Origin of the sequence: Isoptericola sp. BMS4 (assembly GCF_011634835.1) — a bacterium.
Taxonomy (GTDB): domain Bacteria; phylum Actinomycetota; class Actinomycetes; order Actinomycetales; family Cellulomonadaceae; genus Isoptericola.
Genome location: NZ_SIRP01000001.1, coordinates 3,430,315 through 3,485,960, shown reverse-complemented (window position 1 = coordinate 3,485,960; position 55,646 = coordinate 3,430,315). Strand labels below are relative to the sequence as shown.

The following is a 55,646-nucleotide window of genomic DNA, read 5'->3' as shown; positions in this document are numbered from 1 at the left end:
CGATGACCGGCACGAGCCCGACCCGGTGGGAGCTCCTCTTCGCCGACCTCGAGGCGCGGTTCGCCGCCGAGGAGGCGGCCGAGCGCGAGGGGGTGGTCGCCGACCTGACTCGCGCCGAGCAGGCGTCGATCGGCCTCACCGACCGCCTCCGCGCCGTGGTCGGCCGGCCCCTCCGCGTCGAGCTGCTCGACCGGGAGGGCGTCGAGGGGCGGCTCGTCCGCGTCGCCGACGCGTGGCTGCTGCTGCAGGGGCACGGCGCGCACGGGCCCGCGCAGCATCTGGTGCCGCGGTCGGCGGTCGCGGCCGTCGTCGGGCTCGGCCGGCACGGCACGCCGTCGACCGCGCGGACCGACCGCCTCGGGCTCGGCCACGTGCTCCGCGGGCTGCAGCGGGACCGTGCCCGCGTGCTCGTGCGCACGCTCGGCGGGGAGGTGGCCGGCCGGATCGGCAGGGTCGGCGCGGATCATCTCGACGTCGAGGAGACCGACCGGGCGCGGCCCGTCGTGCGCACCGTGCCGTTCGCGGCGGTGCTGCGCGTCAGCGGATCGTGACGCGGGCGCTCGGGCCTCGGAAGGCCCAGAGGCGAGCGCTCAGAGGTCGCCCGAGGCGATGCGCTCCCGGGTGCGGGCGTACTGCCGCTCGATGTACTCCTCGAGCTTGCTGGCCTCGACTCGCCAGACCTTCTTGGGCCCGACCTGGATCGCCGGCAGCTCGCCCGAGCGCACGAGCGAGTACGCCTGCGTGCTGGAGATGCTGAGCATCTCCTGCACGTCCGCGAGCGACAGGAACCGGGTGGTCATAGGGGAAGTCTGGCACACGAGGAGTCGTGGTTCATGGTGGTTGTCCACAGGAGTGGTCAGGAGCACCGCGAGGATCGCGGATGATGGGTGCGGGGCGCGACGAGGCGCCCGATGTCACCAACTCCGGAGGGAACGCCCGTGAGCACCGACCACCTGCCCGCCCCCGTGGCCCCGCGGCTGCGGCGCCCGTCGTGGCGCGACCCCCGCTTCGTCGTCGGGGTGGTGATCGTCGCCGCGGCGGTCGCGCTCGGCTCCTGGGCCGTCGCCGCCGCGGGGCGGACGGTGCCCGTCTACGCCGCCGACGCGGCGCTCACGCCGGGCGAGCCGGTCGACGTCGAGCACCTGCGCACGGTGGACGTCCGGCTCGACCCCGGCGCCGAGCTGTACCTGCGGGCGGACGAGCCCCTGCCCGAGGACGTCGTGGCCCTGCGGGTGGTCGACCCGGGCGAGCTCGTCGCGCGCAGCGCGGTCGGCTCCGCCGAGGACGTCGACGTGCGGTCCGTGGCGGTGCCCGTGGACCAGGCGGTCTCGGAGCGCGTCGCGCCGGGCTCCGTCGTCGACCTGTGGTCGGTCCCGCAGGCGCCGAGCGGGTCCACCCAGGCGGTGGGCGAGCCGAAGGCGGTCGTCCGCGGGGTCGTGGTCGAGCAGGTCGACGCCGCCGGCAGCGGCCTGGTCGTCGACGGTGGCGCGACGCTGCACGTGCTCGTGGGCACCGACCGGCTGCCCGCCGTGCTCAAGGCGCTCGGCTCGCCGGACAGCGTGACCGTCGTGCCGCGGGCCGGGGACGTCTCCTGATGGCTGGGAACCTCACGGTCCTGTGTGCGGTGCAGGGGCCCGCCGAGACCGATGTCGTCCTCGCGCTGGGTGCGCCGGGCTCCGGCGCCACCGTGACCCGCCGCTGCGGCGACGTCGCCGAGCTGCTGGCCGCGGCGGCGGCCGGGGCGGGGACCGTCGCCGTGACCTCCGCCGAGCTGCCCGGCCTGGACCGGGACACGGTCGGGCGGCTGCACGGCGCCGGCGTGCGCGTGGTGGCGATCGGCGACGGGCACGCGCCCGTCGAGCGGTTGCGGGCGCTCGGCGTCGACGTCGTGCTGGAGACGGCCGACGACGCCTCGGTCCTCGCGGCGGTGCGCGACGCCGCCGCCGTCCCGGCGGGTCCGGGCGCCGACACCGGGCCGGGCACGCCGGGGCCCGGGCCGGCACACCTGCTCCTCGACCACCCCGCGGACGACCCGGGTCGCCAGGCCGACCAGCCTGGCGCGGAAGCGCCCGTACCCGAGCCCGGGCGCAGGGGCACCGTCGTCGCCGTGTGGGGGCCCGTGGGCGCGCCCGGACGCACGACGACGGCCGTGGAGGTCGCCGCCGACCTCGCGGGCCTGGCGCGGTCGACGGGTCGGCGGCACTCCCGCCGTGATCGGCGGCGGGCCGAGGCCGACACGCCGGCGCGGACCAGCCTGCTCGTGGACGCCGACACCTACGGCTCGTCGGTGGCGACGCGGCTCGGGATGCTGGACGACGCCCCCGGGCTCGCCGCGGCGGCACGGATGGCCGGCCAGGGGACGCTCGACGTGCCCGGCCTCGCCCGGCACAGCCCGGTGGTCGCCGGCCGGCTGCGCGTGCTGACCGGCATCACGCGCGCGGCGCGGTGGCCCGAGCTGCCCGCCAGCGCGCTGGAGGTGGTCCTGGAGCGGGCCCGGGAGCTCGCCGAGTGGACGGTGGTGGACTGCGGGCCGGTGCTGGAGTCCGACGAGCTGCTCATGTACGACACGTACGCGCCGCAGCGCAACGCGGCCACCCTCGCCGCGCTGCAGGCGGCGGACGTCGTCGTGGCCGTTGGCGGCGCCGACCCGATCGGGGTCCAGCGCCTGGTGCGGGGGCTGGAGGAGCTGGCCGAGGTGCCGGTGCCCGTCGCGGCGCCACGGGTCGTCGTCGCGAACCGGGTGCGGGCGTCCGCCGTGGGCCCGAGGCCCGAGCAGGTGGTCCGTGACGCGCTGTCGCGCTACGCGGGGCTCGACGACGTCCAGGTCGTGCCGGACGACGTGCCCGCCCTCGACGCGGCGCTGCTCGCGGGCCGCACGCTGGCCGAGCACGCGCCGGCATCGCCCGCGCGCGAGGGGTTCGCTCGGCTCACCGACCGGGTCCGCGAGGTCGCCGCCGCGCACGTCGGTGCAGACTGAACCCATGCGCATCTACGTGCCAGCCACGCTCGACGAGCTCGCCTCCGCGGTCGTCTCGGCCGGAGGGGCCCGGTGGGACGTGCCCGCCCGCCGCGCCCACGCCGACACGGAGGCCCTCGCGGAGGCCCTGCCGGACGACGACGAGGAGGCGCGCGAGTACGCCGCGTTCCTCGCGGCGGCGGACGACTCGCTCGCTCTGGTCGCCGCCCGCGGCGGCGCGGTGCCGCTGCGGGTCGTGGTCTCGGCGGACGTCGCCCGCGCGGCCGTGAGCGAGGCTGCCGGCGACGACGTCCCGCCCAGCGGCGTCGACGTGGCCGCCGTCCCCGGAGCGGCGATCGTCGCGGTGCACGCCGACGAGCCGGAGGCCGCCGCGGACGTCCGTGCGGTGCTGGCCGCCGCGGACGCCGAGAGCGACGCCGAAGGCGTGGCCTCGCGCGCCGCCGCCACGGACGAGGTCCTGGACGACGCGCTGCAGCGCGTGACCGACCGCGACCTGCTCTGGTACGACGCGACCGAGGTCCACCAGGTCCCCCGCCCCTGACGTTGTGAGCGCGATCTCGGGGACGATCCGGTCGCGGATTGTCCCCGAGATCGCGCCTGCAACGCCTCCTGTGTGCACTCGGTGTATACACTCGGTGTATGTTATGCCCATGACGGTACCGATGGCGATGCTCGCCCTGCTCGACGACGGGCCCACGCACGGGTTCGACCTCAAACGCCGCTACGACGCCCTGCTCGGGCACGAGCGCGAGCTCAAGTACGGCCAGGTGTACGCCACCCTGGCGCGGCTGGAACGCGACGGGCTGGCGTCCGGCGTCGGTGTCGAGCCGGGGGCCGGCGGCGAGCGGAAGGTCTACGCCATCACGCCGGCCGGCGTCACGGAGCTGGACCAGTGGCTCGCCACCCCGCACCCGCCGGGCGGGCGTCCGTCCGAGCTCTTCACCCGGGTCGTCCTGGCCATCGCCGCGGGCCGGCCCGCGGAGACGATCCTCGACGAGCACCGCCGGGTGTACCTCGACCGGATGCGCGCCCTCACCGCCGCCCGCCGGGCCGGGGACGTCGTCGACCGGCTCGCCGGCGACTACGAGATCGCCCACCTCGAAGCCGACCTGCGCTGGATCGAGCTGGCGTCCGCGCGGCTGACGACCATCGTCGACCAGGTGCGGGAGGCCGGACGATGAGCGCCGTGCTCACCGGGCGAGGGCTGCGGCACGCCTTCGGCCCGACGCCGGTGCTGGACGACGTCGACCTCGCCCTCGAGGAAGGGGAGGTCGTCGCGCTGCTCGGCCCCTCGGGATCGGGCAAGTCCACCCTGCTGCACCTGCTCGCCGGGCTGCTGCGGCCCGACGGCGGCGAGGTGTGGCTGGCCGGACGGCGGATCGACACCCTGTCCGAACGACGGCGCTCCGACCTGCGGCTGCGGCAGCTCGGGTTCGTGTTCCAGTTCGGCGACCTCGTGCCGGAGCTGACCGTCGCGGAGAACGTCGAGCTGCCCTTGCGCCTCACCGGGGTCCGGGCCACCGCTGCCCGAGCGCGCGCCACCGCGATGCTCGACCTGCTCGGCGTCGCCGCCCACGCGGACAAGCGGCTGAGCGAGGTCTCCGGCGGTCAGGCGCAGCGAGCCGCCGTCGCCCGGGCGCTCGTGCACGAGCCACCGGTCGTCCTCGCCGACGAACCCACCGGATCTCTGGACACGACGACCGGGGAGCTGGTGCTGGAGGCGCTCGTCGCCGCCGCGGCACGACAAGGGACGGCCGTGCTGCTCGTGACGCACGAGATGCGCGTCGCCTCCTGGGCGCACCGTGACGTGCTGCTGCGTGACGGCCGCGTCGTCGGCGGGTCCGGGGAGCTTGCGGGCAGCGGCGGCACGACGATGGCGGCCCGCGCGTGAGCGCCGTCGTCACCCTCGGCCTGCGGCTGGCGCGGGCGGGCGGGCCGCTGCGCGCCTGGTCGATCGCGGCGGGCAACGCGGTCGGCGTCGTGCTGCTCGTGGTGGCGCTGGCGCTCCTGGTGGCCGCCTATCCCGACCCGGTCGCCCGCGCGCAGGCGCGCGTGCAGCTCCTCGGGATCGACCTGTTCCTGCTGCTCCCCGCGGTCGTGCTGCTCGTGACCGTCGGGCGCCTGTCGTCCGGCGTGCGCGACCGGCGCCTGGCCGCGTTGCGGATGATCGGCGTGACCCCCGCGCGCACGCGGACCGTCGCCGCCGTCGAGAACGGCGCCTTGGCGCTCGCGGGTGCGACCGCCGGGGCCGTCGTCGCCGCGCTCGGCGCGCCCGCGGCGAGCGCGGCGGCGGTCGCGGCCGGATGGCTCGCCCAGCCGCTGCAGGTGACGTGGGGGAGCGCGGCCGCCGTCGTCGCGACCGTCGCCGTGCTGTCCATGGTCGTGGGGACGGGGGCGTCGTGGAACCGCGAGCTGCCTGGCCGGGCCCGGTCGGAGTCCGCGCCGCGGACGCCGCAGCCCGGACGGCTCGCCGTGCTCGGCCTGGGACTGGCGCTGCTGTGGTGGGCGAGCAGGGCCGGCCCCTATGCCGGCGACGGCGTTCCGCCCGAGCCGTTGCTGCTCGGCGGCGGAGTCCTCGCGGCCGTGGGGATCGCTGTCGCGACGCCGCTGATGACAGCCTGGTCGGCCCGGTGGCTGGTGCGTTCGCGCGGCACGGCTGCCGTGCTCGCCGGGCGGGCGGTCGAGACGGATCCCGCGGGTGCGTCGCGGGTCGTGGCCGGGCTGGGGGTCGCGGTCTTCCTCGCCGCGGGCGCGCTCGGGGTGGTTGCCGCGTTCGAATCGACACCGCAGTACCGTTACACGCTGCAGTCGTTGGAGGCGGGGCCGCAGAAGATCCATGCGATGGCCCGCACCGCGTCCGGCGACGAGAAGGCCTTCGACCCGGCGGCCCTGCGGGCGCTCGACACGGTTCCCGGGGTGCAGGGCGTGGTGACGGCGCGGACGGCGAGCACCCCCTGCGACCCCGAGGCCGACATCTCGGGGTGCGCGAGCATCTTCGTCGGCACGTGCGCCGACCTGTCGCTCGTGCTCGAGCAGTCCGGCTGCGACGACGCGCACGCCGCATGGATCACCCACGACGGCGGATACGGGGATGTGGCACCGCCGCCGTCGGAACGCGACCTCACCGCACCGATCGTCGCGACGGCCGAGGACGGGGGCCCACCGGAACCCCAGCGCTCCTTCGAGCCGGGGTCGGCGCCGATCGTCGTCGATGCACGGGCGCAGGTGGACCGGTGGGTCTACCCGGAGGGCTACGTGGCGTTCGTCCCCGAGGCGCTGGCCGATGACCTCGTCGGTCCGCCGACGAGCGCGGAGGTCGTCGCCGACGGAGGAGTCGAGGTCCAGGAGGCCGTGGTGGCCTGGGCCGACGAGCACGGCTACGTCGCCTTCCCGTACCCGACAGACGACGTCGAGTACGTCGCCGAGGTGCGCGCCGCGGTGTTCTCCCTCGCCGGGGTCTCGCTCGCCGTCGGCCTGCTGGTGTTGGCGCTGACCGCGGCGGACCGCGCGGTCGAACGGCGCCGGACCGTGGCCCGGCAGCTCGTCGTGGGGGTGCCGGGCCGGGTGCTGCGCGCCGGACAGCTGGTCCAGGTGCTGGTTCCGACGGTCGCGGCCGCCGTGCTCGGCGTCGGGTCCGGCTGCCTGCTGGTCGTCGCGTACACGCGGCTGGCCGAGATGGCCGGCCCGGAGTCCGTGACGGTCGAACGCTGGGCGATGCTCGCGGGCGTGCTCGGCGTCGGCGGTCTGCTCGTGGCGCTCGCGACGCTTCCGCTGACCCGGGTCCGCCTTACACCGGAGCTCCTCCGCCGCGAGTGACGAACCTGCTCACAACATCAGCCGAGGTAGACCTGGGCCTTGCCGTGCAGGTGGCCGTTGGAGGCCAGGGCGTTGCCGCCCCACGGCCCCGGCTCGCCGTCGAGCGAAGTGAAGCGGCCGCCGGCCTCGGTGACGATGGGAGCGAGCGCTGCCATGTCGTACACCTCGAGCTCGGGCTCGGCGGCCACGTCCGCCGCGCCCTCCGCCACGAGCATGTAGGACCAGAAGTCGCCGTACCCGCGGGTGCGCCAGCACTGGCGGGTGAGGTCGAGGAAGCCGGCGAGCTTGTCGTGCTTCTCCCACCCGGAGAGCGACGAGTACGCGAACGAGGCGTCGCCGAGGTTCTCCACGCCGGAGACGGACATCCGCGTCGCTGCGGCGAGGGACTTGCCGGTCCAGGCCCCCGAGCCCTTCGCCGCCCACCAGCGCCGACCCAGCGCGGGAGCCGAGACCAGCCCCATGACGACCTCCTCGCCGTCGGCCAGGGCGATGAGCGTCGCCCACACGGGCACGCCGCGCACGAAGTTCTTCGTCCCGTCGATCGGGTCGATGATCCAGCGCCGCGCGCCGCTCCCCGCCGACCCGTACTCCTCGCCGACGACGGCGTCCCGGGTGCGCGCCCGGTGCAGCTGGGCGCGGATGAACTCCTCCGCGCTGCGGTCGGCGTCGCTGACGGGCGTGTCGTCGGGCTTGCGCTCCACGTGCAGGTCCACGGCCTTGAACCGGTCCATGGTGATGGCGTCCACCTGGTCGGCGATCACGTGGGCCAGGCGCAGGTCGTCCTCGTACGTGCGCTCGGGTCCGCTGGTCGGGCTGGAAGTCGGCTGAGTGTGGGGCACGGCCTCACGCTATCGGCCCGGGCGCCGGGTGGGCACCCAGGCGCGCGGACCGAGACGCCGGGTGCCGGGTGGGCGTGCCGAACGAAACTGCTCGAACGGTGTGCGGACACGCCCCGGCGTCGTCAGTCCGACCCGCCGGCGCGGGAGGCGAGCAGGCGGCGGAACGACGTCAGGCGCGCCGTCCGCGCGGCGCGGACGGCTTCGTCGGGGGAGCCGGCGACCCAGTCGTCGAGCGCGCAGTCGGGCGCGTCCGCGGCGTGCGTGCAGCCGCGCGGGCACGCGGTGGCGACCTCGTCCAGGTCCTCGAACGCGGCCAGCAGGTGAGCCGTCTCCACGTGCGCGAGGCCGAAGGACCGGACGCCCGGGGTGTCGATCACCCAGCCGTCGACATCGGTGTCCGCCCCGGTCTCGGAGCCGCCCGTGCCGTGGGGCGCCACGGGCAGGCGCAGCGCGACCGCGGAGGTGGAGGTGTGGCGGCCGCGCCCGGTGACGTCGTTGACGACGCCGGTCGCGCGGTCCGCCGCGGGCACGAGCGCGTTGATGAGGGTCGACTTGCCGACGCCGGAGTGGCCCACGAGCACCGACGTGCGGCCGGCGAGGCGGGCGCGCACCTCCTCGACCGACGCGGGATCGTCGCGGCGCGTCACGACGACGTCCACCCCGATGGGCTCGTACAGCGACCGCAGGGCGTCCGGGGAGGCGAGGTCGGCCTTGGTCAGGCACAGCAGCACCGCCATGCCCGCGTCGTACGCGGCGACGACGCACCGGTCGATCATGCCGGTGCGTGGCTCGGGCTGGGCGAGCGCGGTGACGACGACGAGCTGGTCGGCGTTGGCGACGACGATCCGCTCGTACGGGTCGGTGTCGTCGGCGGTGCGACGCAGCACCGACGTGCGCTCGTTGATGCGGACGATCCGCCCGAGAGTCCCCTCGTCGCCGGAGGTGTCGCCCACGACGTCGACCCGGTCGCCGACGACGACGCGCGTTCGCGTGAGCTCGCGGGCCTTCATGGCCAGGACCGCCCGCTCGTCGTCCCCGCCGCCGTCCACGACGAGGGTGTACCGGCCGCGGTCCACGCCGGTCACCAGGGCGGTGACGGCGTCGGCGTGCTCGGGCCGCTGCTTGGTGCGCGGCCGGGTGCCCCGCTTGGAGGGGCGGGCGTACTGCGCGTGCTCGTCGCGGACGCGCCGGGCCATCAGGCGACGGCCTCGCTGCTGCCGAGGGGGCTGCCGGGGGTGCGTCCCAGCATCCGCTCCCACATGCCGGCGAACCCGGGCAGGGTCTTGGCGGTGGTGCCGACGTCCTCCACCCGCAGGCCCGGGACCCGGAGCCCGAGGAGGGCGCCCGAGGTCGCCATCCGGTGGTCGGCATAGGTGCGGAACTCGGCGCCGGACAGCGGGCGGGGGGTGACGACCAGCCCGTCCCGGGTCTCCTCGCAGCGCCCGCCGAGCCGGGTGATCTCCGTGGCCAGGGCCGCCAGGCGGTCGGTCTCGTGCCCCCGCAGGTGCGCGATGCCCCGCAGCCGGCTGGGGGAGTCCGCCAGCGCGGCCAGTGCGGCGAAGGTCGGGGCGAGCTCGCCCGCGGCGCGCAGGTCGACGTCGATGCCGTGGATCTCGCCCGTGCCCGTCACCGCGACGACGTCGCCGTCCCGGTGGACCTCGGCGCCCATGCGGGCGAGGAGCTCGGGCACGAGCGCGCCGGGCTGGGTGGTCGAGGCCGGCCACCCGGGCACGCGCACCGTGCCGCCGGCGACGAGCGCCGCGGCCAGGAACGGGGCGGCGTTGGACAGGTCCGGCTCCACGCGCACGTCGCGTGCGGCGACGGGGCCCGGCGCGACCTGCCAGATGCCGTCGCGCGAGTCGTCGACCTCGACGCCGACCTCGCGCAGGGTGGCGACCGTCATCTCGATGTGCGGCAGGCTCGGCAGCGTCGTGCCCACGTGCCGCAGTGTGAGGCCGCGCTCGAACCGCGCCGCCGCGAGCAGGAGACCCGAGACGAACTGCGAGGACGCCGACGCGTCCACGTCCACGGCGCCGCCGGCGACCCGTCCCGTGCCGTGCACCGTGAACGGCAGGTGCGCGGGCAGCTCGCCGCCCTCGCCGGTGACCCGCACGTCCAGGGCGTGCAGCGCCGCCAGGACCGGCCGCATCGGCCGCACCCGCGCCTCGGGGTCGCCGTCGAATCGGACCGGACCGTCGGCGAGCGCGGCGACCGGCGGGAGGAACCGCATGACGGTCCCCGCCAGACCCGTGTCGACGTCCACGTCGCCGCGCAGCGTGCCGGGCGTGACGTGCAGGATGCCGGGCTCTGCGCCCTCGACGACGTCCGTGCCGAGGGTGCGCAGCGCGCCGATCATGAGGTCGGCGTCCCGGGAGCGCAGCGCGCCGCGCAGGGTCCCGGGCCCGTCGGCGAGAGCGGCGAGGACGAGAGCGCGGTTGGTCAGCGACTTGGAACCGGGCACCTCGACCATGGCGTCGAGCCGGCCGTCCGCGAGGGGGGCGGGCCAGGCGTCGGTGCGGGGAGGTGCCGGTTCGGGTGCGCTCATGCCACCGAGGCTAGTTCACCGTGCTCGCCGGGGGACGGCGTGTCTCGGGCCGCGACGGCGGGTCAGCCGCGCGACGGGACCTTGTCGGCCAGCCTCTCCGCCTTCCGCGCGGCGTCCCGGGTGATCTCGTGGGTCTGGTGGGCGGACTTCTCCGCCGCCCGCTCGGTGGCCTTGCCCGCGCGGGTGCGCGCCGCCCGCACGCGGTAGGTGAGGCCGGGGCGGCCCTCGAGGTCGACCCCGGCGATCACCGCGGCGCCGATCTTGCCGAGGTCGGCGACGAACGCGTCGGTGCGGGCGCCGCGCTGGTCGCGCGGTGCCGTGAACGGCTGGTGCGCGACGGCGAGCGGCGCGGTGAGCGCGGCGAGCGCGAGCGCGGCGGTGCGCGGGGTCCGCCCCACCGCGAGCAGCAGCCCGGCGGCGGCGGTCGCGGCCCCGTGGGCGCGGACGAGGAGCGCGACCCGACGCTCGCTCAGCGGCTCGGCGCCGAGCGCGTCGGTGACGAGCGCCGCGCCCTCGCTCGCGGCCTCGACATGGTCGTCGGGGTGCAGGGCGGCCTGCACGCCGTCGTACACGAAGGGGGCGGCCAGGAGGGGTCGGGCGATACGACGCAGCAGCATGGGCCCACTGTGGCAGAGGGCGGGGCCTCTCGCCGCCCCAGGCGCGCCGTCGAGGGTGGGCCCGGCCCTCCCCGCACCTCCGCCCTTGACCCGCCGTCCGCGGCCCGGTTGCATCCGGGTATGACAGAGGCGACGCAGGGTGGACCGTCCGCACGAGCATGGTCGACGGGGTGGCGTGTCTGCGCGTGGGCACTCGCAATCTCGGTGGTGACGACCGTGCTGGTCCTCGCCGCGTCCGGCCGAGGCGTCTGGCCGCCCGCCGGCCTGACGAGCATGTTCGTGGTCCGGCTCGTCGTCACGGTCGTCCTGGGGGTGCCCGGTGCCGCGCTGCTGGCGGCTCTCGTCGTCCGGCAGGAGACGTGGGTCCAGGTGGCGGCGTTCGCCGCGGCCGGGGCCGTCCTGGGTTTCGAGCTGGCCCGCTGGGCCGTGGTGCCGGGGACGACGGGGTTCGCGTGGCTCGAGGCCGGGGTCGCGGCCGGGGCCGGCCGGTGGCTGGTCGCCCGGAGGGACTCCCGGCGCGGCGTCTCGGGAACGCCCGGGCGGGTCGGCACGGTGGAGGGCCCGGGTGCCGGGCCGGGCGACGGAGGCCTGCGCTGGGAGGGGCCGCTCGCCTGGCTCGTGGCGTCCCTCGGGCTCCTGGTGGTGCCCCTCTGGTCGGGCTTCGCGGCGACGATCACCCTCGCGGGGTTCTTCGGGTCGGTGCCCACCGAGAGCGACCATGCGCAGGCGGCCCGCTACCTCTGGTTCGGTGCGGGCGTGGCGGTGGCGGCCGCGGTGACGGTCCTGGTGCTCGCGCGACGCGTGAGCGGTCGCGGAGACCGGCTGCGCGGCCGGGTGGCGCTGCCGACGCTGGGCGGCGTCGTCGCGTCGGTGCTGGCCTCCGCCGCGAGCACCGCGTGATCCTCGGGCGGCCGGTATCCGCCGGGCGGCCGGGAATGCCGAGGCGGGCTCGTCGGTTGCAGCACGTGTGACAGCCCTTTCGATCAGCGCGCCCTCGCCCGTCGGGCGCGACGACTCCGCGCAGCACGTGCGGCTGTTCGCCGTCCCCGCCGGCGCCCTGCACGAGGCGCGTACGGCAGCGACACCCGCTCCCGACGTCGAGTGGACCGGAGGACCAGGCCGAGTGACTCCACTAGGCTCGCAGGTGATGACCGACAACACGGAGAGCGCGCGGGACCCGGAGGTCGACGAGATCCCCGAGGACACCGAGCGCGCCCCCGAGGCGGAGTCGAGCGCAGCCCGCGCCGCCCGGTTCGAGGCCGACGCCCTGCAGTACCTGGACCAGCTCTACTCGGCGGCGCTCCGCATGACGCGCAACCCCGCCGACGCGGAGGACCTCGTGCAGGAGACGTTCGCGAAGGCGTTCGCGGCGTTCCACCAGTACAAGCCCGGCACGAACCTCAAGGCCTGGCTGTACCGCATCCTCACCAACACGTTCATCAACAGTTACCGCAAGAAGCAGCGCGAGCCGAAGCAGTCGCAGGCCGAGGAGATCGAGGACTGGCAGATCGCCCGGGCGGCGTCGCACACGTCGCAGGGACTGCGCTCCGCGGAGGCCGAGGCCCTCGACCGGCTGCCGGACTCCGACGTCAAGCGCGCGCTGGCCGAGCTGCCCGAGGACCGGCGCATGGTCGTGTACTACGCCGACGTCGAGGGGTTCCCGTACAAGGAGATCGCCGAGATCATGGGCACGCCGATCGGGACGGTGATGTCCCGGCTGCACCGTGGCCGACGGCAGCTGCGTGAGCTGCTGGCCGACTACGCGGCACGGCGTGGGCTGGTCGCGGCTCGTGGAGGAGAGTCATGACCGACCCGATCACCCCCATCCCGCACGAACCCGCCGAGGGGGAGAACGAGTGCGAGCACGCGCTCGTGCACCTGTACGAGTACCTCGACTCGGAGATGACGCCGGCGGACGAGCGACGCATGCGGGCCCACGTGGCGCACTGCTCGCCGTGCCTCGCGGAGCTGAGCGTCGAGGAGCTCGTCAAGCAGCTCGTGAAGCGGTCCTGCGCCGAGCGGGCGCCCGAGACGTTGCGGCTGCGCATCCACGAGCAGATCACCGTCCTCGCGCGGTAGCCCTCACGGAGGCGCGAGAACGACGGAGGGGTGGAGCACGACGCGTCGTGCTCCACCCCTCCGTCGTTCGGGCAAGGGTCCTCAGGCGTTGGGACGCTTGCCGTGGTTCGCTGCCTTGCCCTTGCGGGCACGGCGCTTGTTGCCGCGCTTGCTCATGGTGGTCTCCTCACGGACGGTGGACGAAGGTCGCCCTCATGATCCCACACCGCCGGTCCTCGCCCCGCACCCGACCGGATCTCAGGGTCGTCCCCGATCCGCGGGGCGGCCCTGCTCTGGCAGGCTGGGAGTCCGCCCCGACCCCACCGGCGGGAGCCGGAGACCCCGGCGCCGCACCGAGCACGAGGAGCCCGCATGAGCACCGAGACCTGGGCGGTCGCCGCCCCCCAGACCATCGACGTCGAGGGCGTCACGGGCGCGACGGTGCGCCTGCAGGGCGGCCGCGCCGAGATGGTCACGGACCCGGCGGCCACCACCACGCGGGTGGAGGTGCTCGAGGTCGGCGCGCGCCCGCTGCAGGTCGTGCGGGAGGGTGACCGGCTGCGGGTCGGGTACGACCGGACGTGGGTCGACGCCGTGCGCAGCAGGCTGTCGAACCTCACGCAGACCGAGCGCGCCGTCGTCCGCGTCGTGGTCCCGCCAGGGTCCGCGGTCGACGTCGGCACGATCGACGCCGACGTCGAGGTCACCGGGGGCCGAGCCGTCGCGGTGCGGACCGTGACCGGCTCCGTGCGCACGCACGGCACGACCGGCCCGCTGGCGCTGCGGGCGGTCTCCGGCGACCTGACCGCCGCCGGGCACACCGGTGACGTCTCGGCGTCGGTGGTCTCCGGGGCGCTGTCGCTCGACGGCGCCCTGGCGCGCGTGTCGGTCACCGCGGCCTCGGGAGCGACGAGCATCACGGCGGCCGCCGGCACGAGCCCCATGGTCAACGCCCGGACCGTCTCCGGCACGCTGGACGTGCGGCTGGCGCCGGGCACCCCCGTGAACCTCAAGGTGCGGGGGGCGTCGGGCCAGGTCGTCGTGGACGGGTCCGTGGTGCCCAGCAGCGGGACCACCCTGGTCGTGGACCACGCCGAGCAGGCGTCCGGCGGCGAGCCCGCCGCCTACCTGTCGGCCACGGTGACCAGCGCCCGCGTCACGGTCGACCGCCGCTGACCGCGGCGGGGCCGCCCCGGCGTCACTCGTCGCCGGGGAGGCCCAGCCATGCGTGCCAGCCGGTGTGCAGCACCAGCCACGCCATCAGGCCGTACCCGGCCTGCCCTGGGTAGGTGCTCCCGTTGGTCGCGAGGTCGGCCAGCCACTGCTCGTGCTGGGCGAGCGGCGTGTAGGTGTCCACGTACGGCACGCGGCGCCGCGCCGCGACGTCCGCGAACGCCGCCGACAGCTCCGCGATCCGCTCGCCGTCCTCCGGCCGCCCGGGCGGGGGGCCGACCACGAACGTGGGCACCCGGCTCGTCTCCGCGACGTCGAGGACGTTCGCGAGGTTGAGCCGGGAGCGGGCCACCGACAGGTCCGACGCGACGTCGTGGCGGCCGAGCGCGACCACGAGACGGTTCTCGCAGGTGGACTCGGGGCCGAACCGGCTCTCCGTCTCCGCCTGCCAGCGGGCGCCGAGCTGGGACGAGGTCTCCCCGGGCACGGCGAGCGTGAACGCCATCGCCGGGCGGTCGAACCGGGTCCGGGCCATGACCCGCCCGGTCCACCCCAGCGCGCGGGCGTCGCCGACACCGACGCTGAGCTCGTCGCCCACCACGCAGATGCGCACCTCGGTCTGGCTCACCACTCCACCGTCCTGTCCGTCCTTGCCCGGGGCCTGTCCGCAGGGCCCGTCACGCATTCTCGGGCACGCGGGCGCGCCGCCCGCGTCTCCCACGCCGTCACAGCAGGGTCGCACCCCAGCGCACGGTGTGCTCGTCGCCGGGGGCGAGCAGGACCAGCCGGTCGCCCGTGTTGAAGGCGTCGGCGACGCAGCTCATCGGCTCGGCGGCCAGCCCGAAGCGCTCGTGGCCCGCGATGTGGTCGGCGGAGCACACCTGCCAGCAGTCCATCGAGTCGTCCATCCACACGGCCGCGGTCCGGCCGTCGGGGCAGCCGAGCCGCGCCCACGACAGGCCGTCGGCGTCGCGGGTGGCCCCGGTCCAGGCGTCGTCGAGGTCCAGGCCGGCCAGGGTGCGCGTCTCGCGCAGGTCGTAGGGCCCCGCCACGGGCTCCGTGCCCGTGGGGAGCAGGCGGTCGTCGACGGTGACGTGCGTCGTCGCGTCCAGGCGGACGGTGCACTCGTCGAGCGGCGCGCCGCCGGTGGACAGCCACGGGTGGAAACCGACGCCGTACGGGGCCGTGCCGGCCCCGACGTTGCGAGTCCGCACCTCGACGCCGAGCCCGGCGTCCGACAGGCGGTACGTGACGGTCGTCACGAGCTGGAACGGCCAGCCCTTCTGCGCCGGCAGCGCGAGCTCGAGCGTGACCGCGTCGTCGGTGACCGCGACGGGCTCCCAGCGGTACCAGCAGGCCAGCCCGTGCAGGGCAGTGCCGCGGTCGGGCTCGCTGACGGCGACCTGGTGCGTGGCGCCGTCGGCGCGGTAGCGGCCGTCGCGCAGCCGGTTCGGCCACGGGACCAGCACCGCGGCGTTGAAGACGGGGGCGGCCTCGTCCAGGTCGAACGGGACGAAGACGTCGCGGCCGCCGACGGAGTACTCGCGCACCATGGCGCCGACCTCGACGACGGTCGCGCGCTGGTCGCCGTGCACCAGGTGGTGCTGGGCGCCCGACGGAGGGGCGGGAGCGGGAGTGGCGGGAATCTCGGTGTTCACGCTCACACCGTAGTCGGCACGCCCCGACGGCGCGGGCGACGTAGCGTAGGGGAGCAGAAGTGCGGGCCCGGTGCGCCGGGCCCGGATCGGAGGCGGCCCGGGGGCGCGCCCCACGAACGGAGGAACGATGAACAAGCGGGTTCTCGGCCGCACCGGCCGTCTCGTGTCGGTGGTCGGCCTGGGCACGTGGCAGCTGGGCGCGGACTGGGGGACGGTCGACGACGACCAGGCCCGGGCCGTGCTCGAGGCGTCGCTGGAGGCGGGGGTGACGTTCTACGACACCGCCGACGTCTACGGGGACGGTCGTTCCGAGCAGGCCGTCGGCGCGTTCCGTGCCGCCCACCCCGACGCCGACCTGACCGTGGCGACCAAGATGGGCCGCCGCATGGACCAGGTCCCGGAGAACTACGTGCTGGAGCACTTCCGGCAGTGGACGGACCGGTCGCGCACCAACCTGGGGACCGACCGGATCGACCTGGTGCAGCTGCACTGCCCGCCGACCTCGGTCTACTCCGACGACGAGGTGTACGACGCGCTCGACACCCTCGTCGACGAGGGTGTCATGGCCGCCTACGGCGTCTCGGTGGAGACCGTGGAGGAGGCGTTGACCGCGATCGCGCGCCCGAACGTGGCGACCGTGCAGATCATCCTCAACGCGTTCCGGCTCAAGCCGCTGGAGCGGGTGCTGCCCGCGGCGTCCGAGGCGGGCGTGGGGATCATCGCCCGCGTCCCGCTCGCGTCGGGGCTCCTGTCCGGCCGGTACACCCGGGAGACCGTCTTCGGTGAGGACGACCACCGGACGTTCAACCGCGAGGGCAAGGCCTTCGACGTCGGAGAGACGTTCTCCGGGGTCCCGTTCGAGGTCGGCGTCGACGCCGCCACGCGGTTCGCCGACCTCGCCGGGTCGGCGCTGGCGCAGGACCTCACGCCGGCGCAGGCGGCGATCGCCTGGGTCTGGCAGCAGCCCGGCGTGTCGACCGTCATCCCCGGGGCCCGGTCGCCGGAGCAGGCACGGGCCAACGCGGCGGCGGGCGACGTGGACGTCCTCGGCCCGCTGTTCACGTCCGGCGTCCGCGAGATCTACGACGACGCCATCCGCGCGCACGTGCACGACGCGTGGTGAGCCGTCCCGTCGCCACGGGGTGAGCGGGGCAGCGCCTCCGCCGCCCGGGCCGCGACGAGAACGAGCCGGGGGCCACCGCATTCCGATGCGGTGGCCCCCGGCTCGTTCTCGTCCCGGAACCGGGACGACGGGGCTAGCGGTCGAACGCCTGCGCGACGAGCGTCTCCTGCTCCTCGCGGTGGCGGCGCGCGGTGCCGGCGGCGGTGGACGCGGAGGCCGGGCGGGACACGACGCCCACGCGCGGCAGGTCCTCCGGCAGAGCGAGGTGCAGGTAGGACCAGGCGCCCTGGTTCTCCGGCTCGTCCTGCACCCAGAGCACCTCGGCGTTCGAGTACTTCGCCAGCTCCCGCCTGATCTGCTCCTCCGGGAACGGGTAGAGCTGCTCGAGGCGCACGATCGCGGTGCGCTCGTCGGAGCGGTTGCGGCGCTCGGCGACCAGGTCGAAGTAGACCCGGCCCGTGCACAGCAGCACCCGGTCGACGTTCGCGGCGTCCACGGTGATGTCGGGCAGGACGGGCTCGAACGTGCCGGTCGTGAAGTCCTCGACCGCCGAGGCCGCCGCCTTGAGGCGCAGCAGCTGCTTCGGGGTGAACACGACCAGGGGCCGCCGCGGCCGGTCGTACGCCTGCTTGCGCAGCAGGTGGAAGTACGACGCCGGCGTGGACGGCTGGGCGACCGTCATGTTGTTCTCGGCCGAGAGCTGCAGGAACCGCTCGATGCGCGCGGACGAGTGGTCCGGGCCCTGGCCCTCGTAGCCGTGCGGGAGCAGCATGACGAGCGAGGAGTTCTGGGCCCACTTCTGCTCCGCCGACGAGATGAACTCGTCGATGACGGTCTGCGCCCCGTTGACGAAGTCGCCGAACTGCGCCTCCCACAGCACGAGGGCGTCCGGGCGCTCGACCGAGTAGCCGTACTCGAAACCGAGGGCCGCGTACTCGCTCAGCGACGAGTCGTAGACCCAGAACTTGGCCTGGTCGCCCGACAGGTACAGCAGCGGGGTCCACTCGGCGCCCGTGTTGCGGTCGTGCAGCACCGCGTGCCGCTGCACGAACGTGCCGCGGCGCGAGTCCTGGCCCGCCAGCCGGACCGGGGTGCCCTCCATGAGCAGCGACCCGAACGCGAGGAGCTCGCCGAAGCCCCAGTCGATGGCGCCTTCCTTGCTCATGAGCTGGCGCTTCTCGAGGAGCTGGCCCAGCTTCGGGTGCACGGTGAAGCCCTCGGGGGCGTTGACGTGCACGTTGCCGACCCGCTCGAGGACGGCGTGCGGCACCGCCGTCTGCCAGCCCACCATGGTCCCGGCGTCGGCACGCTGGGACTCGGGCCGCTCCAGGCCGAGGATCTCGTCGTCGCCGTCGGGCGCCGACGGCACCCCGGACGACTTGGTCTCCGTGAAGACCCGCTCGAGCTGCGCCTGGTAGTCCTGCAGCGCCTGCTCGGCCTCCTCGACGGTGATGTCGCCACGCTGCACGAGGCTCTTCGTGTACAGCTTGCGCACCGACTGCTTCGCCTCGATGAGGTTGTACATCAGCGGCTGCGTCATCGAGGGGTCGTCGCCCTCGTTGTGGCCGCGGCGGCGGTAGCAGATCATGTCGATGATCACGTCGCGGTCGAACTGCTCGCGGTAGGCGAACGCCAGCTCGGCGACGCGGACGCACGCCTCCGGGTCGTCGCCGTTCACGTGGAAAACGGGGACCTGGTAGCCCTTGGCGACGTCGGTGGCGTACGTCGTCGAGCGCGACGACGACGGGCCGGTGGTGAACCCGACCTGGTTGTTGATGATCACGTGGATCGTGCCGCCGGTGCGGTAGCCGCGCAGCTGGGCGAGGTTGAGCACCTCCGGCACGACGCCCTGGCCCGCGAAGGCCGCGTCGCCGTGGATGAGGATCGGCAGCACGGAGAAGCCGTCCCCGCCGAGGTCGATGCGGTCCTGCTTGGCGCGCACGATGCCCTCGAGCACCGGGTCGACGGCCTCGAGGTGCGACGGGTTGGCCGCGAGGTAGACCTTGGTGGCCGCGCCCGACTCGGCGGTGAACCTGCCCTCGGTGCCGAGGTGGTACTTCACGTCGCCGGAGCCCTGGACGCTCTTCGGGTCGAGCTGGCCCTCGAACTCCTTGAAGATCTGGCCGTAGCTCTTGCCCGCGATGTTCGCGAGGACGTTGAGCCGGCCGCGGTGCGCCATGCCGATGCCGACCTCGTCCAGGCCGTTCTCCGCGGCACGGGACAGGATGGCGTCGAGCAGCGGGATGACGGACTCGCCGCCCTCGAGCGAGAAGCGCTTCTGACCCACGTACTTCGTCTGCAGGAAGGTCTCGAACGCCTCGGCGGAGTTCAGCCGGCGCAGGATGCGCAGCTGGTCCTCGCGGGGCGTGCGCGCGTAGCCGTGCTCGAGCCTGTCCTGCAGCCACTTGCGCTGCGCCCGGTCGGCGATGTGCATGTACTCGATGCCGATCGAGCGGCTGTACGAGTCGCGCAGCAGGCCGAGGATGTTGCGCAGCGTGTCCTTCGGCTTGCCGCCGAAGCCGCCCGTGGGGAACGTCCGGTCCAGGTCCCACAGCGTCAGGTCGTGGTTCTGGATGTCCAGGTCGGGGTGCTTGCGCTGCCGGTAGGCGAGCGGGTCGGTCTCGGCCATGAGGTGGCCGCGGGACCGGTAGGAGTGGATGAGCTCGGCGATCTTCGCGGGCTTGGCCGCCTCGACCTCCGCGTCGGTGGTGTTGTCGCGCACCCACCGCACCGGCTCGTACGGCACGCGCAGCGACGCGAACACCCGGTCGTAGAAGCCGTCGAGACCGAGCAGCTTGGCGCTGAGGATCTTGAGGAACTCGCCCGACTGCGCACCCTGGATGATGCGGTGGTCGTACGTCGAGGTGATCGTCATCGTCTTCGACACGCCCATGCGCGCGAGCTGCTCCTCGGACGCCCCGGCGAACTCCGCCGGGTAGTCCATGGCGCCGACGCCGATGATCGTGCCCTGGCCCTGCATGAGGCGGGGCACGGAGTGCACGGTGCCGATGCCGCCGGGGTTCGTCAGCGAGATGGTCGTGCCGGCGAAGTCGTCCATGCCGAGCTTGCCGCCCCGCGCCTTGCGCACGAGGTCCTCGTAGGAGGCCCAGAAGCCGGCGAAGTCGAGCTCGTCAGCCTTCTTGATGCTGGGGACGAGGAGCTGGCGGGAGCCGTCGGGCTTGGCCAGGTCGATCGCGAGGCCGAAGCCGACGTGCGCCGGCTGCACCACGTGGGGCTTGCCGTCGACCTCCTCGAAGTGGGCGTTCATCACCGGCATGTCGGAGAGCGCCTCGACGAGGGCGAACCCGATGAGGTGGGTGAAGGAGATCTTGCCCCCGCGCCCGCGCGCCAGGTGGTTGTTGATGACGATGCGGTTGTCCACCATGAGCTTGGCGGGCACCGCGCGCACCGAGGTCGCGGTCGGGACCTCGATCGAGGCCTCCATGTTGGTGACGACGCGCGCCGCGGGACCGCGGAGCTTCTGCACGTCGTCGGTGGCCTCCTCCTCGTCCGACTTCGGCGCGGTCCGGGCGACCTCCGCGTACGGTGCGGTCGCGGGCAGGGCCTCGGCCACCGGCGGGGCCGTCGCGACCTCGGCGTCGGCGGGCGCCGGAGCCTGCTCCTCGGCCTGCTCGGCCTGCTCGGTCTGCGTGGTCGACGCCGCGGCCGGCTGCGGGCGCTCGGCGGGCGCCGCGGCCGGTGCGGCCGCGGGAGTGCTCACCGCCGCCGGTGCGGCGGGCTCGGCGGCCTCGGGCGTCGTCGCCCCGGAGGTGCCGTTGCGCGACTCACCCGGGGTGTAGTCGGCGAAGAAGTCCCACCACGCGGGGTCCACCGCGTTCTTGTCCTTGAGGTACTGCTCGTAGAGCTCGTCGACGAGCCATTCGTTGGCTCCGAACGCGCTCGCCACGCTGCTCGAATCTGACCCGTCCTTCGGGGACACCACGCGCGGATCGCCCACTTTCACACAGTTGCACTCGTTGGCTCGGAAAACGCTCCGGACGAACCGGGGCTCTCCCCAAGCCTATGCCCTCGGCGCGACGCTCTCACGGCACCGGAACGGCGGAATCGGGCCGCTGCGAGGGCGCCCGGGGGCCGCGACCCCCCGGCGGTAATGGACCGGGCAACGGTGTGTCCCGACGGCTCGTGCAATGCGTCGAGCCGCGTCATGCCCGCCCCATCGAGAAGGAACCCCGGCAGACCGGTGTGACCAAGATCACGAGACGTCCCGGGTGTTCCCGGGGTCGGTCGACACCCCGGGCGCCGGGCGCGCACGGGCGGGCAGCGTCACCCGCATCGTGGCGCCGCGCGCGGTGTCCGCCACCTCGACGTGCCCGCCGTGCAGGTCGACCGCCCAGCGCACGATCGCCAGGCCGATGCCCGTACCGCCGGTCGTGCTGGGCTGACGGGTCGCGCTCGGAGTCCGGGTGAACCGCTCGAAGACGCGGTCGCGGTCCTCCGGGGCGATCCCGGGGCCCTCGTCGCTGACCTCGAGCACCACGTCGTCGTCCACGGGGTAGGCGTCCAGGCGCACGGTGCCGCCGTGCGGGGAGTGCCGGATGGCGTTCTGCAGCAGGTTCGTCACGACCTGCCGCAGCCGCTCGATGTCGGCCTCGAGCACGAGGTCCGGCGGAGTGACGTCCACGACGTAGCTCAGGCCCTTCGCGGCGTCCACCATCGACATGGCCTGGGCGGTCTCCTCGAGGAAGTCGCCCACCGAGAACTCGTCGAGGACCAGCGCGGACGCCCCGGCCTCGACCCGCGACAGGTCGAGCAGGTACGTGACGAGCCGGGTGAGCCGCTCGGTCTGCTCGAGCGACAGCTCCAGCGCGGCGGGCGTCGGCTCCGTGACGCCGTCGACCATGTTCTCCAGCTGCGCCTGCAGCGCCGCCACCGGCGTGCGCAGCTCGTGCGACACGTTGGCGATGAGCTCTCGGCGTACCCGGTCGGACGCGTCCAGGTCGGCCGCCATGACGTTGAAGGCCTCGGCCAGCTGACCCACCTCGTCGCGGCTCGTGGCCCGCACCCGGATCGAGTAGTCGCCGGCGGCCATCGCCTGCACGGCGGCGGTCATGTCGCGCAGCGGGGAGGTCATGCCCCGGGCCAGCACCTGCGTGATGATCAGGGACAGGGCGATGGCCAGCGGCAGGGTCCGGCTCGGGCCGAGCTGGTTGCGCAGGCCGAGCCACGTGACCAGCACCGCGAACACGACCGTCGCGACCACGAGCACGCCGAGCTTGGTCTTGAGCGACCGCAGCGGGTCGAGCGGCCGGACGTCCGGCAGCCGGTGGTGGTGGGAGGCGCCGCCGGACGGCGCGGACGGCACGTCAGTCCGCCGGCGGTTCGAAGGCGTACCCGACACCGTGCACGGTGCGGATGAGGTCGGGCCCGAGCTTGCGGCGCAGCGCCTTGATGTGCGAGTCGACAGTCCGGGTCCCGCTGGCGTCCGCCCAGTCCCACACCTCGGCGAGGAGCTTCTCGCGGGTCTGCACGGTCTTGGGGGCGCTCGCGAGCATGACCAGCAGCTCGAACTCGGTCGGCGTGAGGTGCACCTCCTCACCGCCGCGGTGCACGCGCCGCTGGGCGCGGTCGATGGACACGTCGCCCATCGTCATCGGCGGGTCGGCGGGGACCGTGGCGGCGGCCTGGGCCGCGCGCTCGACGCGTCGCAGCAGCGCCTTGACGCGGGCGACGAGCTCGCGCATCGAGAACGGCTTGGTCATGTAGTCGTCCGCGCCCACGCCGAGGCCGACCAGCATGTCGGTCTCGTCGTCGCGTGCCGTGAGCATGAGGATCGGGATCGGGGTCTCGGCCTGGATGCGCCGGGTCACCTCGAGGCCGTCGATGCCCGGCAGCATGACGTCCAGGACGATGGCGTCCGGCTGCAGCCGGGTGGCCGCGTCGACCCCGGCGAGGCCGTCGCGCGCGACCTCGACGCGCCACCCCTCGGCGGAGAGTCGTTGCGCGATGGCGGCGGCGATCGCGGGCTCGTCCTCGACGACGAGCACGGTGGCGTTCGGCTGTCCCGACGGGCTCGGGCTCGTCGGGCCGCCGCCCGGGCTGCTCGGAGGGGTCGCGGTGGTCATGGACTCCATCTTGCACGCCGAGACTGGTAGTGCGCTGTGTACACGCTGTCCGCGCCGCGCCCGGGGCGCCCCGATACCATCGAGGGCACCATGCACACAGAGCTGCCGACAGAGCCTCCAGACGACCTGGACGAGAGCAGACCCGCCGGCCCGGTGCCGGAACCGCCGTCCGCCGGTCGCACCGGCGCCGACCTGCGGGAGCGCACATGCTAGGCGACGTCGCCATGCTCGCGCTCGGCGTCGTGCTCACCGCCGGGACGGCCGTCTTCGTCGCGAGCGAGTTCTCCCTGGTGACGCTCGACCCCGCGGTGCTCGGCGCCGACGACGAGGAGGGTGACAGTCCGGGGCCCGGCGGCGGGCGGGGCCCCGATCGCCGGGACCGTTCCGTCCGTGCCGGGCTGAAGCACCTGTCCACCGAGCTGAGCTCGGCGCAGGTCGGCATCACCGTCACCACCATCCTCCTGGGCTACACCGCCCAGCCGGCGCTCCTGTCGTTGTTCTCCGACGCGTTCGCGGGCAGCCCGCTCGGGCAGGGCGTCGCCGGGGCCCTCGCCGTCGTGCTCGCCCTCGTGGTCGTCAACGCCTTCTCGATGCTCTTCGGCGAGCTGATCCCCAAGAACTTCGCGCTGTCCGCGCCGCACGCCACGGCACGGCTCGCCGTCCCGGTGCAGCGCGTCTTCACGCTGCTGTTCCGCCCCCTGATCACCGTGCTGAACGGCTCGGCGAACGCGCTGCTGCGCCGCATGGGCGTCGAGCCGCGCGAGGAGCTCTCCGGCGCCCGCTCGGCCTCCGAGCTCGCGTCCCTGGTGCGGCGATCCGCCGAGGAGGGCACGCTCGAGCAGTCCGTGGCGACCCTCCTGGCGAACTCGCTCCAGCTCGACGAGCTGGCGGCGCGCGACGTCATGACCGACCGCCTGCGCATGGCCGTCGTCGAGCGGGACACCACCGCCGAGGACGTCATGGCGCTCGCGCGCCGCACCGGGCACTCCCGGTTCCCCGTCATCGGGGACGACCGGGACGACGTCGTCGGGCTGGTCCACCTTCGCCGGGCCGTCGGCGTCCCGTACGAGCGCCGCGCGGAGGTCCCCGCGGCGGCGCTCATGGTCGACGCGCCCCGCGTCCCGGAGACCGTGCGGCTGGGCCCGCTGCTGGTCGAGCTGCGCGGCCTCGGGCTGCAGATGGCGGTCGTCGTCGACGAGTACGGCGGGACGTCCGGCATCGTGACGCTCGAGGACGTCGTCGAGGAGCTCGTCGGCGACGTCGCCGACGAGCACGACCCCCGCCGCGCCGGTGCGGTGCGCGGGGCGGACGGCTCGTGGGTCGTGCCCGGCGTGCTGCGGCCCGACGAGCTCACCGAGCGCACCGGTGTCGTCGTGCCCGAGGGGCCGGCCTACGAGACGCTGGGCGGCCTCGTGATGTCGGTGCTCGGCCGCCTGCCCGTCGTGGGCGACGAGGTCGAGGTCGACGACGTGCGGCTGCGCGTCGAGGCGATGGACTCCCGTCGCGTCGAGCGGGTCCGGGTCACGGAGGTGGCGCGATGAGCAACGCCACCGCCCTGCTGATCGGCCTGCTGCTCCTGGCCGGCAACGCCTTCTTCGTCGGCGCCGAGTTCGCCGTCATCTCCGCCCGGCGGTCCTCCATCGAGCCACGGGCCGAGGCGGGGGAGCGGCGGGCCCAGACCGTCCTGTGGGCCATGGAGCACGTCTCCCTCATGCTCGCGTGCGCGCAGCTCGGTGTGACCGTCTGCTCCACCGGCCTCGGCATCGTCGCGGAGCCCGCGCTCGCACACCTGCTGGAGCCGCCGTTCGCGGCCCTGGGCCTGCCGGAGCAGCTCGTGCACCCCGTCGCGCTCGTCATCGCGCTCGCCGTCGTCGTATACCTGCACGTCGTGCTGGGGGAGATGGTCCCCAAGAACCTCGCGGTCGCCGGCCCTGAGGCCGCGGCGCTGTGGTTCGCCCCGCCCCTGGTGCTGGTGGCGCGCGTGGTCCGTCCCGTCATCGCCGTGCTGAACTGGATCGCGAACCACGCGGTCAGGCTGACCGGCGTCGAGCCCCGCGACGAGGTCGCCTCGGCCTTCACCGCCGAGGAGGTGGCCTCCATCGTCGAGCACTCGCAGGCGGAGGGCGTGCTGCACGACGAGCAGGGCCTGCTCACGGGCGCCATCGAGTTCTCCGAGCGCACCGCCGCCGACGTCATGGTCCCGCCCGAGGACCTCGTGACCGTCGCCCCCGGCGTCACGCCCGACGACGTCGAGCACCTGGTGGCCCGCACCGGCTTCAGCAGGTTCCCGGTCCGCGCCGACGGCGACGGACCGTTCCTCGGCTACCTGCACCTCAAGGACGTGCTGTACGCGAGCAACGGGGACCGCGCGGAGCCGGTGCCCTCCTGGCGCGTCCGCGCGCTCGCGTCGGTGCGCCCGCACGACGAGGTGGAGGACGCCCTGCGCGCGATGCAGCGCTCCGGCGCCCACGTCGCCCGCGTCGAGGACGCCGACGGCGTGCGCGGCGTCGTGTTCCTCGAGGACATCCTCGAAGAGCTCGTGGGGGAGGTGCGCGACGCCATGCAGCGGCGGCGGTAGCGGCCGAGGGGCGCCAGGGCCACGATTCGCGCAAAATCGGCGAACCGGGCTTGGCCGTGGCGTCCGTCACCGTTATGGTGCCGTGACAGGATCGGTCACCGCTGCGCAGACGGCGCCACGACCGGTCCGGACAGCTCAAGCACGGGGAGAACCGTGCGGCCGGGGCGGCCGCACGACGACGACACGGAGGTGTGGTGCAGTCGACGGCGCACGGTGACCCGTCCGAGCTCCCCTCGCGCCGGGCACTCCGCGAGGCAGAGCTCGCGAGGTCCGGCAAGAAACCCCGTCGACGGACGACGACGGCCGCCGGGCCCGCCCCGCGCTCCTCCTCCCGGCAGGGTGGCCGGCACTCCGCACCCCCCGCACCCGCGTGGGTCACCCGGGTCGCCGTGCTCGGCTCCCTCGCCGCGGCGACCATCGCCGTGCCGCTGACCACCGACGCCCAGGGCGACGAGGCCTCCCCGTTCGACCTCGACACCGCGTCCAGCGGGCCGTCCACCCTCGCGCTGCTGCGTGCCGGGGTGGACACCCCCCGCACCTCCGAGTCCATCGCCGCCGCCCCCCGCGACGCCCGCGTCGAGGCGTCCGCCGCCAGCCGGTCCTCCGAACGCGGGCCGCTGCCCGACTGCGACCCCGACGCGCCCATCGACGGCACCAACGGCCGCCTCGCCGACCACTCCCGGTGCGACCTCTGGCAGTCCGGCGAGGAGCTCCGCGCCGACGCCGCCGTCGCGCTCAGCGCGCTCAACGAGGCCTTCCGTGCGCGGTTCGGCCGCGACCTGTGCCTCGTGGACAGCTACCGGTCGCTGGACTCCCAGTACGCCGTGAAGGCGAGCCGCGGGTACCTCGCCGCCACGCCCGGCACCTCCATGCACGGCTGGGGGCTGGCCATCGACCTGTGCGGCAAGGAGTACAGCTCCAGCGAGGTCTACGGGTGGCTCTGGGAGAACGGGCCCGCCTACGGGTGGGAGAACCCGCCGTGGGCCCAGCGCGGCGGCATGGGCAACTACGAGCCCTGGCACTTCGAGTACCGGCCCGGGGTCGAAGAGGTCTCGTACTGGCACTGAGCTGCTGCTCGTGGTCCTTGGTCGCGGCCCGCGGGGAGGTCCGGGTCCTTCGCGCGGTCGCGTTCACGCGCCCCGGGGGGGCGCTCCACTTCGGGAGAGATACGACCCTCCCGCTCTCGTGCATCTCCCGCTCGTGCCTCCGCCAGGCCCGCCAACCTCGCGACGAGGATCGGCCGGTCTCCGCATCTGCCCTCGTCCGCGGCCCGCCTGCTTCATCGGACATCGCGGTCGAGCTCCTCGGCACCCTGGTCGGTCGGTGGCGACGGCGCGGAGGCCGCCGGTCAGGTCGTGATGGTCGTGTTGCCGCCGAAGTCGTCGCGGAAGTGGGGGCCGGCCGTCGCGAGCTCGGCCGCGTAGGACGCCGCCCAGCCGCGGTAGGGGTCGAAGGCCAGGGACTCGTTGGAGAACCGGCGGTCGTCGGTGAGCTCGGTGACGCAGAAGTCCGGGATCTGCAGGTCGGTGACCGGGCCGGAGCGCTCGCACTCGGCCACGATCAGCGGGTGGTTGGTGCCGCCGAAGACGTCGATCGACCAGCCGTCCGCCCCCAGCCACGCCGCGTAGCGGGTCTTCAGCACCTGGGCGCCGCCGCGGCGCACCAGCTCGACGCCGACCAGCGGGTCCAGCTGCCGCTCGGCCTCGTACCGCGTGCCGCCCGCCGACGGTCCCTTGACCGTGACCGCCGCGAAGTCGACCTGCGAGCGGTAGTAGTCGAGCACCTCGCGCGCGTCGCTGTCCGGCGCGAGCCGCGCCTCGACGCCGGTGGCCTGCACCCGCACCCGCAGCGCGTAGCCGCCGTCGGCCAGGTAGTACGACTGCACGATGAGCGACGGCGCGTCGCGCAGGGGCTCGGGCAGGTCCCGCACCAGGAACCGGCGCTCGAACTCGAAGTCGGAGTAGTCGGCAGACATGCCGTCGAGCCTAGTCCGCCGCCGGTGTGCCGGGGCGCGCCTGCTCAGCGCCGGTCAGCCGTGCTCACGAGGAGCTCTCGTCGCGCGGCACCTCGCGCCGCGCGGGACCCACGTACGCCGACAGCGGCCGGATGAGCGAGTTCGCGGCCTGCTGCTCCGCGACGTGCGCCGTCCACCCCGTCACGCGGGCCGCCACGAACAGCGGCGTGAACGTCGGCGTGTCGAACCCCATGAGGTGGTACGCGGGGCCCGACGGATAGTCGAGGTTCGGGTAGATCCCCTTGCGGTCGACGAACTGCGACTCGAGCTCCTCGTACAGGGCGGCGAGCTCCGGGCGGTCGTAGTGGGCGACGAGCGAGTCCAGCGCCGCCTTCATCGTGGGCACGCGCGAGTCGCCCCGGTAGTACACCCGGTGCCCGAAGCCCATGATCTTGCGCTTAGCGGCGAGGGCCTCGTCGAGCCACGGCCCCACCTTCTCGGCCGAGCCGATCTCGGCCAGGGTGTCCATCACGGCCTCGTTCGCGCCGCCGTGCAGCGGGCCCTTCAGCGCGGCGATCGCCCCGACCACGGCCGAGTGCACGTCGGCCAGCGTGGACGTGATGATCCGCGCCGTGAAGGTGGACGCGTTGAAGGAGTGCTCCGCGTACAGGATCATCGAGCGGTTGAAGGCGTCGACGACCACCGGGTCGGGGTCGCTGCCGAACGTCATCCAGAGAAAGTTCGCGGCGTAGTCCAGGTCGTCGCGCGGGGGCACGGGTGCGAGGCCGTGCCGGCGGCGCTGGCCGTACGCCACGACGGCGGGCAGGACGGCGAAGAGCCGCACGCTGCGCGCGAGCGTCTGCTCCGGGCCGTCGGCCGACTCGAGCGCCGACAGGCCGGCGACCTCGCGCGCGCCGACGACGCTCACGGCGGTGCGTACCTCGTCCATGGGGTGGGCGTCGTCGGGGAGCAGGTCGATCGCCGCGCGGACGTCGTCGGGCAGGGCGCGGTGCGCCCGCTCGGTGGTCCGCAGCACGGACAGCTCCTCCGGCGTCGGCAGCTCGCCGCGCCACAGCAGCCAGGCGACGGCCTCGAACGACTGGGTGTCCGCGAGGTCCTGCACGGGGTAGCCGCGGTAGAGCAGCGAGTTCGTCTCCGGGTCGACCTTGGAGATGGCGGTGACGTCGGCGACGACGCCGGCGAGCCCCTTGCGGACCTCGGGCTCGTCGGTGGAGGGCGTCTGCGGGGTCATGGTTGCTCCTTCGCGCCATGTCGGACGGTGACGGACGGTGACGGACGACGTCGGACGGGTCGGTCGGTCAGAGGATCGGGTCGGTGTGGTGGTGGTTCTCGAGGGAGAAGTCGTACACGCCGGCGTCGAACGTGCCGTACCCCGCGTAGTCCACGAGCTCGTACAGCCTCGCCCGTGTCTGCATGCCCGGCACCTCGGCGGCGAGCGTGCCCTCGGCGCGCAGCGTGTCGAGGGCGCGCTCTGCGGCGCCCATCGCGACCCGCAGCAGCGAGACCGGGTAGATCACCATGGCGACGCCGGCGTCGGAGAGCTGCCGCGCCGTGAACAGCTCGGACTTGCCGAACTCGGTCATGTTGGCCAGCACGGGCACGTCCACGGCGTTCGCGACCGCCTCGAACTCGGTCAGGTCGGACATGGCCTCCGGGAAGATCGCGTCCGCGCCGGCGTCCACGAGCGCCTTCGCCCGGTCGATCGCCGCGTCCAGCCCCGCGACGGCGCGGATGTCCGTGCGCGCCATGATCAGCAGGTTCTCGTCGCGGCGGGCGGCGACGGCCGCCCGCACCCGTTGCAGCGCCGTGGCGTCGTCGACCACCTGCTTGCCGTCGAGGTGCCCGCACCGCTTGGGGTTCACCTGGTCCTCGACGTGCAGTCCCGCCACCCCGGCGTCCTCCATCGCCTGCACCGTCCGGGCCACGTTCATGGCCTCGCCGAAGCCGGTGTCCGCGTCGACCAGGGTCGGCAGGTCGGTCATGCGGGCGATCTGGCCCGACCGCGTCGCGACCTCGCTCAAGGTGGTGAGCCCGACGTCGGGCAGCCCCAGGTCGGCGGCGACCACCGCGCCCGAGACGTACACGCCGTCGAACCCCTTGTCGGCGACGAGGCGCGCGGCCAAGGGGTTGAAGGCGCCGGGCAGCTGCAGCAGCCCGTCCGAGCGCAGGCGCTCGCGGAACGCGGCCCGCTTGGCCGCCGGGGTCGTCGTCGAGTAGAGCATCGCCGGCCTCTCAGAAGATCCCGGGGGCGGGGGCGTTCCCGGACAGCGGGTCGGCCAGGGGCGTGACGGTCAGCCCGGCGAGCTCGTCGGCGGTCAGCTCGGGCAGACGCTGCGCGACGTCGAGGAACCGGTCGATCTCCGCGTCGGCGAGCACGCCGTCGACGAGGGCGCGGAACTTGGCCACGTACTGCTCGCGCCCGAAGGGGCGGGCGCCCAGGGGGTGGGCGTCGGCGACGGCGATCTGGTCGATTACCCGCTCGCCGTCGGCCAGCTCGATCTCCACCCGGCCGCCGAACGACTTCTCGGAGGGCTCGGTGGAGTGGTACCGGCGGGTCCACTCGGGGTCCTCGGCCGTGGTGACCTTGCGCCACAGCTCCACCGTGTCGGGGCGCCCGGCGCGCTCGGGCGCGTAGCTGGCCACGTGGTCCCAGGCGCCGTCCTGCAGTGCGACGGTGAAGATGTAGGGGATCGAGTGGTCGAGGGTCTCGCGGCTGGCGGTCGGGTCGTACTTCTGCGGGTCGCCCGAGCCCGAGCCGATCACGTGGTGGGTGTGATGGCTGGTGTGCAGCACGATCGAGCGCACGGCCTTCGGCTCGCGCAGCTCCGGGCGCTCCGTACCGAGCCGGCGCGCGAGGTCGATCCACGCCTGCGCCTGGTACTCCGCCGAGTGCTCCTTGGTGTAGGTGTCCAGGATGGCGGTGCGGTCCTCGCCGTGGGCGGGCAGGGGCACCGTGTAGCGGGCGTCCGGGCCGGACAGCAGCCAGGCGATGACGCCGTCCGAGCCCTCGTAGATCGGGCTGGGGGACGTCTGGCCGCGCATGGCCCGGTCCACCGCCTCGACGGCCATCTTGCCCGCGAACGCCGGGGCGTGGGCCTTCCACGTGGAGATCTCGCCCTTGCGGGACTGCCGCGTGGCCGTCGTCGTGTGCAGCGCCTGCCCGACGGCCTGGTAGATCGTCTCCGCGGGCAGGCCGAGCAGCGTGCCGATGCCGGCGGCCGCGCTGGGGCCGAGGTGGGCCACGTGGTCGATCTTGTGCTCGTGCAGGCAGATGCCCTTGACCAGGTCCACCTGGATCTCGTAGCCGGTGACGATCCCGCGCAGCAGCTCCGCCCCGCTGCGGCCCAGGTGCTGGGCGACGGCGAGGACCGGCGGGATGTTGTCGCCCGGGTGCGAGTAGTCCGCGGCGAGGAAGGTGTCGTGGTAGTCCAGCTCGCGCACCGCCACCCCGTTGGCCCAGGCCGCCCACTCGGGGCTGGTGCGGTGCGGCGAGGCGAACACCGTCGACCCGTCGCCGCCGCGGGAGACCGGATGCGCCTCGGCCTGCGCCCGCGCCGCGAGGATCGGCGCCCGGCCGAGGGACGCCGTCGCCACCGCGGCGTTGTCGATGACCCGGTTGATCACCATGTCCGTGACCTCGGGCGTCGGCTCGATCTGCTCGGCCGCCACGTCGGCGATCTTCCACGCGAGCTGGTCCGTGCGGGCGAGCGGCTCGTCGGAGGCGTACGTGCGGACGGTGTGGTCGATCATGCGCGGGCTGTCCTTCCGCCGGGGTGCGTGGCGTCGTCGCCGCCCTGGGTCGGGCTGCGCAAGGAACGTATCCCTCCGCCGCGTGGGCGGTCCAGCGCAGGCCGGGCACCCGGCCCCTGTCCCTGGCGGCCTACGGCACCACACGGCGGCGCTCGGCGAAGCCGGACACGACGCGGCGCGGCGACGCGTCCAGTCCGGCGGTGTCGAGCACGACAGGGGTCCCCCAGGTGCGGATCGAATGCTCGGCGGCGTGCAGCCCGGCGGCCCGCCAGCGGGCCGCGAGCGCGTCCGGGTCCGCGACGTGCACGACGACGACGGTCCCGCGGCGATAGACGCGGTGCGTCGTGTGTCCGGTGACCTCGTGCCAGCCGACGCGGAGCCCGCGGTAGGTGAACCCCTCCGGGTCGAGCGCCAGGGCGACGCCGGGCGCACGGGCGGCCCGGAGGAGGAGCGGGACGAGGCACGTCGTCGCGACGACGATGAGGGTGACGAGCAGGACCGTCCCGAACACCCCCGGCCGCCCGCCGAGGAGCGCGATGGCAGCCGTGACCCCGGTGGCCAGGCACACGCCGGCGAGTCCGAGGGCCTTGAGGCGGGAGTCGCGGAACTCGGTCGGGTGCACGTCCCGACCGTACCGGCGTCCGGGCGTCGCCGTTCCTGACGTCAACCGGCCACGAGCAGCAGCGTTCCGGCCAGGGCGACACCGAGCACGGGGACCCCGACCACGAGCCCGCTGACCAGGCGCCTGCGGGCTCGCCGGTCCCCGTCACGCTCGTGGTCCAGGTCGCGCCGGGATCCCAGCGGGCTCTCCGCGAGCCAGGCGACCATGCGGTCGGGCGAGTCGCCGTGGGCCCGCGACGTGGCGGGCACGTGCAGCACGAACCGCAGCGGCCGCCCCGTCCGGCGCGCGATCGTCAGCGCCTGCGTGCTGTCGAGGTAGTACCAGGCCACGACGTCCTCGACCGCCAGGCGCGTGGTGCGTGACCCCGCCCACGACCGGCGGGCGACGTCGAGCGTCCCGGCGTCGGCGTCGTGGGTGAGGCGCAGCTCGTACGTGCTCAGCCGCACTGCCGGGATCGCCGCCGCGACCGTGAGGGCCGTGAAGGTCGCGGCGGCCGCAAGCCCGGCGACCAGCCAGTCCAGGGCGCCGAAGACCACGACGCCCGCCACGGCCGTCACCACGGCGACGAGCGGAACGAGGGCGCGCACCGCATAGCCGCGCACGCCTGCGGGCGAGGTCGTGCGGGCCGGGCGCTCGCTCATACGGGGATGCTACGGGCCCCGGGGGCTCCGTGATGGGCGTCCTTGCCGGCCCCGTCCCGCGCCGCTCAGCCGGTGACCTCGATGGTGGCGAACGGGTTCTTCGCGCACGACATGCTGGGGTCGATCTCGCAGAGGGTCTTGGCGTACTGGAGCCGGACCAAGACCTCCGCATCCCCGGCAGGGAAGTCGTCCGGAACCCGGACCGTGCCCCGGGCGTCTCCGTCGCTGTTCGGGTCCAGCATCCCGAGGGCCGCCGAGACGTGCCCTTCGTCCGGGTCGTCGGAACGCTTCTCCGACATGATCGAGACCCCGTAGCGCGCGCGGTCGGGCAGGCGGGGCTCGCAGTCCACGCCGTCCTCACGCCCTGGGACATCCACCTCCAGCTCGTCACCGGGAGCGACGCGCAGTGGAGCCACGACCGGATCACCGGGCCTGCAGTACGCCGTCTGGTCGAGGGCGTCGACGACGGAGCAGCCCGCCGCTGCCGTCAGCGCGAGCGCCACGACGGGCCCGAGCCGCAGGGCACGCCGGGAGCGGCGCGCGAGCACCGTCGCAGGCGTGCGGGTCGATCTGGACGTCGATGACCGGTGTGCCGTCACGAGACCACCGTAGGGCGGCGCCCCGTCGTGACCGGCTGTGCCGTGGAGACACACGGTGCGCGCGGCCTGGTGCGCTGGTGGTGGGGCACGCCGGGTGGTACGACGGTCCCGTGCCGTTCGAGAGCGCCGCCGTGGCCGAGTCTTCGACGAGAACGGCCACGTGATGGCGACCGCGAGATGGGTGCTCCTGCCTGCCGTCGCCGTCGGCGCGCTGGTGTGGCTGTTCGCCGGGCCAAGGCGTACAGGGACACGCTGGTCCTCGCGGCGCTCCTCTGGCTCATCACGGTCGCGGCGCCGGGCCTGGACCCGAAGGCCCTCACCTTCGTGTTCCTCGTGCTGGCGTTGCTTGACTACGTCGTCCGGAAGGTGTGGAGCAGGCCGGAGGAACAGGCGGCCGCTGAGGCACCCGTCGCGACGGAGTAGGTCGACGAGCGCGTCGTGCACTCCGGCAGTGAGGGCAGCAGCCCTGAACAGGGGGCAGGGCGGGGGAACGCAACCGGCCGTGACCGGCATATGCGCTGGTCACGGCCTGTTCCTGTGGGTGCGCCTGGAGGGACTCGAACCCCCGACCTTCTGCTCCGGAGGCAGACGCTCTATCCACTGAGCTACAGGCGCGGGCGCCGACGCGGTCGGTCCGGAACGCGGCCCGGGACCGGTGCCGTCGGCACGGTGCACGAGACTACCAGCACCGCGGCACCGCTTCGAACACGCCCGCGACCGGGGCGGCGTCCGCGTCGGTGAGATTCCCGTCCGGGCGGGGCGCCGTCGTTTGTAGAATCGCCCGGTGACCCCCGACGAGCTCTCGCAAGCACTCAGCGCTGCCCTCGCCGCGGCCGTGGCCGACGGCACCCTCGCCCTGGACGCCGACGCGCTGCCCGCGTCGGTCCACGTGGAGCGACCCAAGCAGCGCGAGCACGGCGACTGGGCCACGAACGTCGCGCTGCAGCTCGCGAAGAAGGCCGGGACGACGCCGCGTGCGCTCGCGGACGACCTGTCGGCGCGCCTGGTCGCACACCCGGGCGTGGCGGCCGCCGAGGTCGCGGGCCCCGGCTTCCTCAACATCACGCTCGACGCCGGCGCGGCCGGCGAGCTGGCCCGGACGGTCGTGGTGGCCGGCGACGCGTACGGGCGGACGGACGCCCTCGCGGGCCAGGTGCACGACCTGGAGTTCATCTCGGCGAACCCGACGGGCCCGCTGCACATCGGCCACACCCGCTGGGCGGCGCTCGGCGACGCGCTCGTGCGCATCATGCGGGCGGCCGGGGCGGACGTCACCGCCGAGTACTACATCAACGACGCCGGCGCGCAGATGGACAAGTTCGGCGCGTCGATCATCGCGCGCGCCAAGGGCGAGGAGGTGCCCGACGGCGGGTACCCGGGCGACTACGTCAAGGAGCGGGCCGCGGAGGTGCTGGAGCAGCGCCCCGACCTGCTCGACCTGCCGGAGGACGAGGCCGCGACCGTGGCCCGCGAGGTCGGGTACGAGGCCCAGCTGGCCGCCATCCGGCGCACGCTCGACGCGTTCGGCGTCCACTTCGACGTGTGGTTCTCCGAGCGGACGCTGCACGAGTCGGGCGCGGTGGCCGAGGCCGTGGAGCGCTTGCGGGAGCAGGGCCACGTGTTCGACGACGGCGGCGCCGTGTGGCTGCGCACCACGGACTTCACGGACGACAAGGACCGGGTCCTCATCCGCGCGAACGGCGAGCCCACCTACTTCGCCGCCGACGCCGCGTACTACCTGTCCAAGAAGGACCGCGGGTTCCCGGGCAAGATCTACCTGCTGGGCGCCGACCACCACGGCTACATCAACCGGCTCAAGGCCATCTCCGCGGCGGCGGGCGACGACCCCGAGGCCAACATCGAGGTCCTCATCGGCCAGCTCGTGAACATCGCCGGCGAGCGCATGGGCAAGCGGCGCGGCAACGCGCTGTACATGGACGACCTCATCGAGTGGCTCGGCTCGGACGCGCTGCGGTACTCGCTCGCCCGCTACCCGGCGGACACCCCGCTGTCCCTGTCGGGCGAGGAGATGCTCAAGCAGTCCAACGACAACCCGGTCTTCTACGTGCAGTACGCGCACTCGCGCACCTGCGCCGTGGACCGCAACGCGGCGGACCGCGCGGTCGCGCGCACCCGCGACGACGGGTCGGACGCCTTCGACCCCGCGCTGCTCGCCCACGAGACCGAGGCCGCGCTCCTCGGGCGGCTCACCGAGTTCCCGCGGATCGTCACGCAGTCCGCCGAGCTCCGCGAGCCGCACCGCATCGCGCGCTACCTCGAGTCCCTGGCCGCCGACTACCACAAGTGGTACTCCGAGTGCCGCGTGACCCCGTACCCCGACGAGGAGGTCACGGACACGCACCGGACGCGCCTGTGGCTCAACGACGCGGTGCGCCAGGTGCTCGCGAACGGCCTCGACCTGCTCGGCGTCTCGGCTCCGGAGCGGATGTGACGGCGCCGGCGGCCGGCGTCCTCGGGGTGCCCTGGTCGGCCGGCGTGCGCCGCGGCGACGACGGTGTCGTCACCGTCGCCGGCGTCGGCGTGCACGACCTGGCGGCCGAGCACGGCACCCCGGCCTACGTGCTCGACGAGGCCGACTTCCGGGCCCGGGCCCGCGGCTACCGCACCGCGTTCGCGACGGCGTTCGCGGAGGTCGGCACCGGAGTCGACGTCTACTACGCCGGCAAGGCGCTGCTCACGGTCGCCGTCGCCCGCTGGGCCCGGTCCGAGGGCCTGCGCGTCGACACGGCCTCTGGCGGCGAGCTCGCCGTCGCGCTGCGCGCCGGCGTCCCGGGCGCGGAGATCGGGCTGCACGGCAACAACAAGTCGGACGACGAGATCCTCGCCGCCCTCGACGCCGGGGTGGGCCGCATCATCGTCGACTCGCTCGTCGAGATCGACCGGGTCGCGGACCTCGCCGCCTCGCGCGGCGTCGTCGCTCCCGTCATGGTGCGCGTCACCACGGGCGTCCACGCGGGCGGGCACGAGTACATCTCGACCGCCCACGAGGACCAGAAGTTCGGCCTGTCGGTGAACCCCGGTGCGCTGGACGACGGCGGGGACCCGCCGGCGATGCGGGCGCTGCTCGCCGTCGTCGCCCGTCCGGAGCTGCACCTGCTGGGCATCCACTCGCACATCGGCTCGCAGATCCTCGACCCCGCCGGGTTCGAGGCGGCGGCGCGCGTGGTGCTGCGCCTGCGTGCGGAGCTCGCCGAGCGCACCGGAGTGCTGGTCGACGAGGTCGACCTGGGCGGCGGGTACGGCATCGCCTACCTGCCGGGGGAGGTCCCGCTCGACCCGGACCGCATCGCCAAGGACGTCGCGAGCGCCGTGGCCGCGGTGTGCGGCGAGCTGCGGACGCCGCTGCCGCGGATCTCCGTCGAGCCCGGGCGCGCGATCGTCGGCCCGGCCGGGTTCACCCTGTACACGGTGGGCACGGTCAAGCCGGTCGCGCTCGACGACGGCCGGGTGCGGACCTACGTGTCCGTCGACGGCGGGATGAGCGACAACATCCGGCCCGCCCTGTACGGGGCGCACTACCACGCGGAGGTCGTGGGCCGGGCCTCGGACGCCGAGCCGCTACTCGCACGCGTCGTGGGCAAGCACTGCGAGAGCGGCGACATCGTCGTGCACGAGGTCATGCTGCCCGGCGACGTGCGCGCCGGGGACCTGCTCGCCGTGGCCGCGACGGGCGCCTACGGCCGGTCGATGGCGTCGAACTACAACCAGCTGACGCGCCCGCCCGTGGTCGGGGTCGCGGACGGCGTCTCCCGCGTCCTCGTGCGCCGCGAGACGGTCGAGGACCTGCTCGCCCTCGACCTCGGCTGACCGTCCGTGGACACCCGCCCTGGCGTGGGTGCCGCGCGGCTATCCTGACCCCGTCCCCGGCCCCCCGAACGAAGGTGGATCCGTGTCCGCTGTGCCCGCGCCCGACCGTTCGACCGACGCGCGCCCCGGCACGCCCGGCACGCTGCGCGTGGCCCTGCTGGGCTGCGGAGTCGTCGGGTCGGAGGTGGCGCGCGCCCTGATCGAGCACGCCGACGACCTGGCGGCACGCGCCGGCGCCCACCTCGACCTGGTCGGCATCGCGGTGCGGGACACCTCGCGGCCGCGCGACGGCGTCGGCACCGTGATCCCGGCCGAGCTGCTCACCGACGACGCGGGGGCGCTCGTGGACTCGGCCGACCTCGTGGTCGAGCTCATGGGCGGCATCGAGCCCGCGCGGGGGCTCATCCGGCGCGCGATCGAGGGCGGGGCGAGCGTCGTCACCGCCAACAAGGCCCTCCTCGCCGAGCACGGCCCCGAGCTCTTCGAGGCCGCGGACGACGCGGGCGTCGACCTGTCGTTCGAGGCCGCCGTCGCCGGCGCCATCCCGATCGTGCGGCCCGTGCGCGAGTCGCTCGCCGGCGACCAGGTGCGCCGCGTCCTCGGCATCGTCAACGGCACCACCAACTACGTCCTCGACCAGATGACGACCCACGGCGCCGAGCTCGAGGACGCGGTGAAGGAGGCGCAGGCCCTGGGGTACGCGGAGGCGGACCCCACGGCCGACGTCGAGGGGTTCGACGCCGCGGCCAAGGCCGCGATCCTCGCGTCCCTCGCGTTCCACACCCGGGTCCGGCTCGACCAGGTCGCCCGCGAGGGCATCACGGCGATCACCCCGGCCGACGTCGTCGCGGCGCGGCTGACCGGGCACGTCGTCAAGCTCCTCGCGATCGCCGAGCGCACCGCCGAGGGCGTGTCCGTGCGCGTGCACCCGGCGCTCGTGCCGGGCGACCACCCGCTGGCGGCCGTCCGCGGGGCGTTCAACGCCGTGTTCGTCGAGGCCGACGGCGCGGGCCCGCTCATGTTCTACGGGCAGGGCGCCGGCGGGCGTCCGACGGCGTCCGCCGTCCTCGGCGACCTGGTGTCGGCCGCGCGCGACCGTCTCGTCGGCGGCAAGGGCCCCCGCGAGTCCGCGTACGCCTCGCTACCGGTGCTGCCGGCCGACGCCGCCGTCACCCGCTACCAGGTGCGACTCGCCGTCGCCGACCGTCCGGGCGCCCTGGCGCAGGTCGCGGGCGTCCTGGCGGACCACGGCGTGTCGATCGACACCATGCGGCAGGCGCCCGACGAGCCCTACGCCACGGACGTCGCCGAGGGCCGTGCCGCCGTGCTGCTGACGACGCACGCCGCGCGCGAGGCGTCGCTCGCCGCGACGGTCGACGCCCTGCAGCGCACCGACCGGGTGCACGAGATCACGTCCGTCCTGCGAGTCGAGGGAGTCTGAGATGCCCACGGGCCTGACCGCGCACCAGTGGCGCGGCGTCATCACCGAGTACGCCGAGCGCCTGCCCGCCCACGTGCGGGAGCGGGTCGTCACGCTGGGCGAGGGCGGCACGCCGCTCGTGCCCGCGCCCGCGCTGTCGGAGCGCACCGGGGCCGACGTCTTCGTCAAGGTCGAGGGGATGAACCCGACCGGCTCGTTCAAGGACCGGGGCATGACCGCGGCGATCTCCGCGGCCGCCGGGCGCGGCGCGAAGGCCGTCGTGTGCGCGTCGACGGGCAACACGTCGGCGTCCGCCGCCGCCTACGCGACGCGCGCGGGCATGACCTGCGCGGTGCTCGTGCCGGACGGCAAGATCGCCATGGGCAAGCTGAGCCAGGCGATCGCGCACGGCGCCATGCTGCTGCAGGTCGACGGCAACTTCGACGACTGCCTCGTCGCCGCCCGCAAGCTCGCGGAGGTCTACCCGGTCGAGCTGGTGAACTCGGTCAACCCGGACCGCATCGAGGGGCAGAAGACGGCGTCCTTCGAGGTCGTCGACGCGCTCGGCGACGCGCCCGACATCCACTGCCTGCCCGTCGGCAACGCGGGCAACATCACGGCGTACTGGAAGGGCTACCGCGAGTACGCCGGGCTCGACGGCGGGGCGTCGCTGCCGACGGCGGCCACCCGGACGCCGCAGATGTGGGGCTTCCAGGCCGCCGGCGCGGCGCCGATCGTCGCCGGGCACCCGGTCGACCAGCCGGAGACGATCGCCACGGCGATCCGGATCGGCAACCCGGCGTCGTGGGAGCAGGCCGTGAGCGCCCGCGACACCTCGGGCGGCGTGATCGAGGCCGTGACCGACGAGCAGATCCTCGCGGCGCACCGGGTGCTGTCCGCCGAGGTCGGGGTCTTCGTCGAGCCGGCGTCGGCGTCCGGCGTGGCAGGGCTCCTCGCCCGTGCCGAGCGCGGGCTGGTGCCCGCCGGGGCGCGCGTCGTCGTGACGGTGACCGGGCACGGCCTCAAGGACCCGCAGTGGGCGCTGCGCGGCCCCGACGGCGGTGACGTCGTCCCCACGCGGGTGAGCGCCGACGTCGTCTCGATCGCCGACGCGCTGGGCCTGGACTGATGCAGCTCGGCGCCGACCACGTCGTCGTCCGTGTCCCGGCCACGAGCGCGAACCTCGGGCCGGGTTTCGACGCGATGGGGCTCGCGCTGGCCCTGCACGACGAGCTCGAGGTCGAGCTGCTGGCCGCCGACGAGGCTGTCGTGGACGTCGAGGGCGAGGGCGCCGGCGAGGTGCCGACCGGGGAGGACCACCTGGTGGTCCGCGCGCTGCGGCACACGCTGGAGCTGGCGGGGGCGCCGCGCACCGGGCTGCGGTTGCGGTGCGTGAACCGGATCCCGCACGGGCGGGGGCTGGGTTCGTCCGCGGCAGCCGTCGTGGCGGGGGTCGTGGCGGCGCGGGCGCTGCTCGCCGACCCGCACGTGCTCGACGCGGCCGCGATGCTGCGCATCGCCACGGAGTTCGAGGGGCACCCCGACAACGCTGCACCGGCGATCCTCGGCGGCGCGACCCTCGCGTGGCACGGCACCGGTGGGGCGCGGGCGGTGGACCTGGAGGTCGACCCGCGGATCGAGGCGACCGTGCTGGTGCCCGACGCGCGTCTCGCGACGAGCCGTGCCCGGGGCGTGCTGCCCGAGCTGGTGCCGCACGTCGACGCGGCGTTCACGGCGGGGCGGGCGGGCCTGCTCGTGGAAGCCCTCGCCCGCCGGCCGGAGCTGCTCCTGGACGCGACGGAGGACCGGCTGCACCAGGACTACCGGGCGAGCGTGATGGTGGCGTCGGCCGAGCTGGTGCGGGCGCTGCGTGCCGAGGGCCTCGCGGCGGCGGTGTCGGGGGCGGGGCCGACGGTGCTCGTCCTGACCTCGGGAGGTGGCACGCGGCACCTCGACGGCGTGCTGTCGGGCCTGATCGACGCGACGGCCGGATGGCGTGCGGTCCGCCCGGGCATCGCCACCGAGGGCGCGACCGCGCGTCGCGTCGAGGCTGCCGACCGGGGGCCGCGAGGTGATAAGATGCGGTGAGCCTTCGGGACGGAACACGACGGCACCCCCACCTCTCACGCGCGACGTGTCGTGCATGGTCGGGCATGTGCCCTCGGTCGTCCGCCGCGGTGCAAGACCGCCGCGCGAAGGCAGACACAACCCCGCCAGCCGACGTCGTCGTACCACTGATGCGAGGTTCCACGCGTCCGGGCGCTCTTCGCGCCGGGGCGCCCGCCACCCCGGCCCCGTGATCGTCGAGGGCCGCATACGAGGGGGAAGGGTCCTTCGTGACGAACACCACCGACAGCCGGAACGGCTCCGCCGCTTCCGGAGACCTGAGCTCGATGCGACTCGCCGAGCTCCAGTCGCTGGCCGCGCAGATCGGCGTGAAGGGCACGTCCCGGATGCGCAAGAGCGACCTCGCCGACGCGATCCGCGCGCACCGGGGCGACGGCTCCGGCGCGCGCCGTGCCGGTGCCCCGGTCGCCGCGGCCAGTGCCGCTCCCGCCGCCGTCCGCACGGACGCGCCCGCCGCGAAGGACGCCGACGGCGGTGCCGAGCGTCCCGCCGAGGCGCCACGCCGCGCGCGCCGGGCCACCCGGACCGCGGGTGCGGGCGAGGCCGCCGGCCGCGACGCCGAGCAGCGCAGCGCCGAGCAGCGGAGCGCCGACCAGGGCGCGGAGAAGAAGGGCGACGGGCGCCGGTCGGCCCCGAAGCAGGACGAGACCGGCGGGCAGCGGCCCGCGCGGGCGCAGGGCGAGCAGCGCGGCGACGCGCCGGCGGCGAAGGACCGCAGGTCCGCCGAGCCGTCCGACGCCGACCGCGAGGCTCGCCTCGCCCAGCTCGCCGAGGCCGTCGCGGCACCGCGCGAGCGCGGGCAGCGCCGCGGCGGCGAGGACCGCGCCGAGGGCGCCGGTGGCGAGCGTCGCCAGGGTGAGGGGGAGCCCCAGCGCGGTCAGGGCCGCGACGGCGGTTCCCAGAACGGGCCGCGGGACGAGCAGCGCCAGCGGCGCGAGGACGAGTCGCGCTCCGGCTCGCGTCGTCGCCGCGGCCGCGACCGGGGGCGGGACCGCAAGCGCGGCCGCAACCGCTCCGGGCCCGACATGCCCCTCGAGGACCTCGAGGTGCGCGAGGACGACGTGCTGCTGCCCGTCGCCGGCGTGCTCGACATCCTCGACAACTACGCGTTCGTGCGCACCAGCGGCTACCTGCCGGGCCCGGGCGACGTGTACGTCTCGATGAACCAGGTCAAGAAGTCCGGCCTGCGCCGCGGCGACGCGATCGTCGGCGCGATCCGGCAGCCGCGCGAGGGCGAGGAGCTTCCGGCCACCGGCGGCGGCAAGAACGCCCGCAACAAGTACAACGCCCTGGTGCGGCTGGACTCCGTCAACGGCATGACGCCGGAGCAGGCGCGGCAGCGTCCCGAGTTCACCAAGCTCACGCCGCTGTACCCGCAGGACCGGCTCCGCCTGGAGAACCCCGAGGCGACCCGGCTCACGCCGCGCGTCATCGACATCGTCGCCCCGATCGGCAAGGGCCAGCGTGGTCTCATCGTCTCGCCGCCCAAGGCCGGCAAGACGATCATCATGCAGCAGATCGCCAACGCGATCACCGCGAACAACCCCGAGGTCCACCTCATGGTGGTGCTCGTGGACGAGCGGCCCGAAGAGGTCACCGACATGGAGCGGACGGTCAAGGGCGAGGTCATCGCCTCGACGTTCGACCGCCCCGCCTCGGACCACACGATCGTCGCCGAGCTCGCCATCGAGCGCGCCAAGCGTCTCGTCGAGCTGGGCCAGGACGTCGTCGTGCTCCTCGACTCCATCACCCGCCTGTCGCGCGCCTACAACCTGGCCGCCCCGGCGTCGGGCCGCATCCTCTCCGGAGGTGTGGACGCCGCGGCGCTCTACCCGCCGAAGAAGTTCTTCGGCGCCGCGCGCAACATCGAGGAGGGCGGCTCGCTGACCATCCTCGGCTCCGCGCTGGTGGAGACCGGCTCGAAGATGGACGAGGTGATCTTCGAGGAGTTCAAGGGCACGGGCAACATGGAGCTGCGCCTGTCCCGCAACCTCGCCGACAAGCGGATCTTCCCGGCCGTGGACGTCAACGCGTCCGGCACGCGCCGCGAGGAGATCCTCATGTCGAAGGACGAGCTGGGCATCGTCTACAAGCTGCGCCGCGTCATGGGCGCGCTCGACCAGCAGCAGGCGATCGAGCTGCTGCTGGGCCAGCTCAAGAAGACCAAGACCAACGTCGAGTTCCTGCTGCACGTGCAGAAGACCACGCCCGCGGGGCTCTCGTCGGACGACCGCCCGGGGGAGACGATCTGACCCTGGCGGGGGAATTTCTTCCGGAGCCACGCGTTCTGGCAGAATGGTTCGTCGGCCTGCCGGTTCACGGCCCGCTGTCCTGCGGGGCGACCCGGTGGCATCACACCAAGGAGCAACATGAAGTCCGGTATCCACCCCGAGTACGTCGCCACCGAGGTGACGTGCACGTGCGGCAACACGTTCGTCACCCGTAGCACCGCGACCTCCGGCAAGATCAGCGCCGAGGTCTGCAGCGCCTGCCACCCGTTCTACACGGGCAAGCAGAAGATCCTCGACACCGGTGGCCGCGTGGCCCGGTTCGAGGCCCGCTACGGCAAGAAGAAGTAGCACTCTCGCGGCGCCGGTGGTCCGCCCGACAACCTCTCCAGGGGCAGTCGGACGACGGACCACCGGCGCTGCTGCATGATCGGGCGAGCACCGTGGCCGTCGGGCCCGTGCGCCGCCCGCGGGTGACGTCGCGCGACCTCGTGCACCGGAGTGGAGAACAGATGACCGACGACCCGTTCGGCGCGGTGCGACCGCTGCTCGCCGAGCACGCGGAGATCGAGCGTGCGCTCGCCGACCCGGGCGTGCACGCCGACGCCGGGCGGGCGCGCTCGCTGGGCCGGCGCTACGCCGAGCTGAACCAGGTCGTCGGTGCCTACCGGGAGTGGCAGCAGACCACGGACGACGCCGAGGCGGCCGCGGAGCTGGCCTCCGAGGACGAGTCGTTCGCCGCCGAGCTGCCGGCCCTGCGCGAGGCGGCCGCCGCCGCGACGGAGCGGCTGCGGCGCGTGCTGGTCCCGCGCGACCCCGACGACGGCCGCGACGTCATCCTCGAGATCAAGGCCGGCGAGGGCGGGGACGAGTCCGCGCTGTTCGCGGGCGACCTGCTGCGGATGTACCTGCGCTACGCCGAGCGGCGCGGCTGGTCCGCCCAGGTGCTCGACGCCACCGAGACGGAGCTCGGCGGGTACAAGGACGTGCAGGTCGCGATCAAGTCCCGCGGCGCGGCGGACCCGGCCGAGGGCGTGTGGGCCAGCCTCAAGTACGAGGGCGGCGTGCACCGCGTCCAGCGGGTCCCGGTCACCGAGTCGCAGGGCCGCATCCACACCTCGGCCGCGGGAGTGCTCGTGCTGCCCGAGGTCGACGACCCCGGCGAGGTCGAGATCGACCCGAACGACCTGCGCATCGACGTCTACCGGTCCTCCGGGCCGGGCGGGCAGTCGGTGAACACCACCGACTCGGCGGTGCGCATCACCCACGAGCCCACGGGCATCGTGGTGTCGATGCAGAACGAGAAGTCCCAGCTGCAGAACAAGGAGCAGGCGATGCGCGTGCTGCGCGCACGCCTGCTGGCGGCCCAGCAGGAGGCGGCGGCCGCGGAGGCCGCGGACATGCGCCGGTCCCAGGTGCGCACCGTGGACCGCAGCGAGCGCATCCGCACCTACAACTTCCCCGAGAACCGGATCGCGGACCACCGCACCGGGTACAAGGCCTACAACCTGGACCACGTGCTGGCCGGGGACCTCGAGCCGGTCGTGCGGTCCGCCGTCGAGGCCGACGAGGCGGCGCGCCTGGCCGCGGCCGGCGCCGACGCCCGATGACGCCGACACCGACGCCGCCGTCGCTGTCCTCGGGCACGCCCGACGACGACGTGCCCACCACGGTCGGGGCGGCCGTGCGGTGGGCCACGACGCGTCTCGCGGGCGCCGGAGTCGCGACGCCACGAGTCGACGCCGAGCTGCTGCTCGCACACGTCCTCGGGATCGGCGCCGGGGAGGTCCGTCGCCTCGCCGTCCTGGACGGCCCGCTGCCCGGCGACGACGCCCGCACCGGGGAGTACCTCGCCCTCGTGGCGCGGCGTGCGGCGCGCGAGCCCCTGCAGCACCTCACCGGCGTCGCGCCGTTCCGGCACCTCGAGCTCGCCGTCGGGCCCGGCGTGTTCGTGCCGCGCCCGGAGACGGAGCAGGTGGCGCAGCTCGCGATCGACGAGGCGGCCCGCGTCGTCGCCGACCGCGGGGCGGCCGTGGTCGTCGACCTGTGCACGGGCTCCGCGGCGATCGCCCTGGCCGTGGCGACGGAGGTCCCCGGCGCGACCGTGCACGCCGTCGAGCTGGACGCCGCCGCCCACGCCTGGGCCGAGCGCAACGTCGCCGCGGCCGGGGCGCCTGCCGACGCGTCCGGGCGCGTCTCGGGTATGCCGGTGCGCCTCGTGCGCGGGGACGCGCGGACCGCGCTGCGCGAGCTGGACGGCGCCGTCGACGTCGTCGTGTCCAACCCGCCGTACGTCCCGCCGGACGCCGTGCCCCGCGACCCCGAGGTGGCGGGCCACGACCCCGCCGTCGCGCTGTACGGCCTGGGGGCCGACGGCCTGGAGGTCCCGCGCGGCGTCACCGCGGCGGCGGCGCGGCTGCTGCGCCCGGGCGGGCTGTACGTCATGGAGCACGCGGAGGTGCAGGCCGGTCCGGCGCGCGACATGGTCGCCGGGACGCCGGACCCGGCCGCGCCGGACGGCGCCCGCCCCGCGTTCGGGACCGCTCGCACCGCCCCGGACCTGGCGGGCCGGCCCCGCGCCGTCGTCGCCCGCCGTCGCGACGGGGACCGTCCGGACGCACCGGGCGCACGGGGCCCGGCGGGACTCGTGCCAGACTTGAGGCCGTGAGCAGCGTGCACGACGTCACCGACCCGAACACCTGGGGCCCCGCCATCGACGAGGCCGTCAACACGATCTCCCGCGGAGGGCTCGTCGTCCTGCCGACGGACACCGTCTACGGCATCGGCGCCGACGCGTTCGACGCCGAGGCGGTCGCCGCGCTCCTCGCGGCCAAGGGCCGCGGCCGGCAGATGCCGCCCCCGGTGCTCGTCCCCGACGTGCGGACGCTCGACGGCCTCGCCACCGACGTGCCCGACGACGCCCGCCGCCTCGTGGAGGCCTTCTGGCCCGGCGGCTTCACGATCATCCTGCGCGCGCAGCCGTCGCTGCAGTGGGACCTGGGGGAGACGCAGGGCACGGTCGCGCTGCGCATGCCCGACCACCCGGCCGCCCTGGCGCTGCTGCGCCGCACGGGCCCGATGGCGGTGTCCAGCGCCAACCGCACCGGCCGGCCCGCGGCCCTCGACGCCGCCGACGCGCGCGATCAGCTCGGCGACGCCGTCGGCGCGTACCTCGACGGCGGGACGGCGCCCGGCGGGGTGGCGTCGACGATCGTCGACGCCACGGGGGAGACCCTGCGCGTGGTGCGGACCGGCGCGGTCACGCTCGAGCGGCTGCGCGAGATCGCGCCCGTGGCGGGCCCCGACGATGCCCCCGAGGAGCCGACCGACGCGACGGACGAGCCGACCGACGCGACGGACGAGCCGGCCGACGAGGCGACGGACGTCGGTGATCGGGCGGGGTCTGCCGGGTGAGGGCGTACCTGCTCCTGATGTTCGTCGCCGCGGCGGTGACGTACCTGGCCACACCAGGAGCACGGTGGGTCGCCTACCGCACCAACGCGATCACCCCGGTCCGGGCGCGCGACGTCCACGCACAGCCCCGCCCGCGCCTCGGCGGACTGGCGATGCTGCTGGGTCTCGCGGTCGCCGTGGTCCTCGCCTCGCAGATGCCGTTCCTCGCGGGGGTCTTCGCGGAGCCGCAGGCCTGGGGCATCGTCGGCGGTGCCGCGATCGTGTGCCTCCTGGGCTGGGCCGACGACGTGTGGGACCTGGACTGGGTCACCAAGCTCGCCGGGCAGGTGCTCGCCGCCGGGTTCATGGCGCTGCAGCAGGTGCAGCTCACGTCGCTGCCCACCCCGGACGGGCTGTACATCAGCTCGCCGCAGATCTCGCTCGTCGCCACGATCCTCATCGTGGTGGTCGCGATGAACGCCGTGAACTTCGTGGACGGCCTGGACGGCCTGGCCGCGGGACTCATCGCCATCGGAGGCTCGGCGTTCTTCGTGTACAGCTACGGTCTGACCCAGCAGGCGAGCCCGCGCGACTACTCCAGCCTGGCGACGATGATGGTTGCGGTCCTCGTGGGCGTGTGCCTCGGGTTCCTGCCGCACAACTTCTTCCCGTCGCACATCTTCATGGGCGACTCCGGGTCGATGGTCCTGGGGCTCGTCTTCGCCGGTGCGACGATCACCGTCACGGGCAACATCGACCCGAGCGCCGCCGGCGACTCCATCTCCGGGGCGCAGCGCGTGTCGCTGTTCATCCCGCTCCTGCTCCCGGTGGCGGTGGTGCTGCTCCCGCTGCTGGACATGGCGATGGCCGTGATCAGGCGGCTCGCGGCCGGCAAGTCCCCGTTCCACCCGGACCGCATGCACCTCCACCACCGGATGCTGGCCCTGGGCCACTCGCACCGGCGCGCCGTGCTCATCCTGTACGTGTGGGCCGCGGTGTTCTCGTTCGGCGCCGCCGCGCTCGTCTGGTGGGACTGGAAGGCGGTCCTGGCGGGCCTGGGCGTCGCCGTCGTCGTGGCGCTGCTGCTCACTCTCGGCCCGCTGCGCACGCGGGGCCGCTTCCTGGACGACGACGTCGCGACGGGCGCGCACCCCACCGTGCCGCCGCCCGCCGGCGCGGTGCCGAGCCGCCCGACGCCGGTCCCGCCCACCTCACGGACCACCCCACCCGCTCACGAAGGACGTTCCTGATGACGACGCCCGACACCCCCCAGCCCGCGCAGCCGGAGCGGGACCAGCCCGCCGGCCGCCCCGCGGCCGCGGACGCTGCGGCCGGCGAGGCCGGCGCCGCCGAGCGTGCCGTGCTGCGCACCGCGCTGCGTGACACCCTCGTCCTGCTCGGGGCCCTGCTCGTGCTCGGCGTCGGCGTCGGCGCGCTCGTCGCGGGGACGGCCGGGGTGTGGGGTGCGCTGGTCGGCACGGGTCTGGCCGCGTTCTTCTGCGCGACGACGATCTGGTCGATGCTGAGGACGGTCGGCTCGGACCCGGCGCGGATGGCCGTGGTGGTCATGGGCACGTGGGTCGCCAAGGTCGTCGTGCTGATCGTCGTGCTCGTGCCCCTGCGGGGCGCGGACTTCTACGACCCGTACGTGCTGCTCGTGGTGCTGGCCGCCGGCGCGGTGGGCTCGGCCGTGCTCGACTACCGGGCGGTCCGGGGCGGTCGCGTGCCCTACGTGCAGCCGTGACCTGCGGACACGGGACGGCGGAGATCGTTGCCCGCACACATCGTGCGATTGTTCACAAGCCGCGTGATCGTGCCCCTGGTGATGTGTCGGGATGACGGACCACCGGTGATCATCCGGTAGGCTGTCCGCGAATCCATGACGGCCAGGTCCGACGGCGTGCCCGCTCGACGAGTGGCGCCGCCGAAGGGCCGTACGACCTCCGGGAGCTCCTCCTGTCTACGCCAGCGATCCCCATGCTGCTCGCCGCTGAAGGTGACGGTGAGTTCCACGCGCCGACGATCGCGGACTTCTTCCCGCCGGCGATCCTCTTCGAGGGTACTCCCTTCGAGTTCAACCGGATCATGCTGGTCCGCGTCATCATGGCCGCCGTCCTGCTGCTGGTGTTCTGCCTCGCCGCGCGTCGCGCCACCCTGGTGCCCGGCCGGTTCCAGAACGGTGTCGAGATGGTCCTCGACTTCGTGCGGAACTCGATCGCCACCGAGGTGCTGGGTCAGGAGAACGGCCGCAAGTACTTCAAGCTGCTCGCGACGATCTTCTGCACGGTCCTGGTGATGAACATCGCCGCCGTGATCCCGTTCCTCAACATCGCGGGCACGTCCGTCATCGGCCTCCCGATCGTGCTCGCCGCCTGGACCTACGTGATGTACCTCGGTGCGGGCGTCAAGGCCCACGGCGTGGGCGGGTTCCTCAAGAACTCGCTGCTGCCGCCCGGCGTGCCGAAGGCGCTGTACATCCTGCTGGTGCCGATCGAGGCGCTGCAGGTCTTCGTCCTGCGGCCCGCCACCCTCGTCATCCGGCTCCTGGCCAACATGGTCGCCGGCCACCTGATGCTCGCGATCTGCTTCGCGGCCACGTCCTTCTTCCTCTTCGACGCGTCCGGCGCGATGAAGCTGTTCGGGGCGGGCACTTTCGTGGCCGGTGCGGCGTTCTTCTTCTTCGAGATCTTCGTGGCGGCCCTGCAGGCCTACGTCTTCGCGATCCTCACCGCCGTCTACCTCAACATGTCCGTGGAGGCGGAGCACTGACCGCCCTGCGGCTGCCGGCCTGAGCCGGACGCACAGCCCCACCCCTGCACCATCAACGCGACGTCGGGCCACCCGAGGCCCGGCGCCCAACGGAAGGAAACCCAGTGGACGTCACCACCCTCGCCGAGGTCACCGGAAACATCGGCACTGTCGGTTACGGCCTCGCGGCAGTCGGCCCGGGCATCGGCCTCGGCATCCTCATCGGCAAGACGATCGAGGGCATGGCTCGCCAGCCCGAGGTCGCCGGCCAGCTCCGGACCACCATGTTCATCGGCATCGCCTTCGTCGAGGTGCTCGCGCTCCTCGGCCTGGTGGCCGGCTTCATCGTCCCGGCATGATGACTCCCCACCAGGACACCTCCACCGCGGACGTCCTCGCCGCCGAGGAGACGACGCAGAACATCCTGCTGCCGCACCCGCCGGACATCGTGTGGTCGCTGGTCATCGTCGTCATCGTCGGTGTGGTCTTCTACCGCTACGTGCTGCCCAAGTTCCAGGCCGTCCTGGACGAGCGGACCGCCAAGATCGAGGGCGGGCTGGCACAGGCGGAGAAGGCGCAGCAGGAGGCCGCCGCGGCGCTGGAGCAGTACCACCAGCAGCTAGCCGAGGCGCGCGCCGAGGCGTCGAAGACCCGTGACGAGGCCCGCGCCGAGGGCACGGCGATCGTCGCGGAGCTCAAGGCCAAGGCGCACGAGGAGGCCGACCGCATCGTCGAGACCGCCCACCGGCAGATCGAGGCGGAGCGCCAGACGGCCGCCGTCTCGCTGCGCACCGAGGTCGGCACGCTCGCGACCGAGCTGGCGTCGAAGATCGTCGGCGAGTCCCTCGAGGACTCGGCACGGCAGTCGCGCGTCGTCGACCGGTTCCTCGACGAGCTCGAGGCCACCCAGGGCGACTCGCGTGCGGCCGAGACCGCGTCGGCGGGCAGCTCGGCGAGCAAGGAGGGCTGATGCGCGGAACGAGCGGAGCATCCCTCGCCGCGGCTCAGGAGCGGTTCGAGCCGGTGCTGCGGTCCGCCGGGGCCGATGCGCAGGCGCTCGGCGAGCAGCTGTTCGCCGTCGTGGGCGCGCTCGACGAGTCCGGCCCGCTGCGCCGTTCGTTGGCCGACCCGTCGCGCGCCGCGGACGACAAGGCCGCGCTGGCCGCCCGCGTCCTCGCCGACGGTTTCGACGAGCGGGTCGTCGACCTCGTGTCGGGCGTGGCCCGGTCGCGCTGGTCGAGCGACGACGACCTCGTCGACGCGCTCGAGCGGCTCGGGCTGGACGCCGTGCTGGCGTCCACCGAGGCCCGCGGGACGCTGGAGACCGTCGAGGACGAGCTGTTCCGCTTCACGCGGGCGCTCGTCGGCCAGCGGGAGGCGCGGCAGGTCCTGTCGGACCAGTCGACCGACGCCGAGCGCCGGGCCGCCCTCGTGGACACCCTCCTCGACGGCAAGGTCGACCCGGTCACGCAGGTGCTGGCGCGCCGCGCGACGACGACCCTGCGGGACCGTCGCTACGTGGCGACGCTGACCTGGTACGGCGACGTCGCGGCAGAGCGGCGCCGCCGCCTCGTCGCGTCCGTCGTCAGCGGCTCGGTGCTGTCCGAGGCGCAGGAGTCCCGCCTGAGCACGCTGCTCGAGCGTGCCTACGGTCGCCCCGTGCAGCTCAACGTCACGGTCGACCCGACCGTGATCGGCGGTCTGCGTATCCAGGTCGGCGCCGACGTCGTCGACTCCACCGTGCTGTCCCGCCTGGCCGACGCCCGTCGCCGGCTGGCCGGCTGAACCCTTCCCAGGCCCAGTCGACACAGGTCGGCTGCACAGAACGTGAGGTCGCGCGAACCGCGGCCACGACAGGAGAGAGCAATGGCTGAGCTGACGATCCGGCCGGAGGAGATCCGGGCCGCACTGGACAGCTTCGTGAAGTCCTACGAGCCCGAGGGCGCGGTCAGCGAGGAGGTCGGCCGCGTCACCCTCGCCGCCGACGGCATCGCGAACGTCGAGGGCCTCCCGGGCGCGATGGCGAACGAGCTGCTGCGCTTCGAGGACGGCACGCTCGGCCTCGCGCTGAACCTGGACGTCCGCGAGATCGGTGTCGTCGTCCTCGGCGAGTTCACCGGCATCGAGGAGGGCCAGGAGGTCCGCCGCACCGGTGAGGTCCTCTCGGTCCCCGTGGGCGAGGGCTACCTCGGCCGCGTCGTCGACCCGCTGGGCAACCCGATCGACGGTCTGGGCGACATCGAGACCGACGGTCGCCGTGCGCTGGAGCTGCAGGCTCCCGGCGTCATGCAGCGCAAGTCGGTGCACGAGCCGCTGCAGACCGGCATGAAGGCGATCGACTCGATGATCCCGATCGGCCGCGGTCAGCGGCAGCTGATCATCGGCGACCGCCAGACCGGCAAGACGGCGATCGGCATCGACACGATCATCAACCAGAAGGCCAACTGGGAGTCGGGCGACCCCGAGAAGCAGGTCCGCTGCATCTACGTCGCCGTCGGCCAGAAGGGCTCGACGATCGCCTCGGTGCGCGGCGCCCTCGAGGAGGCCGGCGCGCTCGAGTACACGACGATCGTCGCGGCCCCGGCGTCCGACCCCGCGGGCTTCAAGTACCTCGCCCCGTACACCGGCTCGGCCATCGGCCAGCACTGGATGTACCAGGGCAAGCACGTGCTCGTCGTCTTCGACGACCTGTCGAAGCAGGCCGAGGCCTACCGCGCCGTGTCGCTGCTGCTGCGCCGCCCGCCGGGCCGCGAGGCGTACCCCGGTGACGTGTTCTACCTGCACTCCCGCCTGCTCGAGCGCTGCGCCAAGCTCTCGGACGAGCTGGGCGCGGGGTCGATGACCGGCCTGCCGATCATCGAGACCAAGGCGAACGACGTGTCGGCGTACATCCCGACCAACGTCATCTCCATCACCGACGGGCAGATCTTCCTCCAGTCCGACCTGTTCAACGCCGACCAGCGCCCCGCGGTCGACGTCGGCATCTCGGTGTCCCGCGTCGGCGGTGACGCTCAGGTCAAGGCCATGAAGAAGGTCTCCGGCACGCTGAAGCTCGAGCTCGCGCAGTACCGCTCCCTCGAGGCGTTCGCCATGTTCGCCTCGGACCTCGACGCGGCGTCGCGCGGCCAGCTCGCCCGCGGCGCGGTGCTCATGGAGCTGCTCAAGCAGCCGCAGTACACCCCGTACCCGGTCGAGGAGCAGGTCGCGTCGATCTGGGCCGGCACCAAGGGCAAGCTCGACGACGTGCCCGTCGCGGACGTCAAGCGGTTCGAGGCCGAGATGCTCGACCACCTGCGCCGCAAGACGCAGGTGTTCGACACGATCGTGAGCACGGGCAAGCTGGAGTCCGACACCGAGGACGAGCTGGCGAAGGCCGTCGAGGACTTCCGCAACGGCTTCCTCAAGGGCGACGGCTCGCCGCTGGTCGGTGGCGCCGCCGAGGGCGAGGCCGCGGACGTCGAGCAGGAGCAGCTCGTCGTGCAGAAGAAGGCCTGAGCATGGCCGGAGGATCCCAGCGCGTCTACAAGCAGCGGATCAAGTCGACGCAGTCGCTGAAGAAGATGTTCCGCGCTCAGGAGCTGATCGCGGCCTCCCGCATCGGCAAGGCGCGGTCGCGCACGGCGGCCGCGGCGCCGTACGAGAAGGCGATCACGCGTGCGGTGTCGGCGGTGGCGACGCACACCTCGACGCAGCACCCGCTGACGAGCGAGCGCACCGACACGAACCGTGTCGCGGTGCTCGTGATCTCCTCGGACCGCGGCATGGCCGGCTCCTACTCGGCGTCGATCGTCCGCGAGACGGAGCGGCTGGTCGCCCAGCTGCAGGGCGAGGGCAAGGAGGTCGACCTCTACGCGGCCGGCCGCCGGGCCATCTCGTACTACGGCTACCGCGGCCGCGCCCTGAAGGCCGAGTGGTCGTACGGGTCGGACAATCCGCAGGCGGACGTGGCCGGCGAGATCGCCGACACCCTGCTCGGCGCGTTCCTCGCGCCGGCGGCCGAGGGCGGCGTCGGCGAGCTGCACGTGGTCTACACGCAGTTCGTCAACATGGTCACCCAGCGCCCGCGCGTGGTGCGCATGCTGCCGCTCGAGGTCGTCGAGGGCGTCGCCGTCCCCGGCGAGCACGAGGCCCTGCCGCTGTACGACTTCGAGCCGTCGCCCGAGGTCGTGCTCGACTCCCTGCTGCCGCGGTACGTGCGCAGCCGCATCTTCAGCTTCATGCTGGACGCGGCGGCGTCCGAGCTGGCCGCGCGCCAGCGGGCGATGCACACGGCGACCGACAACGCCGAGGACCTGATCCGCACCTACACGCGCCTGGCGAACCAGGCCCGCCAGGCGGACATCACCCAGGAGATCAGCGAGATCGTCTCGGGTGCCGACGCCCTCGCGGCATCGTGACGACGGTGAGCCGAATGATGTGCACCGTGTCCGCCGCGACGACACTCCTGACACCCGGAACGAACCTTTCGAAGCGAGGCAAGCAATGACCGCCACCACCGTGGATGCCCCGGTCGAGCACCAGAGCGGACCCGGCGTGGGCCGTGTCGCGCGCGTGATCGGCCCCGTCGTCGACATCGAGTTCCCCGAGGACGCGATCCCCGACATCTACAACGCGCTGCAGGTCGACATCGACCTGTCGACGCAGGGTGAGGGGGAGAGCTCCTTCACCCTCATGCTCGAGGTCGCCCAGCACCTGGGTGACTCGCTGGTCCGCGCCATCGCGCTGAAGCCGACCGACGGACTGGTCCGTGGTGCCGCCGTCACCGACACCGGTGCGCCGATCAGCGTGCCCGTCGGCGACGAGACCAAGGGCAAGGTCTTCAACGTGACCGGTGAGGTCCTCAACCTCGCCGAGGGCGAGAAGTTCGAGGTCACCGAGCGCTGGCCGATCCACCGCAAGCCCCCGGCGTTCGACCAGCTCGAGTCGAAGACGCAGATGTTCGAGACGGGCATCAAGTCGATCGACCTGCTGACCCCGTACGTGCAGGGCGGCAAGATCGGTCTGTTCGGTGGCGCGGGCGTCGGCAAGACGGTCCTCATCCAGGAGATGATCCAGCGCGTGGCCCAGGACCACGGCGGCGTCTCCGTGTTCGCCGGCGTCGGCGAGCGCACGCGTGAGGGCAACGACCTCATCCACGAGATGGACGAGGCCGGCGTCTTCGACAAGACCGCGCTGGTCTTCGGTCAGATGGACGAGCCGCCGGGCACGCGTCTGCGCGTCGCCCTGTCCGCGCTGACGATGGCGGAGTACTTCCGCGACGTGCGCAAGCAGGACGTGCTGCTGTTCATCGACAACATCTTCCGGTTCACGCAGGCCGGTTCGGAGGTCTCCACGCTGCTCGGGCGCATGCCGTCCGCGGTGGGCTACCAGCCGAACCTCGCCGACGAGATGGGCCTCCTGCAGGAGCGGATCACCTCGACCCGCGGCCACTCGATCACCTCGCTGCAGGCGATCTACGTGCCGGCGGACGACTACACCGACCCGGCCCCGGCGACGACGTTCGCCCACCTGGACGCGACGACCGAGCTCTCCCGAGAGATCGCGTCGAAGGGTCTGTACCCGGCGATCGACCCGCTCACGTCGACCTCGCGCATCCTCGACCCGCGGTACGTGGGCCAGGAGCACTACGACGTCGCCACCCAGGTCAAGCAGATCCTGCAGCGCAACAAGGAGCTGCAGGACATCATCGCGATCCTGGGCGTGGACGAGCTCTCGGAGGAGGACAAGACGCTGGTCGCGCGTGCGCGCCGCATCCAGCAGTTCCTCTCCCAGAACACCTACATGGCGAAGAAGTTCACGGGCGTCGAGGGTTCGACGGTGCCGCTGAGCGAGACCATCGAGGCGTTCAAGCTCATCGCGGGCGGTGAGTTCGACCACGTCGCCGAGCAGGCCTTCTACAACATCGGTGGCCTCGAGATGCTCGAGGAGAACTGGGCCCGCATCCAGAAGGAGTACGGGGCCTGACGGTCACGTCCCGCTTCGCGTCGCGTCGTCCCGCCGGGAGGGTCGCCCTCCCTGCGGGACGACGTCGCCGCACCAGCCGCAGCAACTCGAGCATGATGGGATGAAGGAGCACTGATGGCAGAGCTCAACGTCGACCTGGTCGCAGCCGACCGCAAGGTCTGGTCGGGCGCGGCGCACGAGGTCAGCGCCCCGTCGATGGAGGGCCAGGTCGGCATCCGTGCCGGTCACACGCCGATCCTCGCGGTGCTGCGTCCGGGCACGGTCAAGGTGTCGACCACGCAGGCGACGGCCGTCGAGGCGCACGTCACCGGCGGGTTCATCTCCGTGGACAGCGATCTCGTCACGATCGTCGTGGACGAGATCTCGGAGCTGTCCGGCCGCGAGCCGGCCCTCCACTGAGGCTGGTACCGGTGCCGTACGCCGTCTGGGTCGCCCTCGCGCTCCTCGTCGTGCTGGCGCTGGTGCTCGCCGCCGGGGCGTCCCGGCTGCGCACGCTCTCGCGCCGCGTCGGCTCGTTCCCGTGTCACGCGCGCCCTGCCGACGACCCGCACGCCCCGTGGGTCGTCGGCATCGCGCACTACGCCGTCGGTCGGATCGACTGGTGGCGCTGCTGGTCCCTGCTGCCCCGCCCCGCCCGTGTGTGGGAGCGGGGCAGGTTCGTCGTGACGGGGCGCGCGCCGCTCGACCAGGCTGGCCAGGCGGACCAGGTGCTCGTCCGGTGCCGGTACGACGGCACCGACTTCGAGCTCCTCATGTCGACCGGTGCCTACGAGGGCCTCGCGTCGTGGCTCGAGTCGGCGCCCCCGGGGCGCCGCGATCTCGTCGTCTGAGGCGGAGGTGCAGCGCAGGGTGAGGGCCGAGGTACGAGGCACTCGCCCGGAGCG

At 73.9% G+C, this 55,646-nt stretch carries 55 protein-coding genes and 1 tRNA gene; 37 read left to right on the top strand and 19 right to left on the bottom strand.

Features of this window, described 5'->3' with window-relative positions:
* The first annotated feature begins 2 nt into the window (after positions 1–2).
* Complete coding sequence (locus tag EYB28_RS15745) at positions 3–551, top strand: hypothetical protein (protein ID WP_166849763.1); 549 nt, start codon at positions 3–5, stop codon at positions 549–551.
* Between the two features lie 39 nt (positions 552–590).
* On the opposite strand, the gene EYB28_RS15740 is transcribed toward EYB28_RS15745, so the two are convergent.
* Entirely contained in the window at positions 591–800 is a 210-nt protein-coding gene (locus EYB28_RS15740) for a helix-turn-helix domain-containing protein (protein ID WP_166849761.1), read from the bottom strand.
* A 138-nt stretch (positions 801–938) separates the two neighbouring features.
* Here EYB28_RS15740 and EYB28_RS15735 point away from each other — a divergent pair, with 138 nt between their 5' ends.
* The 6 genes from EYB28_RS15735 to EYB28_RS15710 all read left to right on the top strand — a co-directional run bounded on the left by EYB28_RS15735 (position 939) and on the right by EYB28_RS15710 (position 6,793).
* A complete protein-coding gene (locus EYB28_RS15735; protein ID WP_166849759.1) occupies positions 939–1,595 on the top strand; it encodes a hypothetical protein in 657 nt (218 codons plus the stop codon).
* Complete coding sequence (locus tag EYB28_RS15730; protein WP_166849757.1) at positions 1,595–2,977, top strand: hypothetical protein; 1,383 nt, start codon at positions 1,595–1,597, stop codon at positions 2,975–2,977. The genes EYB28_RS15735 and EYB28_RS15730 overlap by 1 nt, the downstream gene beginning before the upstream one ends.
* A 4-nt stretch (positions 2,978–2,981) precedes the next feature.
* Complete coding sequence (locus tag EYB28_RS15725) at positions 2,982–3,518, top strand: DUF6912 family protein (protein ID WP_166849754.1); 537 nt, start codon at positions 2,982–2,984, stop codon at positions 3,516–3,518.
* A gap of 109 nt (positions 3,519–3,627) precedes the next feature.
* Complete coding sequence (locus EYB28_RS15720; protein WP_166849752.1) at positions 3,628–4,158, top strand: PadR family transcriptional regulator; 531 nt, start codon at positions 3,628–3,630, stop codon at positions 4,156–4,158.
* Positions 4,155–4,868 carry an ABC transporter ATP-binding protein gene (locus EYB28_RS15715; protein WP_166849748.1) on the top strand — a complete coding sequence of 238 codons (714 nt, stop codon included), beginning with the start codon at positions 4,155–4,157 and terminating at the stop codon, positions 4,866–4,868. Before EYB28_RS15720 ends, EYB28_RS15715 begins: the two co-directional genes overlap by 4 nt.
* The gene (locus EYB28_RS15710) at positions 4,865–6,793 is read left to right on the top strand and encodes an FtsX-like permease family protein (protein WP_166849745.1); all 1,929 of its coding nucleotides are present in this window, start codon (positions 4,865–4,867) and stop codon (positions 6,791–6,793) included. The genes EYB28_RS15715 and EYB28_RS15710 overlap by 4 nt, the downstream gene beginning before the upstream one ends.
* A 17-nt stretch (positions 6,794–6,810) precedes the next feature.
* Here the strand turns inward: EYB28_RS15710 and hisN are convergent, their stop codons facing one another.
* From hisN to EYB28_RS15690, 4 genes are all read right to left on the bottom strand, one after another.
* Positions 6,811–7,632 (bottom strand): histidinol-phosphatase, encoded by an 822-nt coding sequence (gene hisN, locus EYB28_RS15705; RefSeq protein ID WP_166849742.1) that lies wholly within the window; start codon positions 7,630–7,632, stop codon positions 6,811–6,813.
* A 122-nt stretch (positions 7,633–7,754) separates the two neighbouring features.
* Complete coding sequence (gene rsgA / locus EYB28_RS15700; RefSeq protein ID WP_166849739.1) at positions 7,755–8,828, bottom strand: ribosome small subunit-dependent GTPase A; 1,074 nt, start codon at positions 8,826–8,828, stop codon at positions 7,755–7,757.
* On the bottom strand, positions 8,828–10,177 hold the full coding sequence (gene aroA / locus EYB28_RS15695) for a 3-phosphoshikimate 1-carboxyvinyltransferase (protein WP_166849737.1): 1,350 nt from the start codon (positions 10,175–10,177) through the stop codon (positions 8,828–8,830). Before aroA ends, rsgA begins: the two co-directional genes overlap by 1 nt.
* A 62-nt stretch (positions 10,178–10,239) precedes the next feature.
* Positions 10,240–10,794, bottom strand: coding sequence for a DoxX family membrane protein (locus tag EYB28_RS15690; RefSeq protein WP_166849734.1), 555 nt, complete (start codon positions 10,792–10,794; stop codon positions 10,240–10,242).
* A gap of 207 nt (positions 10,795–11,001) precedes the next feature.
* Here EYB28_RS15690 and EYB28_RS15685 point away from each other — a divergent pair, with 207 nt between their 5' ends.
* The 3 genes from EYB28_RS15685 to rsrA all read left to right on the top strand — a co-directional run bounded on the left by EYB28_RS15685 (position 11,002) and on the right by rsrA (position 12,873).
* Positions 11,002–11,694 (top strand): hypothetical protein, encoded by a 693-nt coding sequence (locus EYB28_RS15685; protein WP_166849731.1) that lies wholly within the window; start codon positions 11,002–11,004, stop codon positions 11,692–11,694.
* A gap of 223 nt (positions 11,695–11,917) precedes the next feature.
* Complete coding sequence (locus EYB28_RS15680) at positions 11,918–12,601, top strand: sigma-70 family RNA polymerase sigma factor (protein ID WP_370459515.1); 684 nt, start codon at positions 11,918–11,920, stop codon at positions 12,599–12,601.
* Complete coding sequence (gene rsrA, locus EYB28_RS15675; RefSeq protein ID WP_166849726.1) at positions 12,598–12,873, top strand: mycothiol system anti-sigma-R factor; 276 nt, start codon at positions 12,598–12,600, stop codon at positions 12,871–12,873. Before EYB28_RS15680 ends, rsrA begins: the two co-directional genes overlap by 4 nt.
* Positions 12,874–12,954: 81 nt before the next feature.
* Here rsrA and EYB28_RS20630 read toward each other — a convergent pair whose 3' ends face one another.
* Positions 12,955–13,029: a 50S ribosomal protein bL37 gene (locus EYB28_RS20630; protein ID WP_370459514.1), complete on the bottom strand. Its 75-nt coding sequence runs from the start codon at positions 13,027–13,029 to the stop codon at positions 12,955–12,957.
* A 195-nt stretch (positions 13,030–13,224) separates the two neighbouring features.
* On the opposite strand from EYB28_RS20630, the gene EYB28_RS15670 reads away from it, so the two are divergent.
* On the top strand, positions 13,225–14,028 hold the full coding sequence (locus EYB28_RS15670; RefSeq protein WP_166849724.1) for a DUF4097 domain-containing protein: 804 nt from the start codon (positions 13,225–13,227) through the stop codon (positions 14,026–14,028).
* A 22-nt stretch (positions 14,029–14,050) separates the two neighbouring features.
* Here the strand turns inward: EYB28_RS15670 and EYB28_RS15665 are convergent, their stop codons facing one another.
* Positions 14,051–14,638, bottom strand: a complete 588-nt coding sequence (locus tag EYB28_RS15665) for a GDSL-type esterase/lipase family protein (protein ID WP_370459513.1) — start codon at positions 14,636–14,638, stop codon at positions 14,051–14,053.
* 112 nt (positions 14,639–14,750) lie between these two features.
* Complete coding sequence (locus EYB28_RS15660; RefSeq protein WP_166849720.1) at positions 14,751–15,683, bottom strand: aldose 1-epimerase family protein; 933 nt, start codon at positions 15,681–15,683, stop codon at positions 14,751–14,753.
* Between the two features lie 127 nt (positions 15,684–15,810).
* Between EYB28_RS15660 and EYB28_RS15655 the strand changes: the two genes are divergently transcribed.
* A complete protein-coding gene (locus EYB28_RS15655; RefSeq protein ID WP_166849718.1) occupies positions 15,811–16,806 on the top strand; it encodes an aldo/keto reductase in 996 nt (331 codons plus the stop codon).
* Between the two features lie 133 nt (positions 16,807–16,939).
* Here the strand turns inward: EYB28_RS15655 and EYB28_RS15650 are convergent, their stop codons facing one another.
* The 3 genes from EYB28_RS15650 to EYB28_RS15640 all read right to left on the bottom strand — a co-directional run bounded on the left by EYB28_RS15650 (position 16,940) and on the right by EYB28_RS15640 (position 22,889).
* Positions 16,940–20,713 (bottom strand): multifunctional oxoglutarate decarboxylase/oxoglutarate dehydrogenase thiamine pyrophosphate-binding subunit/dihydrolipoyllysine-residue succinyltransferase subunit, encoded by a 3,774-nt coding sequence (locus EYB28_RS15650; RefSeq protein ID WP_240930590.1) that lies wholly within the window; start codon positions 20,711–20,713, stop codon positions 16,940–16,942.
* Positions 20,714–21,019: 306 nt separating this feature from the next.
* Positions 21,020–22,129, bottom strand: a complete 1,110-nt coding sequence (locus tag EYB28_RS15645) for a cell wall metabolism sensor histidine kinase WalK (protein WP_166849714.1) — start codon at positions 22,127–22,129, stop codon at positions 21,020–21,022.
* A gap of 1 nt (position 22,130) precedes the next feature.
* Positions 22,131–22,889, bottom strand: a complete 759-nt coding sequence (locus EYB28_RS15640; protein ID WP_240930589.1) for a response regulator transcription factor — start codon at positions 22,887–22,889, stop codon at positions 22,131–22,133.
* 206 nt (positions 22,890–23,095) lie between these two features.
* On the opposite strand from EYB28_RS15640, the gene EYB28_RS15635 reads away from it, so the two are divergent.
* The 3 genes from EYB28_RS15635 (at position 23,096) to EYB28_RS15625 (ending at position 26,534) form a co-directional block, all read left to right on the top strand.
* Positions 23,096–24,430: a hemolysin family protein gene (locus tag EYB28_RS15635; RefSeq protein ID WP_166849712.1), complete on the top strand. Its 1,335-nt coding sequence runs from the start codon at positions 23,096–23,098 to the stop codon at positions 24,428–24,430.
* A complete protein-coding gene (locus tag EYB28_RS15630) occupies positions 24,427–25,467 on the top strand; it encodes a hemolysin family protein (protein ID WP_166849710.1) in 1,041 nt (346 codons plus the stop codon). Before EYB28_RS15635 ends, EYB28_RS15630 begins: the two co-directional genes overlap by 4 nt.
* 389 nt (positions 25,468–25,856) lie before the next feature.
* Entirely contained in the window at positions 25,857–26,534 is a 678-nt protein-coding gene (locus EYB28_RS15625; RefSeq protein WP_240930588.1) for a M15 family metallopeptidase, read from the top strand.
* Between the two features lie 281 nt (positions 26,535–26,815).
* Here the strand turns inward: EYB28_RS15625 and EYB28_RS15620 are convergent, their stop codons facing one another.
* From EYB28_RS15620 to EYB28_RS15590, 7 genes are all read right to left on the bottom strand, one after another.
* The gene (locus EYB28_RS15620) at positions 26,816–27,442 is read right to left on the bottom strand and encodes a hypothetical protein (RefSeq protein WP_166849706.1); all 627 of its coding nucleotides are present in this window, start codon (positions 27,440–27,442) and stop codon (positions 26,816–26,818) included.
* Positions 27,443–27,506: 64 nt separating this feature from the next.
* Complete coding sequence (locus tag EYB28_RS15615) at positions 27,507–28,673, bottom strand: bifunctional 2-methylcitrate synthase/citrate synthase (RefSeq protein WP_166849704.1); 1,167 nt, start codon at positions 28,671–28,673, stop codon at positions 27,507–27,509.
* 67 nt (positions 28,674–28,740) lie between these two features.
* A complete protein-coding gene (gene prpB, locus EYB28_RS15610) occupies positions 28,741–29,664 on the bottom strand; it encodes a methylisocitrate lyase (protein ID WP_166849702.1) in 924 nt (307 codons plus the stop codon).
* Between the two features lie 10 nt (positions 29,665–29,674).
* Positions 29,675–31,192, bottom strand: coding sequence for an MmgE/PrpD family protein (locus EYB28_RS15605; protein ID WP_166849700.1), 1,518 nt, complete (start codon positions 31,190–31,192; stop codon positions 29,675–29,677).
* A gap of 130 nt (positions 31,193–31,322) precedes the next feature.
* The gene (locus EYB28_RS15600) at positions 31,323–31,814 is read right to left on the bottom strand and encodes a hypothetical protein (protein ID WP_166849698.1); all 492 of its coding nucleotides are present in this window, start codon (positions 31,812–31,814) and stop codon (positions 31,323–31,325) included.
* A gap of 41 nt (positions 31,815–31,855) precedes the next feature.
* Positions 31,856–32,455, bottom strand: a complete 600-nt coding sequence (locus EYB28_RS15595) for a hypothetical protein (RefSeq protein ID WP_166849696.1) — start codon at positions 32,453–32,455, stop codon at positions 31,856–31,858.
* 65 nt (positions 32,456–32,520) lie between these two features.
* Positions 32,521–33,054 carry a hypothetical protein gene (locus tag EYB28_RS15590; RefSeq protein WP_166849694.1) on the bottom strand — a complete coding sequence of 178 codons (534 nt, stop codon included), beginning with the start codon at positions 33,052–33,054 and terminating at the stop codon, positions 32,521–32,523.
* 216 nt (positions 33,055–33,270) lie between these two features.
* Here EYB28_RS15590 and EYB28_RS15585 point away from each other — a divergent pair, with 216 nt between their 5' ends.
* Positions 33,271–33,477, top strand: coding sequence for a hypothetical protein (locus EYB28_RS15585; protein WP_166849692.1), 207 nt, complete (start codon positions 33,271–33,273; stop codon positions 33,475–33,477).
* 119 nt (positions 33,478–33,596) lie between these two features.
* Here EYB28_RS15585 and EYB28_RS15580 read toward each other — a convergent pair.
* Positions 33,597–33,669: transfer RNA gene (locus EYB28_RS15580), tRNA-Arg, on the bottom strand.
* Positions 33,670–33,838: 169 nt separating this feature from the next.
* Here EYB28_RS15580 and argS point away from each other — a divergent pair.
* From argS to EYB28_RS15475, 21 genes are all read left to right on the top strand, one after another.
* Positions 33,839–35,506 carry an arginine--tRNA ligase gene (gene argS / locus EYB28_RS15575; protein WP_166849690.1) on the top strand — a complete coding sequence of 556 codons (1,668 nt, stop codon included), beginning with the start codon at positions 33,839–33,841 and terminating at the stop codon, positions 35,504–35,506.
* Positions 35,503–36,882, top strand: a complete 1,380-nt coding sequence (gene lysA, locus EYB28_RS15570; RefSeq protein WP_205710941.1) for a diaminopimelate decarboxylase — start codon at positions 35,503–35,505, stop codon at positions 36,880–36,882. Before argS ends, lysA begins: the two co-directional genes overlap by 4 nt.
* Positions 36,883–36,964: 82 nt before the next feature.
* Complete coding sequence (locus EYB28_RS15565; RefSeq protein ID WP_240930587.1) at positions 36,965–38,323, top strand: homoserine dehydrogenase; 1,359 nt, start codon at positions 36,965–36,967, stop codon at positions 38,321–38,323.
* Between the two features lies 1 nt (position 38,324).
* Complete coding sequence (gene thrC / locus EYB28_RS15560; RefSeq protein WP_166849688.1) at positions 38,325–39,431, top strand: threonine synthase; 1,107 nt, start codon at positions 38,325–38,327, stop codon at positions 39,429–39,431.
* The gene (gene thrB / locus EYB28_RS15555; protein ID WP_166849686.1) at positions 39,431–40,390 is read left to right on the top strand and encodes a homoserine kinase; all 960 of its coding nucleotides are present in this window, start codon (positions 39,431–39,433) and stop codon (positions 40,388–40,390) included. The genes thrC and thrB overlap by 1 nt, the downstream gene beginning before the upstream one ends.
* Positions 40,391–40,638: 248 nt before the next feature.
* Positions 40,639–42,681, top strand: coding sequence for a transcription termination factor Rho (gene rho / locus EYB28_RS15550; protein WP_166849684.1), 2,043 nt, complete (start codon positions 40,639–40,641; stop codon positions 42,679–42,681).
* Between the two features lie 117 nt (positions 42,682–42,798).
* The gene (gene rpmE / locus EYB28_RS15545; protein ID WP_166849682.1) at positions 42,799–43,008 is read left to right on the top strand and encodes a 50S ribosomal protein L31; all 210 of its coding nucleotides are present in this window, start codon (positions 42,799–42,801) and stop codon (positions 43,006–43,008) included.
* Positions 43,009–43,169: 161 nt separating this feature from the next.
* Positions 43,170–44,267: a peptide chain release factor 1 gene (gene prfA, locus EYB28_RS15540; protein ID WP_166849679.1), complete on the top strand. Its 1,098-nt coding sequence runs from the start codon at positions 43,170–43,172 to the stop codon at positions 44,265–44,267.
* Positions 44,264–45,325, top strand: coding sequence for a HemK/PrmC family methyltransferase (locus EYB28_RS15535; protein WP_166849675.1), 1,062 nt, complete (start codon positions 44,264–44,266; stop codon positions 45,323–45,325). Before prfA ends, EYB28_RS15535 begins: the two co-directional genes overlap by 4 nt.
* Complete coding sequence (locus EYB28_RS15530; RefSeq protein WP_240930586.1) at positions 45,322–46,071, top strand: L-threonylcarbamoyladenylate synthase; 750 nt, start codon at positions 45,322–45,324, stop codon at positions 46,069–46,071. The genes EYB28_RS15535 and EYB28_RS15530 overlap by 4 nt, the downstream gene beginning before the upstream one ends.
* Positions 46,068–47,300 carry a glycosyltransferase family 4 protein gene (locus tag EYB28_RS15525; RefSeq protein ID WP_166849672.1) on the top strand — a complete coding sequence of 411 codons (1,233 nt, stop codon included), beginning with the start codon at positions 46,068–46,070 and terminating at the stop codon, positions 47,298–47,300. Before EYB28_RS15530 ends, EYB28_RS15525 begins: the two co-directional genes overlap by 4 nt.
* Positions 47,300–47,794: a hypothetical protein gene (locus tag EYB28_RS15520; RefSeq protein WP_166849669.1), complete on the top strand. Its 495-nt coding sequence runs from the start codon at positions 47,300–47,302 to the stop codon at positions 47,792–47,794. Before EYB28_RS15525 ends, EYB28_RS15520 begins: the two co-directional genes overlap by 1 nt.
* Positions 47,795–48,027: 233 nt before the next feature.
* Entirely contained in the window at positions 48,028–48,819 is a 792-nt protein-coding gene (atpB, locus tag EYB28_RS15515; RefSeq protein ID WP_166849667.1) for a F0F1 ATP synthase subunit A, read from the top strand.
* A 104-nt stretch (positions 48,820–48,923) separates the two neighbouring features.
* On the top strand, positions 48,924–49,157 hold the full coding sequence (locus EYB28_RS15510) for an ATP synthase F0 subunit C (RefSeq protein WP_166849664.1): 234 nt from the start codon (positions 48,924–48,926) through the stop codon (positions 49,155–49,157).
* Positions 49,157–49,768 carry a F0F1 ATP synthase subunit B gene (locus tag EYB28_RS15505; protein WP_166852528.1) on the top strand — a complete coding sequence of 204 codons (612 nt, stop codon included), beginning with the start codon at positions 49,157–49,159 and terminating at the stop codon, positions 49,766–49,768. The genes EYB28_RS15510 and EYB28_RS15505 overlap by 1 nt, the downstream gene beginning before the upstream one ends.
* Entirely contained in the window at positions 49,768–50,583 is an 816-nt protein-coding gene (locus EYB28_RS15500) for a F0F1 ATP synthase subunit delta (protein WP_166849660.1), read from the top strand. Before EYB28_RS15505 ends, EYB28_RS15500 begins: the two co-directional genes overlap by 1 nt.
* Positions 50,584–50,664: 81 nt before the next feature.
* Complete coding sequence (gene atpA / locus EYB28_RS15495) at positions 50,665–52,293, top strand: F0F1 ATP synthase subunit alpha (protein WP_166849658.1); 1,629 nt, start codon at positions 50,665–50,667, stop codon at positions 52,291–52,293.
* A gap of 2 nt (positions 52,294–52,295) precedes the next feature.
* Positions 52,296–53,195, top strand: coding sequence for a F0F1 ATP synthase subunit gamma (locus EYB28_RS15490; protein ID WP_166849656.1), 900 nt, complete (start codon positions 52,296–52,298; stop codon positions 53,193–53,195).
* A gap of 85 nt (positions 53,196–53,280) precedes the next feature.
* Entirely contained in the window at positions 53,281–54,762 is a 1,482-nt protein-coding gene (gene atpD, locus EYB28_RS15485; protein ID WP_166849654.1) for a F0F1 ATP synthase subunit beta, read from the top strand.
* A gap of 114 nt (positions 54,763–54,876) precedes the next feature.
* A complete protein-coding gene (locus tag EYB28_RS15480; protein WP_166849652.1) occupies positions 54,877–55,161 on the top strand; it encodes a F0F1 ATP synthase subunit epsilon in 285 nt (94 codons plus the stop codon).
* An 11-nt stretch (positions 55,162–55,172) separates the two neighbouring features.
* Positions 55,173–55,592 (top strand): DUF2550 domain-containing protein, encoded by a 420-nt coding sequence (locus EYB28_RS15475; protein WP_166849650.1) that lies wholly within the window; start codon positions 55,173–55,175, stop codon positions 55,590–55,592.
* The last annotated feature ends 54 nt before the right edge of the window (positions 55,593–55,646 follow it).

What these genes read in the sequence shown, in the direction of transcription:
- EYB28_RS15745 (WP_166849763.1), top strand. Translation starts at nt 3, where the DNA reads ATGACCGGCACGAGCCCGACCCGGTGGGAGCTCCTCTTCGCCGACCTC.
- EYB28_RS15740 (WP_166849761.1), bottom strand. Translation starts at nt 800, where the DNA reads ATGACCACCCGGTTCCTGTCGCTCGCGGACGTGCAGGAGATGCTCAGC.
- EYB28_RS15730 (WP_166849757.1), top strand. Translation starts at nt 1,595, where the DNA reads ATGGCTGGGAACCTCACGGTCCTGTGTGCGGTGCAGGGGCCCGCCGAG.
- EYB28_RS15725 (WP_166849754.1), top strand. Translation starts at nt 2,982, where the DNA reads ATGCGCATCTACGTGCCAGCCACGCTCGACGAGCTCGCCTCCGCGGTC.
- EYB28_RS15720 (WP_166849752.1), top strand. Translation starts at nt 3,628, where the DNA reads ATGACGGTACCGATGGCGATGCTCGCCCTGCTCGACGACGGGCCCACG.
- EYB28_RS15715 (WP_166849748.1), top strand. Translation starts at nt 4,155, where the DNA reads ATGAGCGCCGTGCTCACCGGGCGAGGGCTGCGGCACGCCTTCGGCCCG.
- rsgA (WP_166849739.1), bottom strand. Translation starts at nt 8,828, where the DNA reads ATGGCCCGGCGCGTCCGCGACGAGCACGCGCAGTACGCCCGCCCCTCC.
- aroA (WP_166849737.1), bottom strand. Translation starts at nt 10,177, where the DNA reads ATGAGCGCACCCGAACCGGCACCTCCCCGCACCGACGCCTGGCCCGCC.
- EYB28_RS15690 (WP_166849734.1), bottom strand. Translation starts at nt 10,794, where the DNA reads ATGCTGCTGCGTCGTATCGCCCGACCCCTCCTGGCCGCCCCCTTCGTG.
- rsrA (WP_166849726.1), top strand. Translation starts at nt 12,598, where the DNA reads ATGACCGACCCGATCACCCCCATCCCGCACGAACCCGCCGAGGGGGAG.
- EYB28_RS15670 (WP_166849724.1), top strand. Translation starts at nt 13,225, where the DNA reads ATGAGCACCGAGACCTGGGCGGTCGCCGCCCCCCAGACCATCGACGTC.
- EYB28_RS15655 (WP_166849718.1), top strand. Translation starts at nt 15,811, where the DNA reads ATGAACAAGCGGGTTCTCGGCCGCACCGGCCGTCTCGTGTCGGTGGTC.
- EYB28_RS15640 (WP_240930589.1), bottom strand. Translation starts at nt 22,889, where the DNA reads ATGACCACCGCGACCCCTCCGAGCAGCCCGGGCGGCGGCCCGACGAGC.
- EYB28_RS15635 (WP_166849712.1), top strand. Translation starts at nt 23,096, where the DNA reads ATGCTAGGCGACGTCGCCATGCTCGCGCTCGGCGTCGTGCTCACCGCC.
- EYB28_RS15630 (WP_166849710.1), top strand. Translation starts at nt 24,427, where the DNA reads ATGAGCAACGCCACCGCCCTGCTGATCGGCCTGCTGCTCCTGGCCGGC.
- EYB28_RS15620 (WP_166849706.1), bottom strand. Translation starts at nt 27,442, where the DNA reads ATGTCTGCCGACTACTCCGACTTCGAGTTCGAGCGCCGGTTCCTGGTG.
- EYB28_RS15615 (WP_166849704.1), bottom strand. Translation starts at nt 28,673, where the DNA reads ATGACCCCGCAGACGCCCTCCACCGACGAGCCCGAGGTCCGCAAGGGG.
- prpB (WP_166849702.1), bottom strand. Translation starts at nt 29,664, where the DNA reads ATGCTCTACTCGACGACGACCCCGGCGGCCAAGCGGGCCGCGTTCCGC.
- EYB28_RS15605 (WP_166849700.1), bottom strand. Translation starts at nt 31,192, where the DNA reads ATGATCGACCACACCGTCCGCACGTACGCCTCCGACGAGCCGCTCGCC.
- EYB28_RS15595 (WP_166849696.1), bottom strand. Translation starts at nt 32,455, where the DNA reads ATGAGCGAGCGCCCGGCCCGCACGACCTCGCCCGCAGGCGTGCGCGGC.
- thrC (WP_166849688.1), top strand. Translation starts at nt 38,325, where the DNA reads ATGCCCACGGGCCTGACCGCGCACCAGTGGCGCGGCGTCATCACCGAG.
- thrB (WP_166849686.1), top strand. Translation starts at nt 39,431, where the DNA reads ATGCAGCTCGGCGCCGACCACGTCGTCGTCCGTGTCCCGGCCACGAGC.
- rpmE (WP_166849682.1), top strand. Translation starts at nt 42,799, where the DNA reads ATGAAGTCCGGTATCCACCCCGAGTACGTCGCCACCGAGGTGACGTGC.
- prfA (WP_166849679.1), top strand. Translation starts at nt 43,170, where the DNA reads ATGACCGACGACCCGTTCGGCGCGGTGCGACCGCTGCTCGCCGAGCAC.
- EYB28_RS15535 (WP_166849675.1), top strand. Translation starts at nt 44,264, where the DNA reads ATGACGCCGACACCGACGCCGCCGTCGCTGTCCTCGGGCACGCCCGAC.
- EYB28_RS15520 (WP_166849669.1), top strand. Translation starts at nt 47,300, where the DNA reads ATGACGACGCCCGACACCCCCCAGCCCGCGCAGCCGGAGCGGGACCAG.
- atpB (WP_166849667.1), top strand. Translation starts at nt 48,028, where the DNA reads ATGCTGCTCGCCGCTGAAGGTGACGGTGAGTTCCACGCGCCGACGATC.
- EYB28_RS15505 (WP_166852528.1), top strand. Translation starts at nt 49,157, where the DNA reads ATGACTCCCCACCAGGACACCTCCACCGCGGACGTCCTCGCCGCCGAG.
- EYB28_RS15500 (WP_166849660.1), top strand. Translation starts at nt 49,768, where the DNA reads ATGCGCGGAACGAGCGGAGCATCCCTCGCCGCGGCTCAGGAGCGGTTC.
- atpA (WP_166849658.1), top strand. Translation starts at nt 50,665, where the DNA reads ATGGCTGAGCTGACGATCCGGCCGGAGGAGATCCGGGCCGCACTGGAC.
- EYB28_RS15490 (WP_166849656.1), top strand. Translation starts at nt 52,296, where the DNA reads ATGGCCGGAGGATCCCAGCGCGTCTACAAGCAGCGGATCAAGTCGACG.
- atpD (WP_166849654.1), top strand. Translation starts at nt 53,281, where the DNA reads ATGACCGCCACCACCGTGGATGCCCCGGTCGAGCACCAGAGCGGACCC.
- EYB28_RS15480 (WP_166849652.1), top strand. Translation starts at nt 54,877, where the DNA reads ATGGCAGAGCTCAACGTCGACCTGGTCGCAGCCGACCGCAAGGTCTGG.